The 45,849-nt window shown below is 42.4% G+C and carries 41 protein-coding genes and 1 other RNA gene; 13 read left to right on the plus strand and 29 right to left on the minus strand.

The genetic code is table 11. The features are described 5' to 3' along the window. Window positions 1-215: 215 nt before the first annotated feature. From AB4623_RS19295 to AB4623_RS19340, 10 genes are all read right to left on the minus strand, one after another. On the minus strand, window positions 216-1,937 hold the full coding sequence (locus tag AB4623_RS19295) for a DUF262 domain-containing protein (protein ID WP_372127764.1): 1,722 nt from the start codon (window positions 1,935-1,937) through the stop codon (window positions 216-218). 239 nt (window positions 1,938-2,176) lie between these two features. After that, a complete protein-coding gene (locus AB4623_RS19300; protein WP_372127761.1) occupies window positions 2,177-3,112 on the minus strand; it encodes a hypothetical protein in 936 nt (311 codons plus the stop codon). 50 nt (window positions 3,113-3,162) lie between these two features. Beyond that, window positions 3,163-3,921 (minus strand): hypothetical protein, encoded by a 759-nt coding sequence (locus tag AB4623_RS19305; RefSeq protein ID WP_372127759.1) that lies wholly within the window; start codon window positions 3,919-3,921, stop codon window positions 3,163-3,165. Window positions 3,922-4,253: 332 nt separating this feature from the next. Further along, window positions 4,254-4,406, minus strand: a complete 153-nt coding sequence (locus AB4623_RS19310; RefSeq protein ID WP_162838724.1) for a hypothetical protein — start codon at window positions 4,404-4,406, stop codon at window positions 4,254-4,256. 358 nt (window positions 4,407-4,764) lie between these two features. Next, on the minus strand, window positions 4,765-5,370 hold the full coding sequence (gene cas6f, locus AB4623_RS19315; protein ID WP_372050681.1) for a type I-F CRISPR-associated endoribonuclease Cas6/Csy4: 606 nt from the start codon (window positions 5,368-5,370) through the stop codon (window positions 4,765-4,767). A gap of 9 nt (window positions 5,371-5,379) precedes the next feature. After that, entirely contained in the window at window positions 5,380-6,429 is a 1,050-nt protein-coding gene (gene csy3, locus AB4623_RS19320; RefSeq protein ID WP_372127756.1) for a type I-F CRISPR-associated protein Csy3, read from the minus strand. A 6-nt stretch (window positions 6,430-6,435) separates the two neighbouring features. Beyond that, a complete protein-coding gene (locus tag AB4623_RS19325) occupies window positions 6,436-8,523 on the minus strand; it encodes a type I-F CRISPR-associated protein Csy2 (RefSeq protein WP_372127754.1) in 2,088 nt (695 codons plus the stop codon). Between the two features lie 2 nt (window positions 8,524-8,525). Next, entirely contained in the window at window positions 8,526-9,737 is a 1,212-nt protein-coding gene (locus tag AB4623_RS19330; RefSeq protein WP_372127751.1) for a TniQ family protein, read from the minus strand. A gap of 355 nt (window positions 9,738-10,092) precedes the next feature. Beyond that, window positions 10,093-11,262, minus strand: coding sequence for an MFS transporter (locus AB4623_RS19335; RefSeq protein ID WP_280605069.1), 1,170 nt, complete (start codon window positions 11,260-11,262; stop codon window positions 10,093-10,095). A 192-nt stretch (window positions 11,263-11,454) separates the two neighbouring features. Next, window positions 11,455-11,790: an IS1-like element transposase gene (locus AB4623_RS19340; protein ID WP_372127774.1), complete on the minus strand. Its 336-nt coding sequence runs from the start codon at window positions 11,788-11,790 to the stop codon at window positions 11,455-11,457. A gap of 359 nt (window positions 11,791-12,149) precedes the next feature. Here AB4623_RS19340 and AB4623_RS19345 point away from each other — a divergent pair, with 359 nt between their 5' ends. Next, window positions 12,150-13,097 carry an alpha/beta fold hydrolase gene (locus tag AB4623_RS19345; RefSeq protein ID WP_372127750.1) on the plus strand — a complete coding sequence of 316 codons (948 nt, stop codon included), beginning with the start codon at window positions 12,150-12,152 and terminating at the stop codon, window positions 13,095-13,097. Window positions 13,098-13,306: 209 nt separating this feature from the next. On the opposite strand, the gene AB4623_RS19350 is transcribed toward AB4623_RS19345, so the two are convergent. Further along, complete coding sequence (locus AB4623_RS19350; RefSeq protein ID WP_372127748.1) at window positions 13,307-14,200, minus strand: LysR substrate-binding domain-containing protein; 894 nt, start codon at window positions 14,198-14,200, stop codon at window positions 13,307-13,309. 212 nt (window positions 14,201-14,412) lie between these two features. Here AB4623_RS19350 and AB4623_RS19355 point away from each other — a divergent pair, with 212 nt between their 5' ends. After that, window positions 14,413-15,180: a carbohydrate deacetylase gene (locus tag AB4623_RS19355; protein WP_372127745.1), complete on the plus strand. Its 768-nt coding sequence runs from the start codon at window positions 14,413-14,415 to the stop codon at window positions 15,178-15,180. Between the two features lie 109 nt (window positions 15,181-15,289). After that, the gene (locus AB4623_RS19360; RefSeq protein ID WP_372127772.1) at window positions 15,290-17,137 is read left to right on the plus strand and encodes an MOSC N-terminal beta barrel domain-containing protein; all 1,848 of its coding nucleotides are present in this window, start codon (window positions 15,290-15,292) and stop codon (window positions 17,135-17,137) included. A 123-nt stretch (window positions 17,138-17,260) separates the two neighbouring features. Here AB4623_RS19360 and AB4623_RS19365 read toward each other — a convergent pair whose 3' ends face one another. Then, complete coding sequence (locus tag AB4623_RS19365; RefSeq protein WP_372127742.1) at window positions 17,261-18,184, minus strand: LysR family transcriptional regulator; 924 nt, start codon at window positions 18,182-18,184, stop codon at window positions 17,261-17,263. Window positions 18,185-18,306: 122 nt separating this feature from the next. Between AB4623_RS19365 and AB4623_RS19370 the strand changes: the two genes are divergently transcribed. From AB4623_RS19370 to AB4623_RS19380, 3 genes are all read left to right on the plus strand, one after another. Beyond that, window positions 18,307-19,056, plus strand: a complete 750-nt coding sequence (locus AB4623_RS19370; protein ID WP_050907646.1) for a 3-oxoacyl-ACP reductase family protein — start codon at window positions 18,307-18,309, stop codon at window positions 19,054-19,056. A gap of 408 nt (window positions 19,057-19,464) precedes the next feature. Then, window positions 19,465-20,187, plus strand: coding sequence for a TerC family protein (locus AB4623_RS19375; protein ID WP_372127740.1), 723 nt, complete (start codon window positions 19,465-19,467; stop codon window positions 20,185-20,187). A 232-nt stretch (window positions 20,188-20,419) separates the two neighbouring features. Beyond that, complete coding sequence (locus tag AB4623_RS19380) at window positions 20,420-21,016, plus strand: tyrosine-type recombinase/integrase (protein WP_372127737.1); 597 nt, start codon at window positions 20,420-20,422, stop codon at window positions 21,014-21,016. A gap of 283 nt (window positions 21,017-21,299) precedes the next feature. Here AB4623_RS19380 and AB4623_RS19385 read toward each other — a convergent pair whose 3' ends face one another. The 4 genes from AB4623_RS19385 to AB4623_RS19400 all read right to left on the minus strand — a co-directional run bounded on the left by AB4623_RS19385 (window position 21,300) and on the right by AB4623_RS19400 (window position 25,613). Further along, window positions 21,300-22,838 (minus strand): LA2681 family HEPN domain-containing protein, encoded by a 1,539-nt coding sequence (locus AB4623_RS19385; RefSeq protein ID WP_372127734.1) that lies wholly within the window; start codon window positions 22,836-22,838, stop codon window positions 21,300-21,302. A 134-nt stretch (window positions 22,839-22,972) separates the two neighbouring features. Beyond that, window positions 22,973-23,713, minus strand: a complete 741-nt coding sequence (istB, locus tag AB4623_RS19390) for an IS21-like element ISVch3 family helper ATPase IstB (RefSeq protein WP_011988345.1) — start codon at window positions 23,711-23,713, stop codon at window positions 22,973-22,975. An 11-nt stretch (window positions 23,714-23,724) separates the two neighbouring features. Next, a complete protein-coding gene (gene istA, locus AB4623_RS19395; protein ID WP_017101221.1) occupies window positions 23,725-25,257 on the minus strand; it encodes an IS21 family transposase in 1,533 nt (510 codons plus the stop codon). Between the two features lie 167 nt (window positions 25,258-25,424). Then, window positions 25,425-25,613, minus strand: coding sequence for a hypothetical protein (locus AB4623_RS19400; protein ID WP_372127732.1), 189 nt, complete (start codon window positions 25,611-25,613; stop codon window positions 25,425-25,427). Between the two features lie 311 nt (window positions 25,614-25,924). Between AB4623_RS19400 and AB4623_RS19405 the strand changes: the two genes are divergently transcribed. The 3 genes from AB4623_RS19405 to AB4623_RS19415 all read left to right on the plus strand — a co-directional run bounded on the left by AB4623_RS19405 (window position 25,925) and on the right by AB4623_RS19415 (window position 28,762). Continuing rightward, entirely contained in the window at window positions 25,925-27,640 is a 1,716-nt protein-coding gene (locus tag AB4623_RS19405) for an ATP-dependent endonuclease (protein WP_372127730.1), read from the plus strand. Window positions 27,641-27,752: 112 nt separating this feature from the next. After that, the gene (locus AB4623_RS19410) at window positions 27,753-28,298 is read left to right on the plus strand and encodes a hypothetical protein (protein WP_372127728.1); all 546 of its coding nucleotides are present in this window, start codon (window positions 27,753-27,755) and stop codon (window positions 28,296-28,298) included. Between the two features lie 344 nt (window positions 28,299-28,642). Further along, the gene (locus AB4623_RS19415) at window positions 28,643-28,762 is read left to right on the plus strand and encodes a DUF4357 domain-containing protein (RefSeq protein WP_241823911.1); all 120 of its coding nucleotides are present in this window, start codon (window positions 28,643-28,645) and stop codon (window positions 28,760-28,762) included. Here the strand turns inward: AB4623_RS19415 and AB4623_RS19420 are convergent. Both AB4623_RS19420 and AB4623_RS19425 read right to left on the minus strand, forming a co-directional pair. After that, on the minus strand, window positions 28,759-30,141 hold the full coding sequence (locus AB4623_RS19420) for a DEAD/DEAH box helicase (protein ID WP_372127725.1): 1,383 nt from the start codon (window positions 30,139-30,141) through the stop codon (window positions 28,759-28,761). The genes AB4623_RS19415 and AB4623_RS19420 overlap by 4 nt on opposite strands. Further along, on the minus strand, window positions 30,135-30,680 hold the full coding sequence (locus AB4623_RS19425; protein WP_017064061.1) for a hypothetical protein: 546 nt from the start codon (window positions 30,678-30,680) through the stop codon (window positions 30,135-30,137). The genes AB4623_RS19420 and AB4623_RS19425 overlap by 7 nt, the downstream gene beginning before the upstream one ends. Window positions 30,681-30,781: 101 nt before the next feature. Between AB4623_RS19425 and AB4623_RS19430 the strand changes: the two genes are divergently transcribed. Continuing rightward, window positions 30,782-31,087, plus strand: coding sequence for a helix-turn-helix domain-containing protein (locus tag AB4623_RS19430; RefSeq protein ID WP_102333418.1), 306 nt, complete (start codon window positions 30,782-30,784; stop codon window positions 31,085-31,087). Window positions 31,088-31,109: 22 nt separating this feature from the next. On the opposite strand, the gene AB4623_RS19435 is transcribed toward AB4623_RS19430, so the two are convergent. The 5 genes from AB4623_RS19435 to AB4623_RS19455 all read right to left on the minus strand — a co-directional run bounded on the left by AB4623_RS19435 (window position 31,110) and on the right by AB4623_RS19455 (window position 35,837). Beyond that, window positions 31,110-32,159 carry a TniB family NTP-binding protein gene (locus tag AB4623_RS19435; RefSeq protein WP_136994845.1) on the minus strand — a complete coding sequence of 350 codons (1,050 nt, stop codon included), beginning with the start codon at window positions 32,157-32,159 and terminating at the stop codon, window positions 31,110-31,112. Between the two features lie 17 nt (window positions 32,160-32,176). Then, window positions 32,177-34,054 carry a Mu transposase C-terminal domain-containing protein gene (locus AB4623_RS19440; protein WP_372050710.1) on the minus strand — a complete coding sequence of 626 codons (1,878 nt, stop codon included), beginning with the start codon at window positions 34,052-34,054 and terminating at the stop codon, window positions 32,177-32,179. A 2-nt stretch (window positions 34,055-34,056) separates the two neighbouring features. Continuing rightward, window positions 34,057-34,680, minus strand: coding sequence for a TnsA endonuclease N-terminal domain-containing protein (locus tag AB4623_RS19445; protein ID WP_102333420.1), 624 nt, complete (start codon window positions 34,678-34,680; stop codon window positions 34,057-34,059). 120 nt (window positions 34,681-34,800) lie between these two features. Beyond that, window positions 34,801-34,897: signal recognition particle sRNA small type (ffs, locus tag AB4623_RS19450), an RNA gene on the minus strand. A 196-nt stretch (window positions 34,898-35,093) separates the two neighbouring features. Beyond that, the gene (locus tag AB4623_RS19455) at window positions 35,094-35,837 is read right to left on the minus strand and encodes a hypothetical protein (RefSeq protein ID WP_372147189.1); all 744 of its coding nucleotides are present in this window, start codon (window positions 35,835-35,837) and stop codon (window positions 35,094-35,096) included. A 227-nt stretch (window positions 35,838-36,064) separates the two neighbouring features. Here AB4623_RS19455 and AB4623_RS19460 point away from each other — a divergent pair, with 227 nt between their 5' ends. Further along, on the plus strand, window positions 36,065-36,367 hold the full coding sequence (locus tag AB4623_RS19460; RefSeq protein ID WP_048609271.1) for an MGMT family protein: 303 nt from the start codon (window positions 36,065-36,067) through the stop codon (window positions 36,365-36,367). Window positions 36,368-36,442: 75 nt separating this feature from the next. On the opposite strand, the gene AB4623_RS19465 is transcribed toward AB4623_RS19460, so the two are convergent. Beyond that, window positions 36,443-36,883 (minus strand): YbaY family lipoprotein, encoded by a 441-nt coding sequence (locus tag AB4623_RS19465; protein ID WP_017058951.1) that lies wholly within the window; start codon window positions 36,881-36,883, stop codon window positions 36,443-36,445. 168 nt (window positions 36,884-37,051) lie between these two features. Between AB4623_RS19465 and tesB the strand changes: the two genes are divergently transcribed. Continuing rightward, the gene (gene tesB / locus AB4623_RS19470; protein ID WP_029235187.1) at window positions 37,052-37,912 is read left to right on the plus strand and encodes an acyl-CoA thioesterase II; all 861 of its coding nucleotides are present in this window, start codon (window positions 37,052-37,054) and stop codon (window positions 37,910-37,912) included. 133 nt (window positions 37,913-38,045) lie between these two features. Here the strand turns inward: tesB and AB4623_RS19475 are convergent, their stop codons facing one another. Then, window positions 38,046-38,711 carry a hypothetical protein gene (locus AB4623_RS19475; protein WP_017070264.1) on the minus strand — a complete coding sequence of 222 codons (666 nt, stop codon included), beginning with the start codon at window positions 38,709-38,711 and terminating at the stop codon, window positions 38,046-38,048. 89 nt (window positions 38,712-38,800) lie between these two features. Beyond that, window positions 38,801-39,274 (minus strand): Lrp/AsnC family transcriptional regulator, encoded by a 474-nt coding sequence (locus AB4623_RS19480; protein ID WP_017062025.1) that lies wholly within the window; start codon window positions 39,272-39,274, stop codon window positions 38,801-38,803. A gap of 129 nt (window positions 39,275-39,403) precedes the next feature. Between AB4623_RS19480 and AB4623_RS19485 the strand changes: the two genes are divergently transcribed. Beyond that, on the plus strand, window positions 39,404-40,471 hold the full coding sequence (locus AB4623_RS19485; RefSeq protein WP_136978152.1) for a PLP-dependent cysteine synthase family protein: 1,068 nt from the start codon (window positions 39,404-39,406) through the stop codon (window positions 40,469-40,471). Between the two features lie 92 nt (window positions 40,472-40,563). Here AB4623_RS19485 and AB4623_RS19490 read toward each other — a convergent pair whose 3' ends face one another. The 3 genes from AB4623_RS19490 to AB4623_RS19500 all read right to left on the minus strand — a co-directional run bounded on the left by AB4623_RS19490 (window position 40,564) and on the right by AB4623_RS19500 (window position 45,215). Then, the gene (locus tag AB4623_RS19490; protein WP_004736423.1) at window positions 40,564-40,884 is read right to left on the minus strand and encodes a DUF1244 domain-containing protein; all 321 of its coding nucleotides are present in this window, start codon (window positions 40,882-40,884) and stop codon (window positions 40,564-40,566) included. A gap of 141 nt (window positions 40,885-41,025) precedes the next feature. Further along, a complete protein-coding gene (gene vexH / locus AB4623_RS19495) occupies window positions 41,026-44,139 on the minus strand; it encodes a vibriobactin export RND transporter permease subunit VexH (protein WP_017062023.1) in 3,114 nt (1,037 codons plus the stop codon). Next, window positions 44,139-45,215, minus strand: a complete 1,077-nt coding sequence (locus tag AB4623_RS19500; RefSeq protein WP_372137633.1) for an efflux RND transporter periplasmic adaptor subunit — start codon at window positions 45,213-45,215, stop codon at window positions 44,139-44,141. Before AB4623_RS19500 ends, vexH begins: the two co-directional genes overlap by 1 nt. Window positions 45,216-45,849: the final 634 nt, after the last annotated feature.

A 45,849-nucleotide genomic window follows, 5' to 3' on the forward strand; every position in this document is an offset into this window, starting at 1 on the left:
CAATCAAGTGGCCAAATTCATTCAGCCACTTTTCACTTGGTCACTCAGTCATATTCTTTAGAATGCACTGCTATCGTTGACAATAAATACGCAATTACTTTGAGTAAAGTAAACCTATCCCATAGTGTTTTTTATGCTGGTTTATAGTTCAACAGTCGTTATCACATTTGCTAGCTCAACTGAGAACTAAGAAAGGCCCTAATGGGCCTTTACAATTAAAGTCCGTTAACTCGCCATATGGTTTTAGCTTTCTTAGCCAGAAACTTTTGTCGAGAGTCGATGGTCTCTGGAGTCCAATCATCATAAAAGTTTGCAAGTCCCGCAGTTATAACAACAGCACTCTTTTTAAGTGATTCGCGCTTGACCTCATAAGGACAGTTTCCAATGTTCTTATTTATTGATTTCTCTAATATAACCATGTTAGCTAATCGATAAATTGACTGTTGTTGTCTGACACTATTAAATTGATCCCAACCAGCACCAGCGCGCTGGGGCAAAATGTGCTCAATGTTAAATTGGTTAGTCGTTAAATCTATAGAGTTTCCAGATTCACTGTGTTCTAATTTTGTAAGTATGTACTGGACAACCTTTTGGTTGCGAGTGTTTGTTGTCTTTAACTGCTTGCTAGTAAATGCCGCAGTAAAATGTGTGTCATCTGGATAAATATCTCTCAGTGCATCAATAACTTCTACGTAAGAGGTAAGATCACTATTCTCTATTCTCGTAGCTACTGAGCTATACAAGCCTTCCTGATCTTGTGGTGGCAAACTACAAATTACGTTATATCTAAACGATATTACTGATATTGACTGAAGGATTTTTGTGAAAGTTTGTCTGTCAGTATCAAAGAATCTTCGATATGAGGACATAAGCATTGCCATAGGTTGTTTTACACCAAACATTATTAACTGCGAAAGAGCTTCCCTTTCAGCTACATCCCAAATGGCACTGTTAGGATCGCGAAGGTTCGCATAAATCTCAGCGTTATATTCCAAGTCTGTAACCAATTGAAATGCTTTTGCTTGCGTATCTATAGCCTTTTGAATTGTTTTAAATAGATCCTTTTTACGAACCAACTTGTTTTTACTATTCCAGAAAATTCGCAACAACTCAGGAAAGCTTTCACTACTTAGCAAACCAGTAATATGCTCCCATGAAGACTCAAGATCTTCTAAAACAGAGTTATGTGGATTGTCTTTACTCAACACAGAAAATAGATAGTTTTTCAACAGGTCTGTAGAGCTAAGTTTTACCCCCCTCGCATTTAACGTTTCAAATACTTTAAAGGCATTTAGCTCATCAGTGACTGAAATTACTGTGAAAAACAATTTGTCGACTAAGGAATCAATAAAAGCTGTTACTTCTTGACCACTTTCTTTTGTGAATCCAAATCTTGTCTCAATCTTGTTTGAGTACCAATGATACGCTTTTCTAAGAAGATGCTCAGATGCTTTAAGGTTTCTCGCAGGGATATACTCAGAGTTAACTGCAATGTAAGTTTGGTAAAACCTATCATTGTGCTTGTTCAAGGTTAATTTAGAACGAGAACGTAACGTAATAGGATCGATGTAGCCTATGTAGCTTTCACGCAAAACATTTTCACGCTTCAAGTTGTTTTCTGAATCCAAGTCTTTCTTTATCAAGCTTTGTAAGTGATTCAGTGCAGATAATATGATGATTGAAATCGTAGTGATCCTTTGTTGACCATCGATCACAGCGCTAGATTTTTTGTTCGCAGATTCTTGTAAGACTAGATATCCCATATAATGCTCAGTCTCAGCATCATCTTCCCCGCTATACATAGCTAAAATATCAAACCAGAGTTCTTCCCAGTTCTCCTCACCCCACGAATAGTCTCGCTGGAATGGCGGTATGCTATAAGTAACGTTGTGCCCAACAAGTTGCCTAAAATTTTCGTTCGCGGTGCTGAGGTTCATTTCAATAACTCTATGATTACTAGTCGTTTAGAAATACTAACATTAGGCTATGCAGTGTACAAAGATAAGTGAGTCTCACAATGTGCGGGATTTGGTCGAATGTATCCTCGTTATACAGCATGGGGTAACAACGCTCTGTACGCCCCTTCCTTGCGATGACCGCATTAGCCTTGAAAAGACATCGTGGCCATTCAACAATCCGATTAAACGCTGGCTTCACAGCGTTTATTCTTTATTTGTTAGAATCCGATTTTGATGAAGTGATCTTTATAAGCTACGTTAAGCACTATATTATTAAATACCCACTTGATATGCGAATTTTCACCTCGACCTTTTTTTGGTCTTTGGCGAACATACCATATACCAAAAAAAATATACTCAGATCCAACTTGAAAGTGTTTCAACAGCCGAGGGTCTTTAATTGTAATTTCAGGTGTTGGTTTATTTATTACTCCTTGCTCGTTCACTTCAATAAATGGGGACTCTAACTTAATTTGATGAAATCTAAAGTTTTCTGTCGGTGGACTAATCTCTTTTATGTGCCCTGATATTGCCAAAGGCGGTGTTGTTTTCTCAGGTTTATAGAATTTCAAAAACTCAAACAAATTATTGATATCAAAGAAGAATTGATTCCAAGGTATCTTGTGCCCCTTAAAATCGAGTGTTACTAAAGAAGACAGTTCTTCTTTTTCTTCACATAACTCCCTTAGTTCTAATACCTGTTTCAGTGTACGTAGGTAGTTTGTTAAACGTCCTTTGTTTGAGTATTTTTTGTCTTGTTCACCGGCTTCTCCCCAACTAGATCCCTTACGTTTCACTTGATGATCTGTTAACTCCCAAAGAGCTTTCAACAGTATATGCAATCGAAATTCATATTTAGATGCTGAAACGGCTCTGAATACCTCAGAATCCGATCTTTTAGCGACAAGCTCTAACCTCCCAGACAAATCAAATTTGCATCCTACACTATGTTGCTCATATCTCTTTAGCCTAAAACAAGGAGCGATCTCTACCGTTTTTGACTCATATTTTCTGTTATGTCTTTTGACAAAGCTAAGTTCTGCGCTGCATCCATCGACGCAACAAAATAGTTTACCAAAAGGTTGTTGTTCAAAGCCCAAAGCTGAGACCGAAGTGCCACTCGCTCGAATCGCTTCTGGAATTTTACTGCCCACTATTCCTCCATAGATTTATCAAAGTTCTGTTAAGGTGAATAACGCAATGCCTATGCTACTGCATAGTTTTCTCGGACTATTGCCATTGCAGACTCAGCAGCGACGCCATTGTCCTCAAACGTTCGTTTGTAAAAATAGAAAAATGCTACACCAAACTCAGCTAGTTCAATAAAGATATAATTATTCGTAGAGTGGAAGAAATGGAAGTCATTATTCGTGGTATGGATAACACAAAGAGAGTTAAGCCTGTCTACCTTTGATTTCATACTCAATACTTGCAATGCAGAACGAAGGTTAGAAAAAACCTTTGAAGGACTTGTCTCCATAGGACCTTGAAACATTGCTATTGGCATTTTGCCAATAAAAGGAATGTAGTCTGCACCTTTTACCTTGTTTAAGTTTCTTCGAAGGTCAAGCACTTGAAATTTGTACTCTAAAGTTTCTAACCATAGAATGATTAACTCTAAGGTCTCTTGAGAGAACCCTTGGTTACCAACATCGAATTTTTCAAATTCATGCTTCAAATGCCTCTCTAAGTAACCGAGGAGATTCGAGTTGCACTCCTTGCACGCTGGTAGCGTCGTTTTATTGTAAGTCTGAGAAATGTCGTTAGTTGTTGTTTTGAAAGTTCGTTTTGTACAACGGTTGTAGACCCACTGAGGAATCACATGCTCTCTAGTCAACTTCTCTTGAGAACCACAAATTATGCACATTTCTGCTGAGTGATCTGCAATGATTGCATCAATTACTTTCTTCTTATTTAGTCTAATTTTCTTTCGAAGTTGAATCAGCTTTAACTGAATGCTCATTTGAGAATTAGCTCCTAACTTACTCGGGACACAGAACGCTTTGATACGGTGATTAGCCGTACTTCATGGGTATATGATGTGGTCTTTCTTTTAAGGGTTCAACATAAATTCAATAGCTTAGTTAAAAAATAATAAGTTAGATTTCCACGTGATGCATTACTTCTTGATTTTCTGTATTCAGATAACTTTTAGTAGGGCAAATTCGCATTAACGGCATATGAACGAGCTTTTACTCTAAAAAGAAAAGGGGCAAAAATGCGCTAGCTGAGATCAAGCTAGTATTGTGATCATCAAGCGCTTAATTACCGAAGGGGCTTGTCAAAATTCGATAACTAAGAGCTTTCTTTACTTTCCTGTACTCCACCATCATCGTCGGCTACGGTTAAACATATCTTTTCAAACTGGTTTAACGTTGCTTGATCTACAGCACCACTTTCGTATAAGTCGTTTACTGTCTCATGCACCATATTCAAAACATCACTCATCTCATACTCACTTTACTACTTGGAAAAATTTTGTCTTAACAGTTTAATATCAACATGCCCAACAAAAAACCATCAAGCCTAAACATGATGGTTTTGATTCTTAACTGCTTGTTCAGCAGGTTGGTTGCTTTCTTCCTGGCCTATTCTTAGCTGCCTATGCGGCAGGACACGCATATTCACTTGTGGGACCCGAGCAGTCCATATTCTTAGCTGCCTATGCGGCAGGACACTGTTAACTATAGTCGCTAAGCTGTTAATTCCACTTGTTTTATATCACAAAAGTCTAAAATACCCTTTTTCTTATTGCGTCTATAACTCATTGTTTTTAAATATCTAAAATAAAAATTTCAAAAAAGGGTCAAAAACTGAAGTCAGGTACCGTGCCTTTTCTTTCTTGATTGGTGGCTAAACCATAGCTATTAAAGTTTGCTGCAACGCGCTCTCTAACAAACTCCTTTTGTACAAACAAAATATAACTTTCCCCTGATGAACCGCTGGAGATTGGGATTCGATGAAAACTATCGATGATTCGCTCTTCATTAGTGGCTGGTAATGATTGTCCATCACCAGAGAAATCGGCTCTCGCCATGCTACGTTTGATTCGACGTTTCTTGGAGCCCAGAAAACTTTTCCCAATCGTTTGATTACGGGTAAACCTCACCTCAACCGCAATGTCAGGCACCTCACAAACACTGGAGATCTCAAATAAACCTTCATTTACCATCACAGAGAAATAGGGCTGAAAAGCGAGTCCAATCATCATCTCTTTATCTTCAGCAACAAAGGCAATGGTTTGGCCAACTGTAGATTCGTTCCAGTCCGGAAAACTCACACCTATTTTATTCATGGCTTGTCGGTTATTGACCATAAACAAGTGCATTTGGGATATACACCGTCCTGCCAATAATTCATGGTCGGCTTGTGCAGGCATGTAACGTATTAAGAAATAGTAACGCTTAGTCATAGCTCTCCCTTACTTAGCCTTCGTTTTAGACTTTGAACTTGAGCAATTGAATAGGCCGCCTTTGATCAAGACAGACATGATGAAGTGCACATCATTTGGGATGACTTGAGAAGCTGTCATGCTTTCAATCCAGTTCTCTGTATTTCTGACTAATTGGTAAAAGTCATTTCCATGGGACACGTGTCGCCTTGCTATAACGTATTCTCGATCTGCCCCATATTCGTTCACTCTTAATGGTTTATCTGCGTTTTCATGCCACCAATCGTCAATCGATTGCAATGCGGCTCCAACTTTTTGACCATGAAACGCAACGGTTTCCTTTCCGTTCAATAGTTCGACGGTAGCTAACTGCTTAGTCGGAACACCATCTTCTCGGCTATCTAAAAACTCTTGGCTTGGGTAAACCTCATCTCCCCAACCAACTCCAATTTTAGCTTTGACATCCATGTAGAAATATTCGGTCGGGTCAGAAAGGGCTCGCATCAAATAGGCTGTGAGCTTTTCTAGGTATTCTGCTGAAGCCTCATCCCAATGACCATACCAAGAAAGCCTTGTTGCGTTTTCTATAATCAAGGTTTGCGAATCACTGGTGGTCACTTCTATCGACAATTGTCGACACTCTCTGTTTCTCCAAAGCCAACTGCCAAGCAGTATATTCTTCGCGTATCGATGAGCGAGCTCCTGATAGCCATTGAGATCTTTATAAGTATTAGCCAGTAACGAAAGTTTACTGCGCACTTCATCGTCACTACAGATATCAGGGGTTAGAGAATTGGCTCGAATTCGAAGCGGGAATGCACAGTAGATATCATCTACACCCGGCTTTACGTAACACTCTTCGATGAACTGAGGATTGGAGTAAGATAAGTCTTGTGGAGCAACATTCTTTTTTACAAACTTGCCCCCTTTATAGGCTTCTGCATAACCCCCTTTTGGTGCGCGCAACCTAGTTCTATCAACTTCAAGGGGACACATCTCACCACTTTTAGAAAGATGGTAGAAATATGCTTTGCCAGCAGAGAGTGATCGAACGTAATTCAGCTGAGTGCAAAGTTCCATAAACGATTAATCCCTATAGTTTTTTATAAGAATAGTTTCGCTACTGCATTCTATCGACCAAAAGGCGTGGTTTAAAAAGTGATCTCTTCCACTAAAACGTACTTCTATGGGGTTAACTCGCTGAGCAAGTCCTATCGCATTCTCTACATAAGCGTGACAACCAGTGATTGAGTTGCGCCGTTTAGTTGGTTGTTCTAACAAATGGTAGCCAATAGAAACTGGCAAATTATCAGCGTCTTTAGTAATAAAACGCTCTAGCTCATCAAAATCACTCGACTGGTTCTCACTTGGATATAACCATCGTCCGTATGCTGGCAACCCTTTTATGACATGGAAAAGCTCGCTCCTACTGGTAAACGTCCTTAGCCACTCAACCTGCGTCGATAGCTGTGGTTGGTATAATGCCCCTCCGGCGAAAGCAACGGGAAGTGCCGTTTTAAGCGCGGACTTAAAATCTGAAATTCGGCTGTCGCTATGGACTCTGATAACTAAGTCTATTTCTAGGTCCGCTAATCGTTCACTACGAATAGTTGGTCGCTTCGCGTTAGAAACCGTTCGCGCTTTGGCGACTGAATTGGGCTCGGTAAGCTTCGCTGTCGGTTGAATATTTTCACTTCGAACATAAAAAGAGAAACTCGAAAACTCAAACAGGGAATCACAATTAGCTCGCTTATTAAACTCTCTTTGATAGCGGTGCATAAAGCCCCAAATAACAGTCAAAGAAGGAGCACCACATAGGTATGGGCTACTCATTGCGACCGCATCTTGCACTCTCATTGATGATAAATAGATATACTGCTCACCCGTTACCTTATCTTCATTGCCATTTGGTTTACTAAGTTGTTCAAGTACCCATACGATTTGGGCTTTGACGACCTGCATAAGCTTAGGATGATAGGCAAACTTCGCAGCATACTTGTTATTCTGAAACGAGAGATGCAAGCGACGATTTAACTCACTAGCTAAAGAGCCTAGGTCCGATTCTGGTAGCGACAAAAAGGATTGAACTAAAGTGTCATCATGTTTCAATTTCTGTTGATTGGGTTCAGCATCAACGATATCTCTTAACTCAATTAATGGGAGCATCCACAGGGCTATCTGCTTTCGCAATATCTTACTTCTAACCTTACGAGCGCTCTCTCTTTGCTTCTGTGTTTTTGATGGTTCGGATCCAATTAAGTGATTTAACACCTGACAAATTTTGGCGTTAGTTACCTGATAGTCATCAAAGTAGCGGCCACTCTTTTTGCGACTTTCAGTTAACGTCCCACCCTGCGCTGGTTTGACGTCTAGCGGGTAATTTAGGGCTTTCATATACCCACCTAAACTGCCACACAAGTTCCCGATACTTGCAGAATTCGGCAGTGACAAAGACACAAAGCTAAGCTTACTTTCTCGACTTCTCGATCTCACTTCTAACTCGCTCTGAATGGCATGGCTGACCACTGGGGTCACCGAAATATAATCATCCCCCCATGGAAACCGCAGTTGCTTGCTGTAAGTGCTGACACTGTCAGGAAAACTATTATCAGGAAGTTTCTCTTCAATTGTGTGTTTTAAGCGATCAAGTGACTTAACACCCAAACCAAATTCTTTAAGCAGATCGAGCCAAATAGGGGTTTCTTGCTGAATAAGTGAAAGAAGACTTGCGGACTGTGATTGCCAACGAAAAGAATTCAATAACCACAATGTATGCCGATACACTGCAGAGTTATGCGCCCACCCTAAGCGTTGCTCTAATACTGCGCTTGAAATAAATGCCTCGGTTGTCACAAGAGGCTGTGCAACTATCCGCTGATCTTTAACTCGGCAGTCTGGAAACTTGAGGTTATGAGTATGGAACCATTTGATTTCATCAAGAGATGCCTCTAGGTTCTCAGTCGCTTTTAAATGCCTTTTAGCACGAGCAACATCCAACCAATCAGAGCATCTATCCGCTTGATGGCTTGAACTGAGATTAAGCAAGATCGTTAATGCTTCTTTTTCATACCCTTCAACACAGACATCTTCCGTATAGGGCATGAACATCTTCTTTAAAGCAGACTGCTTTACTGCCTCGTCTTCAATTGCTAATAAGCCACTTAATTTCGTCATAATTACCACTCAGGTAGATATACACTTAAACCATCACTTTCAGAGCTCATTCGAGTCAGCTTTGTTTCGATGACACTTCTTAAAGTAAACGCCGACTCATGACTCGCTATCTTTGTATGCATTCGCGGCCTGATCGCGGCTTTAATCTCACCAAACTCATACAGCCGATACACTTCATCGGTGGTGCAAGAAAGCAATGTAGAAGCTTCTAAGGGGCTGAGCAGTACATCACCGATATTTCCTTTGCCGCTTGAGGGCACTGTTGCCATTAGCTTTGTAAAGTAAGCTAACATCTGTGCAAGCACTATATTGTGACTCAACTGCCGACTGGGTAACTGACGGCAATCTTTAAGCAGAGCACCAAAAGCTTCATTGAAAAACATCTTCTTCCAATCTTTTACTCGCACAAGTTCTGCCTTCTCTTTCAAGGCATCGAGGTCTTGCCACAATGCCGTTGGCCAAGAGCCACAATATTCAATGAGTGACTCAAAACTGAGGTCATCGATATCGCCATAACGATTTACATACCAAAGAAAAAAACCATAACGCTCAGATAACGTCATTTCTGCTTTCAATAATCCCAAGGGTTTTGAATCACTTCCTGACAACCATTGAGCGACCAACACCTCAACCTCTGGCGCATCCTCTACTGGCGAGTTTCGAAGTTCATACCCACATTCACACTGGCCAATACTCTCGGTACTTTTGTATTCAAGCCTCGACTTACACTCAGGGCAGTGATGAATCAGCTTACAGCCATGATGTTCACAAGCTTGGTGAGAGATAAATTGCCACTGTTGGCGAATATAGGGTGCTTCGCCAATACATAAGGGGCAAATAGGCGTGAAGCGTTTGCGAACAAAAGCATAAGGATAGTCAGAACCAAATCTATGAACAGCTTTGTATTGCGGAGAGAATTGAGCTTTTGAATGTGATAACGCTAGGCGCAGTGCACCAAAGTTGTTGAGCTTTAATTGGTTCTCAAGATGGATAAGAACCCGTACCCGCATTTGGCTTGTGGTTTGAGCGTGGTAGATATTGACTCGGTTGAGCTCTAAGGGGAAAGCACCAGCAATCGCTCCATGCAGATCCATAGTGTCGAACCAGATATCTTCGGCGAAATGAGAAAATCGCTCGTAACCTTGTTCTTGCGATAAGCGCAACAAGAAGCTTTCGAGTGATTCGTCAGGGTAAAGTTGAATATCCGTTTTCACATGCCACCACTAAAACTTAGAATATCTAAGTTTCAGTATCGGAGATATTTCATGCATTGCAACCATAGAGGCCAACATATTTTGAAAAAATGCCTATGAACTCATTCAAAATACGACAGAATCGCTTGGTGATCACAACTATGATGCGAAAGAGCTAAGAAAATTCTGCCCCAAACTTTGTTAGAACTAATAGACGTTTCAAAGTAGCGACATGCACTTTGAATAAAGTAATCTAATGCAAAATGAGTGGCTGATTGGACTAACATGTTTAATCCAATCAGGAATGAGCAAGTAATAGAAATAGTGCTGACCTTTGTGATTATGCTTCTCTCATGAAAGCCAGCACTTTCGCGGATTAATTCACTTCTGAAAGTTTAATAGCGGGACTTTTTTTCTGGTTTAGTAAGATACTAATCAACGCTAATACCGTAAATGCTAAGCTTGATAGGAATAGATTTTCTACACCGAACTGAGCGATAAACCATCCAGCTACGATCGAGCCAATGGTGATCCCAAAGTTTGAAAAAGAGATGTAAAGACTATTAGCAAAAACTTTCGCATCACCGGCGTTATCCATCACCCATGTTTGACTCACAACCAAGCCAGCAGAGTGTACTGCACCCCAAAATGCGACCATGGCTACCATAAATGAGAATGAGAAACCCATGAAGTATACGGTAACAAAGATAAGCCCAAGTATGACAGGGTAAAGCATCACGGTCTTTTTCATGTTTTTGCCAAGTAGTTTGCCAAAGATGAAGTTACCAAAGATACCAAATACACCGAACACCATCAGCATGGCACTAATCCACGTACCGTTCATATTCGTTACTGTGCTTAAGTATTGAGTAATAAAGCTGTACGAAGAAAACATCGCTGCAAATACGAATATTACAGTCGATAAAGACAGCCACATGGACTTGCTACGTAAAATAGTCACTTGAGAGCCGAATGACATTTTTTCCTTTACAGGCGCGCTTTCCATCAAGAACATCACACTCACTAACGCAATGGCACAAGCAGTTAAGCCAAAGTAAAAGGCATAAGCGAGAGAGTACTGTTCAGCTAGAAAAGCACTAATCGGAATACCGAAGACCAAACCTACCGCTACCCCACCGAATACTTTTGCTGCGGCGTTGCTTTGTTCTTCAACTGGAACCATAGAAGTGGCTGCTACTAATGCAACTGAAAAGAATACAGCATGCATCAAGGCTGGCAGAATTCGAAATATCATCATGGTTGTGTAATCTTGCGTTATGGCGTACACAAGGTTCGAGAACACGAATAAGGAAAGTATGCCAATTAAGACGTATTTTCTATTCCACCCTGACATAAATAATGTAATAAATGGTCCACTCACCGCCACGACAACAGCGTAAACACTGACTAACAGACCTGCTTCTTGTACGTCAATATTAAAGTCTTTCATGACTTGTGGAAGAAGACCGATAATACCCAACTCTGTCGTGATAACGCCAAAAACGGCTAAAGATAGAGCAAAAATAAATAAGCTTTGTTTTTTCATTGTTTCAACTCAAATGATTATTAACGTATGGAATATATGTACCGTTAACATTGGTTGTTGTTAGAACACTCAATCCATGCTTTGGATAGGTGACGCAAAAATGTTGTTTTTCGTCCAATAAAAATGCCGTTATCAATGCAATTGAATTCGGCGAATTATCGGAATTCGCATTTTCAAAGGGGGGAATAGCTTCTATTTATCCCGATGACATGCGCTTAGAACCGTGTTGTACGAAACTTGCAAGTGACGACTGGTTGCCCGCTTTCCATGATTTTGTGCGGTCATTTCAATAATTCTGCTCCTAATGCCTGGTTTGCAGGCTTCGTAACAATAATTCACTTGAAACGTGCGACAGCAACTCAGACAGCGATACCTTTGGTGGCCTTTAGGGCTATAGCCATGTTTTACCACGCTGTCACTCTTACAACAGAAGTGGCAATGAGGGTTATTCGTCGTCACATCGAACCTCAAAGTCTCAGTGAGAGGTACCGAGAATCTTTTGAATGTAATTATCAAGTTGGATTGCATAATAGGGGATAACACACGCCGAATTAAGTCCCTTAAATTATTAATACATATTCCCACAAGGACTTAATGTGTTTTTTTTACCGTGTTAAACTGAACATTAAGCTCAGAAGAAAGCAAAACAAGTGTCTGTTTTTAAATGATTTAATCTCTGATTTCTTTCAATAAATAGAAGGTGTGATGAATGGACACAATTTAGCCGTTACGTTGATTTGCTAAAAAACACCCAGTTGACGACTCGAATATGCCATGACACATTTTGCGCTCTGCTTCGGTATGCCATTTAGTGTAAGTGCATATCGGTTTAACACGTTATGAGATGATTTAACCTTATGAAAAAATGAAAGAAAACACTTTTAGCCATGTCGGTTATTTTACTTTCCTCAATGGCTTTTGCGGGTAATGGGCAGAGTCAAGCGAACAGTGAGTTTCCAATCCCTACTGGCTTTGAAAGTAGCTTTAAAGAAATCAATGGTGTGAAACTGCACTATGTAGAAGGAGGAAGTGGACCTCTGGTACTTATGGTCCATGGGTATAGTCAAACATGGTATGAATGGCATCAGCTAATGCCAAAGCTAGCTAAAGAACATCGCGTTGTCGCTGTCGACATGCCAGGCCTTGGACAGTCTGAGCCATTAGATTCAACCTATTCTGGGTTAGATGTTTATCCTTATCTTCATGGTCTTGCGAAAAGCTTCAGTCCTGATGAGCCTTTCGATGTCGTTGCACATGATACAGGGTTTTGGATGACGTACCCGATGATCGCACAGCACCAAGACGATATATCGAAAGTGATATATTTTGATTCTATTATTCCAGACGATACTATCTATACTTTCCCGTCTTTTACTCCAGAAGGTGAAGCCTCTACGTGGCACTGGAGTTTTTATACTGCTGAAAACAACTTTGCAGAAAACATTGTTGAAGGTAAGGAAAAGTTGTTTCTTTCTCATATCATCAAGAAACATGCGACCAATAAAGAAGTATTTACAGACGAACTGCTTGATTTGTATGCAAAGTCGTATGCTAAGCCAGAAACCTTACATGCTGCGTTTGAGTACTATCGTTCATTTACTACCTCAGCAGAGCAGAACAAAGAAATCGTTAAAGACCATAAGTTAAAAATGCCTGTACTTGTTATTCCAGGAGACAGCAATGGCGGTGGACTGGGTGATGCCTTCCTTAATCAGGTAAAAAAATACGGTGACAATGTTCAAGGGGAAACGATACAAGGATGTGGACACTGGTTACCAGAAGAGTGTCCTGCGACAGTAGAGCCTTTAGTTATTGACTTTCTGAATAAAAAATAATTTACAAAACTGAGCTGAGTTTTGTTTCTATTGCGGTCTTCATTGCTGCTATAGACTGCCTATCATTGTTGTTAATACATACCCTAGAGTAAACGCTAGGGTATTTTTTCATTTGAGCGATGATGAGTCTAAAGCGTTGGAGAGATTCAGAGAACAATGGCGATTGAGTTGATTCGTGCTCAGTCATATCGCGATACAACGAGAACGCATTATTCGTTGTCTAGTTCAGAATGTACCCAGCGAGAAAACGCTTGGAATTTTGCTCTCGTTTCCATGCCTTTAGGACAAACCAAATCGTAGCCCTTTCCTGATTCAATATGTGGAAATGGCGCGACTAACCTCCCCGCTTGGATCAAAGGCAGCGCAAATTCATATCGAGCAAGAAACACACCGAGCGATAATTCCGCTGCTTCCATCGCCAGTCTGTTATCACTATAGAAATCACATCGCTTTTCGCAGTCGATGCCGACATTCATCTCATCTAACCAATACTGCCACGCACTCGTATCCCCTCTATGGATAAAATTAACGTCAGATAGAGCGCTCAACCCATTGTGAAGGTCATGCTCAACGGCGTAATCAACACTGCATACAGGTGTTCTTTTCCCTGAAAACAGTCGCTCACTGTAGTGGTTGGGGTACCGCCCTTGGCTATAAAAAATCGCCACATCGTAAGGCTCAAATTGAAAATCAGATTGATTTTGTTTGGTTTGCAGCTTGATGCTTAGATTGGGGTATAGCTGACGAAGTGAAGGGAGTTTCGGGATCAGCCAAGCAGAGGCGAAATAAGGTGATGTCGCTATATGCAAGCTACCAGTCAGCTCTCCGGTTTGAATGTCAGAAAGGGTGGAAAATATGGACTCAAATGAAGAGTTCAAAACACTCAGAACTCTTTGTCCCTCCGGCGTGAGCTCTAACTTTCGGGTTTTTCTAATGAATAGATTGAATTGAAGCTGCATTTCCAGTTTTTTAATTCGCTGGCTCACCCCACCTTGGGTCAGAAAGAGCTCTTCTGCTGCCTTGGTAAAACTCAAGTGGCGCGCTGCAACGCTAAAAGTATGAAGCAGAGAAAGCTGCTGTTGTTGATTGGTTATTGAACTCATGCATTACTCTAGTTAATTCATTTAGAGGTATTGTTCGTTTGTCCGAAGCTGTGAGTCATTATAGATTAATTTGTGTAATGTCACATTACAAGGACGTTAATGGTGACTCAATTAAGAAGCGCAACGTTGTCGATGATGGAAGGCTCAACACGGGCATCGGAACGGATACAGCTATTACAAGATTCGATAAAATACAACTTGGATAAGATACGATGAAACTTATATTAAATGCTGATGATTTTGGGCTGACGGAGTCGGTGAACTTAGGGATTGCGGATTGTTTTCGTGCCGGAACCGTAAAATCGACCACCATCATGATGAACCAACCTGGCGTCGCTCATGCGTCACAGCTCTATCAACGTGGCCTTATTCCTGAAGTTGGACTGCATTTTACAGTGACATCTGGTCAACCTATTTCAGATCCTACATTGGTTCCAACACTGGTCGACGAGAATGGTCATTTTTTTGATAGAAAGACTTTATTTAATAAATCAGATGTCTCCTCTAACGAAGTGGCGAGAGAGTTAAAAGCGCAATATCACGCCGCTATGGACGCAGGCTTTAATATCAACCATATCGATAGCCACCATTTTGCAGGCGCCTATCGCCCTCTTAAAATAGGTTTTACACAAGCAGCCAATGAAATAGGCCTCCCCGTCAGGCGTATTGATAGCTTTATACGAGGTCAAAAATTGTTATCGGTCCCGACCCCAGATGCGTTTGATATGGGATTTCATGCCGATGGCGCTAATATTGAGTACCTCAAAGCCATGTTGCTGGCTTATCAAGACAGCATGCCTAACAGCACGATTGAATTGATGTGTCACCCTGCCAGAACGCTTAATGAAGAGCTAGAGGGCATCTCTAGCTATGCCCATGCCCGCGTTGAAGAGTGGAAGATTTTAACCAGCGATGAGTTTTCTCTCTGGCTAAGAAAAAATGACATTGAATGCGTCGGCTTTGATGCGCTTCATGCTTAATTCAGCGAAGCAAATTTACCTCCTCACAAGACAAACCATCAGCTTTGCTCGGTCGTTAAAATCGTCGCTTGCGGTTCAATCAATCAACACAATAATAAAGGGTGACATTGTGGTAAATCCTACCGTACTTTCCCAAATCACTATCTATCCAGTCAAATCCATTGGCGGGCTTTCACTCTCTTCTTCGTGGACTGAAAAGCAAGGCCTTGCTTTTGATCGTCGCTTTATGCTGGCGCTGACTGGCGAAGCGGTTTCCGCCTTAGCTAAATACCCAACGATGGTGACGGCGCGTCAGTATCCCAATATGGTTCAAGTGAGTTCCAGTCTACTGTCTACTGGCATCATTTTTTCTTACCCTGGGATGGAATCGCTAAAGTTACACTATTCTACGTTTAAAATGCAGGCTACAGATGCCAGTGTTTGGAGAGACCGCTTTTCCGCCTATACAACAACCGATGAAGCGAACGATTGGTTTAGCCAAGTGATAGGGAAGCGAGTTGAGTTACTGTTTACTGGCGAGCAATCTAACCGCATGAGAGAAAACCTTGGTCATAATGTGAGCTTTGCCGACGGTTTTCCTATCTTGCTTATTAGCTCTGGCTCACTAGCGGAGCTGAATAGACGCAGCAGCGAAGCCCACACCATGGAACAGTTTCGTACTAACCTCGTGGTGCAATCGGACGAACCTTTTATCGAAGACTCATGGAAGCGTATCAAGATAGGTGACGTCGAATTTGAAATTGTAGAACCGTGTGAGCGGTGCATTTTAACGACACTTGATCTGGAAAATAGGGAGTTTAGGGCCAGTAAAGAGCCATTGACAACCTTTTCGCGTTTTAGAGCCAACGAGCAAGGCAAAATATTTTTCGGGCAAAACCTTATAGCGAAAAACGAAGGTGTTATCTCCATCAATGATGCTATCGAAGTGCTTGAATATAAGTCCAAGGAGTTTTATGAAGATCTCGACGCAAAAAAACAAGAGTTGATTTGCGTTGAAAGAGAACCTGTAGCAAGAAACTTCGAGACATTTTGGTTTGAGCCTAAAAATGGCTTGGTGCCTGAGTATAAAGCGGGACAACACCTACCTATTGAGATCAAGGTCAATGGCAAACTGACCAAACGAATGTATACGCTGTCATCTAGCCCCTCTCGGCCAGAACGTTTGTCGATTTCCGTGAAGCGAGTCAATGGTGGTGAAGTCTCCAACTGGTTATTCAACCACTTACAAGTTGGCCATACCATTATTGCGGATAAACCCAAAGGCACATTCCATATTACTAAAGGCTCGAAGGACCCGCTGTTGCTGCTTTCTGCCGGTAGCGGTGTGACACCCATGATATCCATACTTCGGTACTTGACTGACCAACGTGACACTCGTGATATTGCGTTTTATCATCAATGTTTGACGGAAACAGATATTCCATTCATGGAAGAGCTCGTTATGCTAGAAAAGCAACACGCCAATGTGACTGTGACTATAGCCCTTAGCGATCCATCAACTGGTTGGATAGGCGAAAAGGGGTATTTTAGTCGTACTCATTTAAATCAAATTTCAGAGTTTCACAAGCGTCAGGTTTTTGTATGTGGTCCTAGTGGTTTCATGGAGAGTGTAAAACGCTTGATGATAGAGAGTGGACTGCCTGAAGAACAGTACTATCAAGAGACATTTGGTGTTGCAAGAGTGACGGACAGGAACGAGAAAAGGGTTCAAATCAGTCTTGATGGTGTCGTGTTTGAGGGAAGCAACCAGCGCACCGTTCTGGAGCAAGCCGAAGCAGCAGGACTTTCTATTTCGAATAACTGCAGAGCTGGCTTCTGCGGCGCCTGCAAAGTCACGGTGAAATCAGGAGAGGTTTACCAGCCCGATGCGCCTGGAATTGAAGACAGTGATAAGGCGAAAGGAATGGCCCTAGCTTGCTGTGCGGTACCTAAGACAAATGTAAATATTGTTAGCTAGTATGTAGGTTTTATGATGATTTAGGCCACCATCAAACTTTGATAGTGGCCTCAATATCGTTGGACTATCTAAAACACAATAACACCCAAATGACCTCCAATGTCATGCTTCGATTAGTCAACATTACAAAGAAGCCTCAAAAATATCTGGATGACGACTCGATAATGCAATGATTTCATCTATGATGACTCTTATTTTAGGCAGAATGTAAGGTGTTTTTAGCCAAACAATACTGATGGGCGCTCCTTCGCCATTGAGTTTCTCTAATACAGGGCGTAATTGTCCATCATCAAGGTATTGCTTCACTAACCATACTGGTAGTTGAGCTAAACCGGCACCAGATAAAGCCGATTGTAAAATGCCTTCACAGTCGGCTATCTCATGACGTGCTGAAATATCGACAGATTCGGTTGCCCCCTTCGCATTTCTCAGTAGCCAGCTATGCCTTTGTCCAATAGGCCAGCCGACGATGCAATCATGTTGGGCTAGATCTTCTTTTTTGGTAATCGGTGCTCGAGTTGCTAAATAAGAGGGAGAGGCACATATCACCCTTTTTTGCTCCCCAATTTTACGTGCAACAATATCGCCCGAGTTTTCTAAATGCCCAACGCGGATCGCAAGATCAATCCCGTCACTGACTAAATCCGTAGGACGGTCATTAAAGGTAATAGATAGATCTAATTGCTCGAACTTGGACGTTAATTCTAGCAACTTGGGTAGGATAGCTCTTCTACCGAGAACTGCGGGTAAATCAATACGCACACGCCCTGATGGCAATAACTGTTGATTGCTTAAGCGCTTCTCTGCTTCCTCTAAAATAGTCATCGCTTTAAGGCAATCGGCTAAATAGGAATCCCCATCATTGGTCAACGCGATGCGTCGAGTTGTTCGATGAAGGAGTTTGGTGCCTAGCTGCTTTTCTAGTCGAGCAACGCTTTTACTTAAAGCTGAACCGGTCATCCCAAGCGCTTGGGCCGCAAGGGTAAAACTCCCCAACTGCGCAACGGTGACAAAGTGACGAACTTCCACAAACTGGCTTTTTAACATCAATTAATTCCTTCAGGGACTTTATGTTTTTCATTATATGGACTTAATAAGCAGATGTGAATCGATTATTCTGCGTACATCAACGAGATGATTACATCGACTTTTCAATAAAGGTAAACATGATGAATAACTTCAATAGATTCAAAGGTAAGGTCGCTTTTATCCAAGGTGGCAGTCGCGGTATTGGTGCCGCCATTGTTGAGAGATTGGCATTGGAGGGAGCGTCTGTTGCTTTTACATTTGTGTCATCCCACGGAAAAGCTAAAGCGCTTGCGGAGAGCTTAACTTCACAAAGTGGCAAAGTCATCGCAATAAAGGCGGATAGCACTAAACCTGAAGATATCAGAAATGCAATCAGCGAAACCATAGAACAACTTGGTCAAATTGATATTGTCGTAAACAACGCAGGTGCGCTGATCTGGGACAGTATTGAAAATTTGACGATGGATGATTGGGACAAGACCATCAATACCAACGTACGAAGTGTGTTTGTGGCGATTCATGAAGCCACGAAGCACATGAATAATAATGGCAGAATAATCAATATCAGTAGTACGAACGCTCAGCGCATTCCTTTTGCTGGCGGTTCTATATATGGAATGAGCAAGTCTGCACTAACCGGATTGGTCAAAGGTCTCTCTCGCGATTTAGGCCCTAGAGGCATTACCGTCAACAATATTTTACCTGGTCCGGTGGATACCGACTTAAACCCAGACAATGGCGATACTTCAGAGCCAGTAAAAGCTATTGGTGCACTTGGTCGTTATGGTCAAGTAGAGGAGATTGCGAGCTTAGTAGCATTCGTCGCTAGCTCAGAAGCGGGTTACATCACTGGTGCTGACTTGATGATCGACGGTGGCTTTTCCTCTTAATCGAAATACACGGTCGAGTCACTCACGATTGATCAACCCAACCTCAAGCAATCATCACTTCATGATGAGCAAAGAGAGATACGATGATTGGCCTACATCCAAGGTCAATCATTCAGCACCTATCAGTTTTGAACAGTTTTGCACGCTTGCTAATGACATCCAGTTATTACCACATAAACATCCGATGTTAAATATCGAGCTCCCCAATAAAACAGATAGCGTATTAAAAAATTAGCGTTATTAAAACGAATGCTTAGTCTTATTCCATTTCTAAACAGAGAGGTAAATGACTTCTATGGACGACCCCTTTAGGTGCCGTTTTATCTCATTGTCTTCTTGTATTAAGGAGATAAGCACATGCTAGAGCTCTTTCTACAACCTGAAATCTAGGTTGTATTTGCAACGTTATTGATCCTTGAAATTGTTTTGGGTGTCGATAATGTCGTCTTCATTTCTGTTCTATGTGAACGACTCCCAGCACAGCAACGCAAAGTTGCACGTAATTTAGGTATTGCTCTGGCGGTGTTAACGCGAATAGGTCTTGTGTTTTCTATTTCGGGGGTGATGTCTCTGACTAATCCCTTGCTGAGCTTCACCCACATCACGTTTACTGGACGAGATATTATTATGATATTGGGTGGTGGCTTTTTGTTGGCTAAAAGTGCGAAAGAACTTTGGTCGTGGTTAAGGCATACACCATCGTCATACTCGACTCAAGCTAGGACTGGACTCGCCGTCGTACTTCTCCAGATTGTGGCGGTAGATGCCGTTTTTTCTATGGATTCAGTCATAACCGCCGTTGGTTTAACATCTGAAGTGCCAGTTATGATAGCCGCTATTTTGACATCTGCGATTTTTATGATTTTAACGGCGGAAAAAATCAACGACTTAGTTACTCGTTACCCTGGATTTAAAACATTGGCTTTACTGTTTTTGGTTTTATTGGGCGGACTACTAATGGCGGAAGGTTTAGCCATTCATATCAATAAAGGCTATGTGTACTTTGCGATGGTTTTCGGACTAACGCTTGAGTTATGTCATATACAAATAAAAAACAAACAGAAGCGAACCTTAACCATCCAACAAATCAAAGAATTTCAGAAAAAGCGAATCGGGTTACGTTTTAACTAGATACGTCTCATGTACAAGGAGCCTGTAGGCTCTGATGATTCGTAATGTACAAACCTAGCCTACACGATCAGCACTAGGCAAAGCGGCTTTCTATACACAAGGGGGATTCATTATTTGCTAATTTAGGAAGGGTGATAACTCGTTTTTCCCATAGGCGTTTAAGCTAACCCATCCCCTATAAAATATGATTGCCAAACTTCATGTTGACCACAAACACTGAGAGGAGGTCATCATGAGAAAGTCATCTTCTGGAAAATGCAGTGGCATCAAAAGGCCATTTAAGCTTGAAGAGATCTGGCGGATCAGAACTAGGCTGGAGATTGAAAACGATTTGATGCAGCTCGCGTTACTGAACCTAGCTATAGATAGCAAGTTAAGAGCGAGTGATTTGCTAAAGTTACACGTTTACGATGTTTCTTCGCAAGGAGTTATCTATGACAGGGTTCAGTGCACCCAGCAAAAAACGGGCACCGATGTCCACTATGAGATTACACCAAGAACACAGCAAAGTATTAGCCGATGGATTTTTGCAGCATCCCTAGAGGCAAGCAGTCTTCTATTTCCGAGTAGCCGCCGCTCTGGGCAACCTATCAGCTACTCATTCTATCGAGCAATTATCAGGAGCTGGGCTGTAAAACTTGGATTGAATGCTGACTATTACGGTACTCACTCCATGCGTCGCACCAAAGCCACTTTAATCTATGCCAGAACGAAAAACATCAGGGCTGTACAGATCTTACTTGGACACTCGAAGCTTGATAACACAATTCGATACCTTGGCGTTGAGCTAGAGGACGCTCTGAGGTTGTCAGAGAAAACAGACTGCTGACAGATAGAAGCTGCTACAGGCTTTTCTCCTGAAAAGCCTGTGCCCCAAAACTCGTTAGAATAAATACTCTACATATTTTAGAGGCGTGCTTTTCCCTATCAAATCTAATCCGATGAAAGAGAGTCAGACCTAGCTTATTTTGGGTGTATGTAGTTTGAAAAATCGTATTGTCCCGAAGCCGCCGGAGTTATACAAAAACTTGCGGCAACTTCTGTAATTCGCACTTTGGACGCTAGGCAGTACGGGCTTTCGATTGAGCGTTACGCTCCCCCCCTTATTACAATTAATCTTTCAACGGAATCTCTAAGGGAAGATAAAACCCTTTTTCGCTTGCCTTTTTCACGTTGGCATCTAAGTTAATTGCTAATGAGAGATACATAATCGAGCTTCTTACAAGCTTAATCAAAGTAAACAATCGTCTCTCGAACTCTTCAACAGACACGTGAAGAGTATGAGTTGATAGCTTTTGCTTTTCATATTTTTTATGTTTGATTTTCTCACACTGCGCTTCAAGTTCAATTCGTTGCTCTAACAGTTCAGAAACTTTATCGTTATCTTTCTTTTTACGTGCAAGCGAAATCGATTTACTAATACCTTCCAAACTACCCACTAACTCAGAAAGTTGATTATCCATATCTTCTGATTTCATTTTGGCATAAGAATTGTAGTTCACTGATAAATCATAAATCTCACTATCAACGATAATCAACGATCTATGTTCAATCGCATTTCTAATCTCAGAAAATGCCCTTGTATCTGGGTCAACCCAACGAGAAACAGACTCATGACCTTCTACATCTCGTAAATCTTGCAAAATGAAAAACAATGCATTGATAAAGAAATTGTTACCTTCCTCCAACTTATCATTAGGTTTCCATTTTCCGTTTAATTTTCTAAACAATTTATCTATATAAATTTTGTTGTCTTTCGAGATATCATTTAAATCAAAAAATCGGTGCAAGAAGTAAGCTATTTTGTCGAATAGCGCATAAAGAGTCTTGAATGATGACTTTAAATGACTCACTTTTAAATTATCTAAGTTACCACAATGACCATATACGTGTTTGTAAGTGTCGTTAAAATAATGTTTTTCTTCATCTTCAATCATCAGTGCCTGATACATTAAGTATCGAGCGTAACAATAATCATTCTTTATTTCGTCATAATTAACATGGTAAGCGAGCTTTTCTGATTCGATTAAGATTGGATTTATATTGATTGAAAATGACGACAGAGCCAATACGTCTTGATAAACGACTTCGTCTTGGCAAACGTCATTCAAGTCGTTTAGAAATAACTTATGATCACCACACCACTTCAAAAAACTTTGTTGCTCTTCAGACTTGAACTCTTCCTTGAAGCTTTTGAAATAATCGAAATCGACAAATGAAAAATGAGAGTGAAACCATTGGCTGAAATCATACAAAATTCCTCCTTTGTCGATTGGTGCCCGTTGTTCTGGTTCAAGTTGGTTCTCGTAAGGTTTTAATTCGTCTAATAGCTTTGCAGCCTTATAGTAATGGTATTGCTGATGACCTGGATCATACAAAGATTCAGCTATAAACAGTTCATTACGTGCTTTTGCAACGTATGCTACTGGATTGTTATTTAACCTTATCGCTTCGTCATAGAACTCGATACAACACAACGCACGACCTTGTGAAGAAAGGTGATTAGCTAAATTTGTGCATATCATAGATTTTAGTTGGACAGTATTAGGATCGACTTCTAACTCATTTACCTTTGATAATGCCTTACGATAAGAAACAGCTACTTTTGTGGATTCTGGTGAATACCATTTTGAATGACTTGGGTGATACATTGCTGAATAGCAATTTCCAAGAGCATAGTAATACTGAGACTCACAATGTACAGATTGCGTATTTCGGTGATTGCGATCGCTCGTTTCGGTTTATTCCGATCACTTGATCCTGCCGTTTTTCTCTCTTCCTATTTTTACTCTAAGTGATCGGATTGCGCCAGTTTTCTCATCGACTCACCTCCTAGTTCTATTCGATGACTATTGTGTACCAGCCGATCCATTAGAGCGTCTGCGACAGTGGCGTTACCGATCATGTTGTACCACTCCTTTACAGGTAACTGACTGATGACGATCGTGCTGCTGTTTTGGTAACGATCTTCAAGCACTTCTAATAAGTGACCTGCATGCTCTTGGGTTAGCTTTTCCATCCCCCAGTCGTCGAGGATTAGTAGAGCTTTCTTAGCCAACGATTGAAGTTGCTTTTGATAGCTACCGTCCAGACGACCTGCGGTCAGGTCATCAAGCAGGCGAGTTAATCGGTAGTATCTGACCGTGTGTTGTTGGTCGCAGGCACTGGTTGCCAGTGCGCAGCCAAGATACGTTTTGCCAGCACCTGTTGGGCCTGTGATCAAGATATTCTGGTGCTTATGTAGATAACTGCCCGTTAGAAGTTCGCTCATCTGTTTACGATTGAGATTTCGTCCCTCCTTGTAGATGAGTTGGCTCGGCTGAGCATCCACTCTCAGTTTGGCTTGCCGTTTTAAGCGTTGGATTTTTGTCTGATTGCGATTCAAGATTTCACTTTCCAGAAGTAGGCTTAGCCTTTCCTCGAAGTCCAGCTCTGCGTAGGTGCTCAGTTGTTCTTGTTGCTGCTCTAACGCTTTCACTGCATGGCTCAAGCGGAGGGTTTTGAGTTGGTCGTTCAGTGCGTTCATTTGTATTTCTCCTAGTGATAACAGTTCGGGCCACGGACATTGCTATGAACAAGGTTCGGCGTGCTCGTGTTGTCTTTGCTCAGTTGTCCTTCACGATTGTTCTTCAGCAGATTATTGATGAAGGTGTAGTTCGGTTTTGTCAGCATCAGCGCATCTTTACAGGCTTGCTCTAAGCGCGACTCGCCATGCGCTTTACTCAGATTGAGCAGCCCAAGGCAGGAGCGATACGACTGCTCTGGATGAGGCTTGGAGTAGAGCATCTTATTGATGACTTCTCGTGTGGCTGGGCCGATATTGGCTCCCCAGTTGAGCAGGCGTCCAGGCGACCACTTCTGATGTTGATGATTACTCGGCATGTGCTCTGGTTGGGTGCTGTTTCCGCGCTCTCTTTGGCTGCGTGGATGCTGGGCTACCAAGTTACCTTGATGGTAGATCTGCACCAGACGGTTGGAGGCTTCCAGTTCGACATGGTGACCAACAAGTTGATGTGGCACCGAGTAGTAGTGGCGGCGATATTCTATGTGATAATCAGGCCCAACCTTGGCTCGCTTGGTTTCGGTATAGAGGTATCGCTGCTTAGGTAGCGGCTTTAACGCTGGCTTATCGAGTTTGTCGAACAGCGCTTTGCGGCTCGCACCATACTGTTTCATCTCACGTTCGTTTAAGTCATTCATAAGCTCACGGATGGCAAGGTTCAGCTCTTTGAAGGTATGGAAGGTTTGATGTCGTAGTCGCATCATGATCCAGCGTTCCACTAGGAGCACGGCATTCTCTGCCTTGGCTTTGTCTTTCGGTTTGTAAGGGCGAGCTGGCATCACTGCGGTTTGATAGTGATTCGCCAGTTTTTGATAACTGTCGTTAAGTCTCGGCTCATAACGATTGGCTTTGGTGACCGCGCTACGTAGATTATCGGGAACCAAGAGCTGTGGTACACCACCGAAGTGCTCGAACGCATTGGCATGCGCCTCTAACCAGTAAGACTTACCTTGACTCGGGAAGGCTTCAACATAGGTGTAATTGGACGCACCTAAGGTCGCCACGAACACTTCTGCTTCGCGCACTTCACCTGTATCAGGGTTGACCACTTGAAGCCGAGGCCCACAGTAATCGATAAACAGCTTGTCACCTGCCACATGGAGCTGGCGCATGCTGCGCTTTTGAGTTTTGAACCAACGAGTGAAGTGCTCGCAGAACTGAGTGTAAGCGTAAGCTTGTTCTTGATATTGCTCATGGTATTCCTGCCACAACAACATCTTTGTCATGCCTTTACGTCTGAGTTCGACTGCGTATTGAGTGAAGTCTGGCATGACTTTATCGCGACTGGCTTTCTTGCCGTGATACAGCGCTTGCGTGAGATCAGCATCGCTGCAACTTTCGGGTAGAGGCCAGCCAAGTTGGCTTTGTTTAAAGCGAGTAAGGAGTTCCGATATGGTGGACGGGCCGAGTTTCAGGCAAGAAGCGATACCACGATTGGAGAGACCGCAGTCGTACTTAAGGCGTAATACCTCTTTGATTTTGTTCATTGGAGTTCTCTTTTTGGCCATTGTCGCTTCCTTACGTTCTTGTTTAAGAAGTAAAGAATAGCGAGCTATTGATTTAAAAGAGAAAAAGGAAGGATTTCGGGCATTCCGATCGCGGTTTTCGCTATTCCGATCACCGATTTCGGAGTTAGGCTAAAAGTGATCGGATAATCGCGGAATCAGTGATCGGTTTAAACCGAAATGGGTGATCGGATAATCCCGAAATGACTGATCGGAATGCTCCGAAATATGCATACAGATTCAAACTCGTGCTCTTTATCTGCATATTGCTCTAAATAAACCGTTAATTCTTCAACCTTACCTGATAACAGATACTCATCTGCTTTTTGAGAAAAGGCTTCAAGCTCGTTGTAGTCCATAATAAATCCGTTACTTCACAATGCCCAAAACATTCTACATTAACTTGTGGGCAACGATGGCTGATCTACACCAATCAGACACTCAGCTAAGCAACCTTTCTCATGTCTATAGTTATTGATGATTTGATAACCGTTCCCTCACGTCATTAGGAGACATCTTGCAGTCTAACTTCACTTCATATGGTATAACTTATTGATTATCAGTTGAGTTAATATGAAAATGACTGCACCACCGAAGGATGAAAAGCGACAATTTGTCGTCTAATAAGCGTTAGCAACCACAACTACTTCACAGCAAGGATGTATGGAATTTGAAAATTACAAAAATTGATATAAAGAAATTTAGGTCAATCGATCAATGTTCGATGTGTTTCAGCGATATTAATGCTGTAGTAGGACAAAATAATAGTGGTAAATCTGCAGTGATTCGTGCGTTAAATGCATTTTTTAACCCTGAGAGTGAAGAGCACTCATACATTCAAGGAAAGCATGCGTATACCACTAAGTCCATCCCCAAAATTGCAGTAACTTTTGGAAGCCTCGGAGATAAGTTTGAACCTTACAGAGATGGTGATGTTCTTGAAGTCCAGCAAACCTATTCGTCTTCAAATCGAAGGATATCTTACAAATATCGTAGTGAAGGCAAGTTTATTTCTGCACCTGACGAGCTAATCCAACAGATAAAAGAAAATATAGCGTTTATATATATCCCACCAAATAGAAACCCTGATCAGCTGAAGTGGGAAGAAAACGCACTAATTAAAAACTTAGTTGAAGAATATCTTAAAGCAGAGACACACAAAAGAGACACACTAACTCCAAAATTCAGAAAAGCAGCTGAGTATCTTGAAAATGGTGCTTTAAAGAGAATCGCCAAAGAAGTTGAAGGTTACTATTCGCTTCGGCATACATTTAATTTTTCTCTAAGTTTTAATCAGAATTCGAATTTTATGTCATTCTTGAATGGCATTGAGATGCACATCGATGAATTAGGGCTTGATCATTATTTAGACGACTGTGGTACAGGATTGCAAAGTCTAACTATTATCGCTCTTCATAGAGTTCTAGCAAATCTTAGACACCAAAATATCATACTTGGTTTGGAAGAACCTGAAACTAATTTACACCCACAAGCTCAGCGTGAACTTATTAACTCCATTAGCCGATCATCAGATGATGATGATGTGGCTCAAGTAATTCTTACCACACATTCTACAGTTCTAATTGACAATATTGATCACTTGAATATTGCATTAGTACGGAAAGTGCCCGATTCCACGAGGGGATTTAAATCAAGATTACTTAAATTGCCTTCGACTTTTTTTGAAGACTATGACTTAGAAGAGTTCAAGTACTATCAGTTTCACTTATATCGGAATAGTGATTTTTTCTATGCGAATCATGTGATTTTCGTGGAAAGTAAAAATGATGCCGAGGTTGTTAAGGTTCTTGCTGAACGTGCAGGAATTGACTTAGACCTATATGGGATTAGCTTGATTAATATTGACGGGGTAAGGAATCTATCTTATCCATTCCATATAGTGAAAAAACTAGAAATACCCTACTTGGCAATTCTTGACAAAGACTATTTCATCCCTTACCTGAACGATGAGCTTAATCTTAGTAGAGATGGTCAGGGGCTACCCAAGTATCGATACGAGTATAAATCTGGAATTATCTTAAAAGAGTTGATACCAGCTAAAAGTGACAGAGACACAATCCTAAATTGCATGAAGTCAAACCACAGTAAAGCGCTAGACGTATTCGAAAAAAACAACCTAGTTTGTATGAAATACAATTTAGAAATGGACTTATTATGCTCGGATAAAGCTGTCGAGAGAATGTCTGAACTGTTGAGTCTTACAGATCAGCAAAGCAATAGGCAGTTTATCCTTGAAGAAAGGAACAAGGCTGCAAAAAAATTAGATAAAATGCTCGATACACTTCGAGAGCTTAGTAATCAAAATTTACCAAACTCTTATAAACGTATTAAAAAGCTTGTCACTGCGATTGCATCAAGCTGCTAACAAGCGTTTGAGAGGAATTCTCGACGCTTGGTATTTTCAGTTGGAATCTGCTTTAGTGTATACGGCACAATGATTTAGGCAGTTGATAGCTTTGATAACTACAAGGACAAATATGGAAAAAAAATACGATAAACGACTCATTGCCGCAGATATGCTAGAAGAAGCAATAAATAAATTTAAGACGGCAACAAGTGACTTAGATTACATCCAGTCAATACTATTAGCTGGGGCATCTATAGGTATTACTAACCCGTTGCTTTCTGAAAACCAAAAGCAAACTGCCCATGAAAAGTCCGCTGAGACAGTTATACGAATACGAGAATATGGCTTGGGTCGTGAACTCAGCCCACAAGAACGGAAAGATGTATTTAGCGGAACAATGAGGTTCAATAAACAAGCTTATAATTCTTTAAAACATGCTGGTAAGGGGAAACAGCTGGCTGCATCAGATGACTTAGATATTGAGACTGATTTTGCGGTAGAAGCCGAGGAATTACTTTGGGCTGCTATTGAGGATTTTAACGGGCTACCTATTTCGCCTGAATTCCTAATTGAAAATGGTAAAAATGACTTTAGATTACTTATTGGGAGTAGTGACCCCCTTGGTACAATACCAGAGATGCACTGTAAACCAAGAAGCAACACAAAACAACAGTGATAACAAATAAGCAGGGGGATTAGCTTTGCGCAGCCAGCATTAATTCCTAAGTGTTGAACACGCCCGAGCCCCTATATAAATAAATTGTGCGATGTGTTCTAGAAAGATGGCAGCCTTGATGCTTTTCTCAAGGCGAATGCGGCCTTCGTAAGGCAGAGGTTTCGACACATCATTCGGTGCGTCCTACACGTCAGTTTTGCTATTTGCCATATCTGTATTTATTCATGGTTTGCTAATGTTCGATTTTCCGAAACTGATTTTTGTCCAAAAGTTTGTTGCAAACGTGTCTACTATGTCTGTGATCACCGAGCGGTAATGTTATTGATTATCTAGGGCAAAAATTATTGGAGCCGAGAGCATCTCAAGCCGCCGCAGTACTACTTGGTTACCCTTACAGCGGACCCGATTACTGGAGAAGTGCTACAGGCAAAACACTGAAAGAGATTGAAGCGGAATCTATTTAGATAAATGCAGCGATCACTCGCTGTTTAAATTGGCCTAACCTCAGTTCATCAAATGCTAAAGTGAACCCTGCATTATTTGAATTCATCATATCTGAAGTTTCTCCCCAACTAAGTAAGCTTGGTTGGGGTCGATTAGATTGAACGCTTTCCGATACAGTGCTTGACTGCAGGCGTATTTCATCAACACCACTCGGTACGTTGTTATCTTGTTTAATGTACATGCAGCTATCAGGAATATCCTGCTCAATTCTTTCAGCAAACCCAATCAAACTTTCTTCGGCAAAGGTATACAACCAGGCTTCTTGATTGGGTGAATCATTAACTCTCAATATCCTTCCAAGGACTTGTCTAAAGTAAAGCTCCGTTTTTACCGAACTCATATGACAGCAAACCTGCAGCCTTGGAATATCCGTTCCTTCACTTATCATCCCAACACTGACTATCCACTGAACGCTTGAATGACGAAAAGATTCAATTTCATTTAACGGATTATCGTGATGATAAGTCACTATGCATGCTGATTGATTAAAGTGCTCAACAAGTCGCTTTTGAATGTCTTTAGCGTGCTTAATAGAAGAGGCGACCACCAAGCCTCCAGCACTTGGGGACTCTTGCCTTATCTGCTCTAACTTTTGGCAACCGCTATTTAGTATGTAATTCATAGCGTCTTCGTTGTGAATGACGCTTTGGTAAGAGACATCGGATTGTTTAAGGCAATCAAGAATAGAGGCGAAGTGTTGATTGTCACTGCCAGCCTTAACGCTCAGGTGTTCATTATCGATTAAAACGATTTTAGGGCGGCGGCATACCTTATCTTCAACTGCCTGTTGCAAGCCGTATTGATAATCGCAAACAACCTTACCATCAGGGTCGGAATACTCAGCCATGACGATCGGTAGTCGGTCAGAACGCCAAGGCGTGCCCGACAGCGCCAGAGTGTAACGAGCAAAGCCTTGGATCTTAGAAACAATTTCTAGCCCCCATGAATTTGACCGCCCCTCGTCATCAAACGAACAATGGTGGATCTCATCAAATATGACTAAAACTCGATATTTGCTGACGGTGTACCAAAAGTTTTCATCCAAAAAACGGATTGATTGGTAGGTGTAAGAGCCTCCAAGAGAACCCAAACCTCCATTAAAGGAACATTCGAGCTTCCATGAAAAGGTCTTTTGCATCCCTTCAGCAACAGTCAGAGAGGGCGAGAAGCACAGCACTAAGTCAATCATGCCTATTTCAAATAACCGACTCGCAACCTCGGCGGCCATAACGGTTTTACCCGCTCCAGGAGTCGCTTGGCAGAAGAAGTGTGAATGCTTGTTTGAAGTGAATTTCTCGACAGCTTGATCTGCACACTCGGCTTGCCATGCTCTTAACATTGAGGAGCCTTACTTTGGGCGACTTGCATCCAGTTGGTTAGTGCATTAATTCTGCCTAATAGCTTGGCTGAGCGTTCTCTTGCTGCATTAAATAGCGGCTGCATATCTTGCTTGTTGTTTGGGAAACGCGCTAACAACGATTGGTATTCCTCAATCTCGCCTAGAGTAATCGCCAGCTCACCTTCATGCTGTTTCTTCTCTCGCTCTAGTGCATTTAGAGAGCACTCTGGAATTTGAATATCCGTTGAGTCGACCTTAGCTTTCCTATTTCGACCCGATCTAGGCTCAATTGTGAGCGCTTTGAATTCGTTAGTTTGATGGTAGCGTTTGTCTCTGCGAACCCCAATAACAGAAAGCCAGCCTTTCTCCTCAAAAGATAGAAGTTGCTTATAAACATACTTTCGAGCGTCGTCCTTACTCGAGAAGGTTGAAGCACTGTTTAGCAAAGCATCCCTAGCGTCTGTGACGGAGAAATTATCCATCCCTTTCTCAATCAATAGGTTAAACATGTGAGGGTTAATTCTGGTTACTTTCTTCATGTGACTCTTACAGGCAATAAAAACTTAGGATTGCTAAGTATACAAAAATCAGTAAAACTTAGACAATCTAAGTTATCTAAAGGTTGAAAAGAAATGTGTAAGTGCAAAAAGACAACCCCATCCCTGCGAGGCTCAAAGCTGCGCGTAAAAAAGCCAAGATCACCCAAAAAGATTTAGGGGTGAAAATTGGTATGGAGCAGAGTTCTGCTAGCGGTCGTATGAATCATTACGAGAAAGGCAGGCATGTACCTGATATTGGTACGCTTGAACGTATGGCTGAAGAGTTAGATGTGCCGCTAAACTACTTTTTCTGTAGGAGCGAATTGAGCGCTGAGCTAGCGTGCGCCATTGATAAAATGAGTGATGAAGAGAAGGCGGTGTTGCTGGAAAAACTAGCGTCTCAATGATTTGGTTATCAACATCGCAGTTTTATACTTTCAGGCTACTTGTACTTAGCAACGTACTCAGCGGTAATGCATCTGTAAATCGGGGGGCGAGAATCCTATCCTCTGCTGTAATCGCTCTCATATTGTACGCTGAACCTTTATCTATTTGCTCTAACATCACCTGTTCTAATGAACATTCAAATGGGTTCTCCAAATAGGGGAATTTCAGTATAAATGTCCTAGATAGTACTTCTTTGTTCAACGTACTTTTGTTCTCTTTAAAGCTCATTATCATGGCATCTTTCAAAAAGTGCTTGAGCCTTCGACACTCTCCACGACACATTGAAAACAAGGGATATAGAATTTCATTCTTAGTCAGTATTGGCGTTGGCTCGTAGCCCATTCTAGAGGCTAGTCCAGCCACAAATCTAGCAAAGTGTTTCTTTTGTTTAGCATCAATACTGTATTGAGTGTTGGTATTTTTCGCGTCACTTTCAACCTGAAGCAATTTAAAATAATTGATTTCTCTGCGCCAACTCAATCGAGAGTTCCACTGCGGCTCCTTCGCGATAACATCAGCATAAGGCATTCCAACCAATACAAAGGATACACCGGCTTCCTCACTGATATATTTAAATGTATTAGCGATGGTTTGTCTTTCATCCGCAGTCGAAAACTCCACAAGCTCTTGAATCTCATTAACAATAATGAGCTCGACAGATTTACGTTTTAACTGAGTTACCACTCCTTCAGCAAGTGCAATTTCATTTCTCTTTCGTACTGAACGTCCTCCTGATTTTGAGTCCAGATCAACGAGAAATTGAGTCAGAGTATTTTGTTCATTTACTCGACTAGGAATTCGGGTACTTAGGACTGTTTGCTTGGACCAACTCGTTCCTGTATTGAAGCGTGAAAGGTAGTTATTGATTAAAGCGGTTTTTCCACTTCCCGATTCGCCTGTTAATAGGAATGACTCAGGTTCACCGCCTAGTAATTGATTAAAGCGAAGTTGGTCAAATATCGAATAGATCTCCGTAATTTCGGGGTACTCAATAAAACAATTATCGTAGGCTTTCAATTGTTCACACTGCATGGAAGTAAAATTCACGATTAGTAGCCCTCTATCTCTTCAAGATCATCATCGTCCAATGATAGTTGAGTACTAACAACGTTTAATGCTGAATTACTGCTTTCATTTTTTCTAACGATTGAGCCAGGTCCTTCCGTGCCAACATCTCTGTATTTTGCAATCTTAGAAGTGTTCCCTGTTTTAGGTTGGGTGAGCTTTTTGTTTTTAGAACTACGCATTCTCTCAGCTTCCCCTTCAATAAGAGCTTCCATATAGAGATAGGTATCGGCTAAAGACTCTTCATTGACGAGGCTTCGGGTATTCAACCTGCGCACTCTTTGAATTCGCTCATGTTCGAACAACGAAAGTCCATTGGTATACCCACTGTTATCAACCGCTGGGACTTTTATGTATTTCTTTTCTGATTCAAGAAAAACGTAGATAGCGCTTATGTCCGACGGATCGGTTTTTGTCCTGACGAAGAGTTTCCCTTGTGAATTAACCGAATTGTATTTTCGATACTCTATGAGCTCATCCGATTGATAGCATAAATTGTGCAACCTTATCCCAGCGATCCCTATCGTCCGGTGCCTTAACAACCCCAACTCAATACGTAACTCGGCCGCAGCTTGTCCTTGGTAGAAATTTGGAAGCCATTTCGATTCATTCCACTTATGATAAGGAACATTCCTTTCTCGACTATCAGAGTCCATGTGATAGCGGTCGATAACCCATTTATGTATTAACTCCATAAATACAGAAACTCTAACGGCAGACTCTTTTTTAGGATCGTAATCTTTAAGCTGAGTGGGATTTGTGAATGTTTTTCCAGGCAGAGCGTTAACCAACCCCTTGTTTAGTTGATCAAATAACTTTTCTATACCGGTCTTTCTCCACGGTTTGGCAGCTTGGCTGTATTGAATATCCGACACCAAAGGTCTCAAAGAGTCCTCTAGGCTATCACTCCAAAACTCGGCACCATTATCAACGACCAGATAGTCTATTTTTCCATGACATGGCCAATCATTTGTTATTGAGGGATATTTTTCGCTTACCCAGCGCTTGTCTAGCAAAGTACTTAATAATGCTTTTCTGACGGAATCAAAACTAGGCTCTCTAAAGTTAACGCTGAAGCCGACGATGCACTTACTAAACCTGTCATAGAGCATGGTTAGATATGGGCGACCTAATGGAATATCCAATTCATCATCAATCAGTATGACAGGGACTGGAGTATGGTCAATTTCAACGTACTCCATCGGTTTCGTCGCCTCTATTTGCTGGCCTACAGAACGAAACTCTCTATCTGCATATCGCTTTCCATACCTTTCCACTGCAACATCATAGGGTGGTAAACTATTCACTCTGTCATAAAATGCTCTTTGGCTAATTCGCTTGATTTTGCCTTCGACTATTTCTTGATTGGCTTTAATTACTCGGCTTTTGTAATAGCGGTAAGCCTCTGCAACGCTTAAACGCTCTTTAGTCAGGTATTTTTTTTCAATCGCTTCATCAATGAGCGACTGTGAATCTGCATGAACGGTTCTATTTCCTTTTTGGGCGTGTTTAGGAATGAGCGAAAGAACGGCTCTCCCTGATTCAAAATACATTTTCTTCCAGCCGGCAAGAACTCGCCAACTCGGTGGAGATAGCCCTAGCTCTTGTTCAACCTGATTTAAAATCGGTACAAGATTTTTTTCTGTCCACCCACCTTTTAGACGTTTTTCAGTAAATTGAATGACTTTAAGACGTCGTAATACTTCTTGTTGAGTTTTTACAGGATAGGTATCAATGGAAGGGAGATACGATTTATCTTCTTCAAATAAATCACTCGGTATTTGGGTTACTAATTCCGCTTCGTTGGCAGAAGCTTCCATTTCATCAATGAAACCAAAAACGTCATCAAAATCTGACGTCATACCTAACACCAAACGTAGCTATTCAAACCAAAATCAGAGCTTCTAATATCAGTATTAACTCTCCCTGACGATAGCCAACAGAGTGTTGATATCAGAGTTTCATGCTCAGACAGTCCTAAGTGGTCGGAGATTTCGCGTAATTGTACTTTCTGTCTACGTTGTATAAATCCGAGAACAGACTTTTGCGCTTTAGTGATGGTATGCAAACCAGAGTAACGATGTAACAGCTTTAAGTTACTAAATATTGGGTCAATACGAATTTGTTTCTCTGTCACTAAAACAAGGCGTTTTCCTTGTTCTTCTAGTGCTACTCGCTGTTTTTCAGCAAATCGGAGCCTGAAGTCTGGTTTTAAAATCTGGCTTGAGTGCTTAATCTCAATAAGAGTAGATTGGTCGTTATGATTATCGGCTAAAAAATCTGGCGTATAACGACACTTGCGACCATTAAAGTAGTAATAAAAACCGTGTGGTTGAGATATGTACCCTTTAACATCAGGGTTATATTCGAGATGGAAACAAAAATCGAACTCTAAAACAGAGAGAGTGCGAACAACAGCATCATTTTTCAAGCTCATGAACTTGCAGATGTTGTGAACGTGAGAGGATTTTTTGGTTTGGTCGAACATAGTGCGCATCACTTTTGTTGTAAACCTACAACAAAAAATAGACTATGCTGACTTATAGTGCAAATTTGCTAACTTCTTTGCAATTTATGCTAACTTAGTTTGCAAACATCATAAAGGGTGGGAACCCAGCCACATCCCGGCACACAAGTCACTCGCTGCGGCTGCTCCCTTCCAGGCCTGACCGAGTTCACGAGCTATTGTTGCGGGAGGACCAGGCCCCCATAGATTCGTTTTCTAAGAGGCTTGCCTCAAAGAGTGATTGGATTATTAAGCATCACAGCAACCATTGCAAGCCCTTCCACCCTATTTTTGAACAATTGCGGTCTAAGTGCTTATCCTTTATTCAAACCATTAGAAAATCGCAGGTAAATTCACCATTTACCTGCATTTGGAAGGTTTGGATTGCTGGAGTACTAGATATCGATGTCTTCGTTATCTTCTGTGCGAATGATGTAGTCTGTCATCCACGCGGTACCTAATAGACACAACCACACCACAAAGACTGGGCTCGGTACTTCGATGCTTGGAGTAATCACCAGAGCCGCAAAACCGACCGTTGGCAGTGTCCAACACAGTAGTTTATTCCAGCGGAAGGTTTTCAAGCGCGTCAGCGTTTCCATCGATGCCATGATGCCCGTTACACACAAGGCAACCAAAGCGGCATAACGTAAATCGGCTATCCATAATGGAAGTATTAAGCCTAATGACCACCAGCTGTGTCGGCTGGCAGGCTTAAGATGATTTGCCGCCCACCAAATCACGATGATTGATAAGGTTTGAAGTGTGGTAACCCACGGGACACCTTCAAGCTTGCCTGCTGATTGTGTCACCATGATCCCGACCTGCAAAGTAGTCACAATCAAGCCGGAAATAATCACGACCGACAAACTACTGCGTCTTGAGAAGACCACCATCAATAACGGGAATAGTACCCACGCACTGACAGACAGCGTGATAGGCTGCAAAGGAAGGGTTAGACCATAAGTGGTCATGGAAACAAGCAAAGCTAATCCTGCTATGCCCCCCTGCGGTAAAATCCATAAAGCAGGAATTACCATTGCAAGCACCGGGATATCTCCCTCACTTAAACTGATTGCTCTCGCGCAAACAACCGCTAATAATGTGGTGATCAAGAACTGAAACGTTGTAAATACCATAGCCCTCTCCTTCTACCGATCCGTGGTACCATACCAATCGTAGTAATTAACTGGTCACCCTAGCTTGTTAAAAAACTCGATAACCTCGTTAGATTTTTTGATTGTAGAATAACTACTTATCAAAACTTCTTATCAAAAAGAGCGGCCTTGCTCTCAAGCTTTTTCCCTGCGCTATTTTTGAACACTTACTTACTGTGATTGGTATTTATGAACTAGGAACATTTAGTATGGACCAATTTTTGAGCCAAATCTTTGCTGTGATTCACCAAATTCCATATGGAAAAGTAACAACTTATGGAGACATAGCACGTTTTTCAGGATTTCCGGGCTATGCGCGCCATGTTGGTAAAGCGCTGGGTAACCTGCCAGAAGGTAGCAAACTGCCTTGGTATCGAGTGATAAACAGCAAGGGTGAAATCTCTTTAAAGGGTGATTCGTTCGACCGACAAAAGCAGCATTTGGTTAAAGAAGGGATTGAGGTGAGTGATGCAGGAAAGATCAAACTCAGAATATACAAATGGCAGCCCTAGAGCTGCCACTAATCGCTGATTCAACTGGCTAAGTTAAGCCAATCAAGATGCCTTAACAGTGGCATCGACTTCTGATTAACGAACACCAACCAAACGTAGGTCTGCTTGCTGTGTATTTTCTACATCAGTAATTACTGACTTAATCGTGTCCGTTATGAAACGCAGTTTACCGTCAACATGAATCGATGCGCGCATGTTGTAACGGTGGTTAGCTTTAATTTTGTCGTTGTCGTAGCTCAGCTCGAATGCGAACGGTACTTGCTTACCGTCTGTGGTGAACTCTTGAGTTGCGATAACCGTCGATGGTGCATCAGCCAGTGAGATATCTTCTAGCGTAACGGTAACCACTGCATTCTCTGGCAATGCAATTCTTTCACGGTAGCTTACTGTTCCTGAAATCACTTGAGTGTTCTCTGCAACCACTTCTTGAGAAGCGCTCGTTTCTGATGTTGCTTGGCAACCAACAAGTAGGCCAAACGATACTAAAGACGTAATAAGAATTAGAGCCTTTTTCATATTCAATTTCTCTCAACATGTTTGCCGGACTCGGCAAATCTACTCACCAATTATAAGAGAGCTTTCATATTCTGTCTTGAAACCCTATGATTTATTGACAGATATCTGACTAAGCTAAATGATTAACACCATAATCTGACACCCATTTTACGAAGAGGAATGCTGGCGATGAGTCAACCTTTACAAGAATTACTAAGTTTACTTCAGCTAGAAAAACTGGAAGAAGGTTTATTCCGTGGGCAAAGTGAGAACCTAGGCCTACCACAGGTATACGGCGGTCAGGTATTGGGACAAGCGCTTTCTGCTGCTCGTTATACCGTTCAAGACGACCGTAGTGTTCACTCGTTCCACAGTTATTTTCTGTTTCCCGGCGATCCTGAAAAGCCAATCATTTACGATGTTGAGAACCTACGAGATGGACGCAGCTTTAGCACACGCCGTGTAAAAGCGATTCAAAATGGCCGCCCTATTTTCTATCTCACTGCTTCTTATCATGGCGATGCGCCAGGGTTTGAGCACCAGATTTCAATGCCTGATATTCCGGGACCAGAGAACTTTGCCTCAGAAACTGAATTAGCGAGCCACATTGCGGAATTCTTACCAGAGAAACTGCGCAAAACCTTCTGTGGCGAAAAGCCGATTGAGATGCGTCCGGTGACGGTGGTAAACCCACTGAAACCTAAGAAGACGGAAGCGAAACAATACCTTTGGGTAAGAGCGAATGGCGCGATGCCAGACAACCACTTGATCCACCAATACCTGCTTGCCTACGCATCGGATTGGGGATTCTTAGTGACGGCGCTTCACCCACATGAAGTCTCTATCATGACGCCAAATTTTCAAGTGGCGACGATTGACCACTCAATCTGGTTCCACCGCCCATTCAAAATGGACGAATGGCTGCTTTATGCGATTGAAAGCCCAACGGCAGCGAACACTCGCGGCCTAGTGCGCGGCGAGATCTTCAACCAGAAAGGTGAGCTGGTAGCGACAGCAGTACAAGAAGGTGTGATGCGTTTTACTAAATAGCACTCAAATAAATAGCGGATAAACGCTTCTTACAAGCCCCAAATACGCACAAACAAAAAGAGGCTAGGTTTAATACCTAGCCTCTTTCTTTAATGACGCTTAAGAAAACTCGTCACGCAAAAATCAATAAAACCTACTCAACTTCTAACGTTGGCTCAAACTCGCCTTGAACTCGCGTTTTAATGCCATCACCTGCGTCTCGTAGAAGGTTAAATGGCGATAACACTACGCCTTTCACCGCGCCCTCAGCGGCTCCCTGAGCGAGTTCCTTACTCTTATCAGCTAACAAATTAGCTTGTGCCAAAATACCTGGGACTTCCGCTCGTAGCATTTCAGATTCCGTGACGATGACAGGAATAGTCTGTTCGCGGTAAGACTTACTTTCAGCGAGCATTGGTGGCATTACGTCTACGCGGTATCTCTTTAATTCAGTTAATGTTGGTGGAATAACATCGGTTCTTACCTGCTCGACTTCCGTTCGAACATTTTTCACTTCATCTAATATCGCAGGGATTTTGTTGTCGACCGAGGCTACGGTTTGATTCACATCATCGATCGTCTTTCTAACTTCTTCGACAGTGTTTAACACCTGAGGAGCAAGATCGCTGACATGTTCTGCAAGCGCTAATAGCTCTTCTACTTTGAGCCCTTTGGTGAGGCCCGATATGTCTTCGATAACTTGCGGGTAAGTATCAACGATTTCACCGACTTTATTAGTCAATGAGTAGATGGTGTAACCCAAGTAAAAAATGGCGACCGCCAGTACCAGCTGGATAGCGGTAGATACTTTTGCAAACATGAATAATCCTTTTCTTTATCGCAGAGACGAGATCTAAACTGAGAAGATAGTTAAACTAAAGCGATAGTTAATCTATTACTAGGCGCAGCTTAAAGCGGCAATGCTGTCGTGTACTTCAATGGTTCCATCGCAAACGTCGAGGTCACATTAGAGATACCATCAATGCTATTCACCAAGCGCTTATAGAAATCATCAAAGCACTTCATGTCTTTAACCTGAACCTTCATCATATAATCATATTCGCCAGCCATGCGATAGAACTCCATCACTTCTGGAAATTCCGACACAGTATTCACAAAACGACCATACCACTCATGAGAATGATCACTGGTTTTCACCAATACGAACGCAGTAAAGGAAAGATCCAGTTTTTCCGGGTTCAGCAGTGCAACTCTTTTCTCAATAATGCCGTTCTCTTCGAGGCGCTTAAGCCTTTTCCAACAAGGCGTTGTAGTGAGATTGACCGCTTCAGAAATATCGTTCAATGACAGGGTGCTGTCTTCTTGCAGTAACCCTAATATTTTTTTATCTACGGCATCTATCACACTTTCACCAAATCGCATTTAAAGAGAATAATTTTCTACAATTTAAGCAAAACAAAGCAAATATGGCAAAGTTTTTCTCTCCGATTATAGATAAATTAGAACCATACCAATTACAAAGAATTCCTACACTCGATCAGGAGAACGTTTATGTGCACTGACCATCAATGGATTAACAACGCGATTCGTAAAATTGAAGCGGACTACCAACGCTCAGCGGATACGCACCTTATCAAGCTCGATCTACCAAGTATCGAAGGCATTGATGTTTACCTTAAAGATGAAAGCACACACCCTACAGGCTCTTTAAAGCACCGTTTAGCGCGTTCTCTCTTCTTATACGCTATCTGTAACGGTTGGGTTGGCCCAGAAACCACGATCATTGAATCTTCATCGGGCAGTACTGCGGTGTCTGAAGCTTACTTCGCTCGCCTACTTGGCCTTCCATTTATCGCGGTAATGCCAAAATGCACAGCGAAGAAAAAGATCGAGCAAATTGAATTCTACGGCGGCCAAGCGCATCTTGTGGACCGCTCAGATGAAATTTACGATGAGTCTCGCCGTTTAGCAGAAGAATTGAATGGTCACTACATGGATCAATTTACTTACGCTGAGCGCGCAACCGACTGGCGTGGTAACAACAACATCGCGAACTCGATTTTCAATCAAATGCAGATGGAAGATCACCCAGTTCCGGCTTGGGTAGTAATGAGCCCAGGTACTGGCGGTACTTCAGCGACGATTGGCCGTTTCATTCGCTACCAACAACATGAAACTAAGCTTTGTGTTGTGGACCCTGAGAACTCTGTATTCCACGAATACTTCCAAACAGGCAATGCGAACGTGAAATGTAGTACATTCAGCAAGATTGAAGGCATTGGTCGCCCACGAGCAGAACCAAGCTTCATTCCTGGTGTGGTTGACGAAATGCGTAAAATCCCAGACGCAGCAAGTATCGCAACGACACATTGGTTATCTGACATTCTTGGTCGCAAGGTCGGCGCATCAACCGGGACTAACATGTACGGTGTACTTCAGCTAGCCAGTGAGATGAAAGCGCGTGGCGAAAAAGGTTCTATCGTGACTTTGCTATGTGATAGCGGTGAACGTTACCTAGACACTTACTTCAATGACGAGTGGGTAAATCTGAATATCGGTGACCTACAGCCGTACGCGGCGAAGTTAGAAGCTTTCTCGCAAACGGGTGAGTTGGCTTAAATACAGAGCAAGCACCGACTCCAAACTAAAAAGAGCCTTGATGGGCTCTTTTTGTTTATTCATTCTATTAATCAACCACCAACGAGAACAAATTACTCTGGCTTCTGCTTCGCTTCAAATGCCGCTAGTTGTTCAGGCGTCGCTTTTGGCTGATGGTTTTGTTTCCACTCATCGTAAGTCATGCCATATACGCGCTCACGAGCGTCATCGATATCCAAGTCTAAGCCTTGTTGCTCTGCTTCCGCTTTGTACCATTTACTGAAACAGTTTCGGCAGAAGCCAGCCAAGATCATCAGATCGATGTTCTGCACATCTTTATTGTTATCTAGGTGTGCTAGCAGGCGACGAAAGGTTGCTGCATCCAGCTTATCTTGTTCTTCTTGAGAAAGATCTTTGTATTTAAATTCAGCCACTTTACTTTCCTTTATTCGATTTATTGTATTAATTCGTTGAGCTCTGTTTGTTATACAAAAAAAGCCTGCAATTCGCTAGGAGCAAACGCAGGCTTTTCAATATTGTTACACTATTCCGTGTTCATTAATCGTGCGTGTTCATTAACCGTGACTGGTTCTTCCCACGTTGTCATGGCTAAGCTCTTTATTAAGTTCCGCTTCCACGTGACCCGGAGAGCGTGTTGATCCTGAAATCAGTCGGTACATCGCAGGAATTACGAACAGAGTAACCAATGTCGCGAAGCCCATACCGAAGAAGATAACCGTACCCACAGCCACTCGGCTTTCATAGCCTGCGCCCGTTGAAGTAATCAATGGAATTGCACCAGCCAGCGTCGTGAATGCCGTCATCATGATTGGACGTAAGCGTCGAGCAGAAGCATCAATGATCGCCTTTTCAAACTCAATACCACGGTCACGAAGTTGGTTAGCAAACTCTACGATCAAGATACCGTTTTTGGTTACCATACCGATCAACATGATCATACCAATCTGGCTGTAGACGTTGAGCCCTTGACTCATCAGCACCAAGCCTAAGAAGCCACCGAAGATACCCATAGGTACGGTGAACATCACCACCAGCGGGTTAATGAAGCTTTCAAACTGCGCGGCCAGTACCAAGTATGCGACCAGCATCGCTAGCGCAAACACCACTAGGATACTTGATTGGTTCTCTTTAAAGTCTTTTGACTCGCCAGAGTAGCTCACTGAAATATCACCCGGTAGCTGTTCAATCGCTTGTTCATCAAGGAAATCGAGCGCGTCACCCAGCGTGTAACCTTCCATTAGGTTCGCTTTAATGGTCACCGATTTCTGCTTGTTGTAGTGCGACAAACGAATCGATGAAGCCACTTCTTCAATGTGCGTCAGCGTATCAAGTGTAACCAGCTCACCAGACTGAGTTCGCATGTAGATTTGGCTTAGATCGTTCGCGTTGTTGAAGCTGTTTTCATCACCACGCAGATACACGTCGTACTCTTCACCACGGTCAACGAAGGTCGTTTCACTGCGGCCGCCAAGCATGATTTCTAACGTATCTGAAATGTCTGAAACGCTAACACCTAGCTCTGCTGCACGCTGCTTATCTACGGTTACCAATAGCTCTGGTGTTTTCTCAGAGTAATCGATGTCCGCGCCTTCCATCATTGGAGAATCTTCAGCCGCTTGCTTTAAGAGCTCTGCCCACTTCTGAAGTTCAGAGTAATCAGAACCGCCAAGTACGAATTGAACAGGCTCACTTGAACCACCTTTGAAGCCCGGCATGAACGGGAATACACGCACATCTGGAATGCCGTTCAACGATTTACGAACTTCGTTCAACGCTTCTTGTGCGGTAACGTCACGCTCATCCCAGTCTTCTAGGATCATGATTACGAAGCCCGTTTGGTCACCCGCATTACCACCAAACGCTGGTGATTGAATACTGAATGACTTCAAGAAGCCCTGACCAAGCAATGGCATTAAGCGTTCTTCAACGATGTCCATGTTGGCAGACATACGGTTGTAACTGGTTGCATCGGCACCACGAACAAACGCAAATATAACACCACGGTCTTCTTGTGGCGTCAGTTGCGACGGCACTTGTTGCATCAAGCCATAACTACCGCCCATACACGCGATAATGATGATTGGAGCGGCCCAACGCCAGTTAAGAGCACGGCGCAATACCGCGCGGTATCCAGACTCAAGCTTGCCAAATACGCGCTCGACAAACAAATTGAAACGGTTTGGTTTAACGTTCGCTTTAAGGATCTTACTGCCTAGCACTGGCGTTAGCGTTAATGCGACTAGCGACGAGAAGATCACCGACATCGCAAGCAATACAGAAAACTCGGTAAACAATAGGCCAACCATGCCGTCCATGAACGAGATTGGTAGGAATACCATTACCAATACAAGCGTTGTTGCGATTACCGCGAAGCCTACTTCACGAGTACCTTTATAGGCCGCAAGCAGCGGTGACTCACCACGTTCAATATGGTGGAAAATGTTCTCAACCACCACGATCGCATCATCTACCACCAAACCAATCGACAGGATAAGTGCCATCAAGGTAATCAGGTTGATAGAGAAACCGAAGTAGTACGCGGCAATAAACGACGAGATCAGAGATACAGGTACGGTTACCGCTGGAATAAGTGTTGCACGTGCTTGACCAATAAAGATATAAAGCACAAGGATAACCAAGCCGCCCGTGATAAAGAGCGTGCTGTAAACCTCAGAGATTGAGCGGTCGATAAAGACAGTTGAGTCATAGTCGACAGCTAAACGAGTACCGTCTGGCAAGAACTTTTGAATTGCTTCGACTTCTTTATGGACTAAGTCAGCCACCTCAAGTGGGTTCGCATCTGACTGAGGCACGATACCCATGCTTACGTTAACAACGCCGTCACTCTTAAAGGTCGAGTTCTCGTTTTCTGCGCCAATGTAAACATCCGCTACGTCTTTCAAGTAGATAGGTGTGTTATCAGAGGCACGTTTAACGACTAGATATTCGAAATCTTCCGCTTCAGTGTAAGAACGAGCAGTACGAACCGACATCACAATCGCATCGTTACGTACTTCACCACCTGGGCTTTCAATGTTCTCACTGTTCAGAGCAGAAGTGATGTCCGAGGTAGTAACGCCACGACCCGCCATCTGCGCAGGTTTCAGCTTCACGTACATTACTTTGTACAAGCCACCTGAGATATCCACCGAGCTCACGCCAGAAATCAAACTAAAGCGGTCAATCAACACACGTTCGGTGTAGTCGGTTAACTGCGTTCGGTCCATCTCCGTCGAACTTAAGTTGATGTAGACCGAAGCTTCACCACTACCATTGTTCTTATAAACAATTGGGTCGTCGGCTTCATCTGGCAATGAACGCTGCGCACGAGCTACAGCATCACGAACATCACTCACACCGGTATTGAGGTCGTAACCAAGCTCAAAAGTAATCGTGATACGCGACATACCGTTACGCGTTGTGGATTCGATCTCATCGATACCACTGATGCCGGATAACTGGTCTTCAAGGTTGGAGGTTATTTGGCTTTCAATGATGGTGGCAGACGCACCCTCATAACGAGTACTGATCGATACTACCGGGCTTTCAATATCTGGCATCTCACGAACCGCGAGCTTATTGAAAGAGACAATACCAAACACAACCAATAGTAGGCTCAATACGACGGCCGCTACTGGTCTCTTTACAGAAACATCAGATAACAACATTAGTTAGCGCCTTCTTGTGCTTTTTTATCACTTGCTGCATCAGCTGGGCGATTAACGGCAAGCTCTTGAACCAAGACGCCGTCACGCATGTTCACGATACCTTGCACCACGATCTTCTGGCCAATTTCGATGCCTTTGTCGATCACGACTTCGTTATCGATACGTGCCCCAAGGAAAACTTCTGTACGAGTTGCTTTATTATCTTCGTCGATAACATAAACGAAACGCTTCGTACCTGAATACTCAAGCGCTTGAACTGGGATAATCGGCGCTTCTACAGGAGGGAAATCCATATCAGCTGCCACTAGCATGCCTGGCTTTAGGTAATCATTATTGTTGTCAAAGTGGATTCGAACTCGAAGGTTCAAGGTTTCAGCATTAATACGAGAATCAATGCCTACCACTGTGCCAGTGAACTGAGTCTCGCCCCACGCACTGGTGCGAGCCGTCACTGTCATGCCTTTAGACAGCTTAGAAAGGTAACGCTCAGGAATTTGAAGATCTAACTGCATCACAGACAAATCATCTAAAGTCACAAGCTCAGTACCTGCTGTCACCATTTTTCCGCGACTAAAGTCGATAAAACCGACCGTGCCAGAGAAAGGTGCGCTGATGTGTAAGTCTTTAAGATTGGCATTGGCGGCAGCTAGGCGAGCATTGGCGATCTCTACATTAGTTTTCTGAGCGTCAATTTCAGTTTGCGTGATCGCGTTACGTTTCACTAGGCGTTGGAATTCCGCTAGCTTACGTTGCTCGTCTTTTAGGTACGCTTGCGCTTCTGCAACTGCAGCTTTTGCTTTGTCGTCATCTAATTGAACCAACATCTGCCCTTTGGTGACATCTTGATTGGCTTTGATGTTGATAGAGTCAACTCTGCCCGCTACTTCAGAGGTAATGATCACAGATTGTTCTGCTTCTAACTTACCTACCAAAGAAAGAGATTGGCTAACTTGGTGAATATCAACTTGCTCAGTAACAACAGTGACAGTGCTAGGGCCCATGCGTTTAGCTAGTGCGGCTGGAGACGCCATAAGAATAGACAAGCTAAGCAGGGTTAAAACAGATTTATGCTTCATAATAATGGTCTGCAAGTAAGGTTTATACCAATCACAGTGAGTAAGTGGTCAGAAATAGCGTAGGGAAAAGGCTTGAGAACAAGGTAGCTCTTTTCAACAGATAGTTTCGATAAGTAGTTATTCTACAATCAAAATTTCTGACGCTGTTCTCGAGCATTTTAACAGGCTAGGATGACATGTTATTTACTACGATTGGTATTAATATCTATAAATGAAATTAACCGTATTCTATCAACTGATGAATGCTGTAACGTCAAGAAGTGTAAATCTAGATTAAATTCCATTTACGTTTCTTGGCGAATTGCACAAACCAAACACAATGTAGAAAGCGAGTTACCTCAAGGTGTTACCTATCACTACGTAAACCTTAGTATAGATGTTCACTTCCCGAGCAATATGCGTACTTTTCGCCATCTTTGCCCAAAAAGGCAGCATTCAACACAAAACCATAAGAAAAACTCTTTACAGGTTTAACGTGTTTGCTATGATGCGCTCCGCACTTGAGAGATGCGTTGGGAAAAACATCTCTTTAGCCTATCCATTATGAGTTAGGAAAAACACCCTGGAGGGGTTCCCGAGTGGCCAAAGGGAGCAGACTGTAAATCTGCCGGCTCCGCCTTCGATGGTTCGAATC

The organism is Vibrio sp. 10N.222.52.C12, from assembly GCF_041474215.1.
GTDB lineage: Bacteria > Pseudomonadota > Gammaproteobacteria > Enterobacterales > Vibrionaceae > Vibrio > Vibrio crassostreae_C.

Bases quoted from the DNA above. Each gene is read 5' to 3' on its own strand.
- AB4623_RS19400 (WP_372127732.1), bottom strand. From the start codon at position 25,613: ATGGACTACAACGAGCTTGAAGCCTTTTCTCAAAAAGCAGATGAGTAT.
- vexH (WP_017062023.1), bottom strand. From the start codon at position 44,139: ATGTTGTTATCTGATGTTTCTGTAAAGAGACCAGTAGCGGCCGTCGTA.
- AB4623_RS19410 (WP_372127728.1), top strand. From the start codon at position 27,753: ATGGAAAAAAAATACGATAAACGACTCATTGCCGCAGATATGCTAGAA.
- AB4623_RS19365 (WP_372127742.1), bottom strand. From the start codon at position 18,184: ATGTTAAAAAGCCAGTTTGTGGAAGTTCGTCACTTTGTCACCGTTGCG.
- AB4623_RS19460 (WP_048609271.1), top strand. From the start codon at position 36,065: ATGGACCAATTTTTGAGCCAAATCTTTGCTGTGATTCACCAAATTCCA.
- cas6f (WP_372050681.1), bottom strand. From the start codon at position 5,370: ATGACTAAGCGTTACTATTTCTTAATACGTTACATGCCTGCACAAGCC.
- AB4623_RS19340 (WP_372127774.1), bottom strand. From the start codon at position 11,790: ATGCAATCCAACTTGATAATTACATTCAAAAGATTCTCGGTACCTCTC.
- istB (WP_011988345.1), bottom strand. From the start codon at position 23,713: ATGAACGCACTGAACGACCAACTCAAAACCCTCCGCTTGAGCCATGCA.
- AB4623_RS19295 (WP_372127764.1), bottom strand. From the start codon at position 1,937: ATGAACCTCAGCACCGCGAACGAAAATTTTAGGCAACTTGTTGGGCAC.
- AB4623_RS19445 (WP_102333420.1), bottom strand. From the start codon at position 34,680: ATGTTCGACCAAACCAAAAAATCCTCTCACGTTCACAACATCTGCAAG.
- AB4623_RS19335 (WP_280605069.1), bottom strand. From the start codon at position 11,262: ATGAAAAAACAAAGCTTATTTATTTTTGCTCTATCTTTAGCCGTTTTT.
- AB4623_RS19420 (WP_372127725.1), bottom strand. From the start codon at position 30,141: ATGTTAAGAGCATGGCAAGCCGAGTGTGCAGATCAAGCTGTCGAGAAA.
- csy3 (WP_372127756.1), bottom strand. From the start codon at position 6,429: ATGGAACTTTGCACTCAGCTGAATTACGTTCGATCACTCTCTGCTGGC.
- AB4623_RS19475 (WP_017070264.1), bottom strand. From the start codon at position 38,711: ATGTTTGCAAAAGTATCTACCGCTATCCAGCTGGTACTGGCGGTCGCC.
- AB4623_RS19385 (WP_372127734.1), bottom strand. From the start codon at position 22,838: ATGTATCACCCAAGTCATTCAAAATGGTATTCACCAGAATCCACAAAA.
- AB4623_RS19440 (WP_372050710.1), bottom strand. From the start codon at position 34,054: ATGACGTCAGATTTTGATGACGTTTTTGGTTTCATTGATGAAATGGAA.
- AB4623_RS19425 (WP_017064061.1), bottom strand. From the start codon at position 30,680: ATGAAGAAAGTAACCAGAATTAACCCTCACATGTTTAACCTATTGATT.
- AB4623_RS19480 (WP_017062025.1), bottom strand. From the start codon at position 39,274: ATGCGATTTGGTGAAAGTGTGATAGATGCCGTAGATAAAAAAATATTA.
- AB4623_RS19455 (WP_372147189.1), bottom strand. From the start codon at position 35,837: ATGGTATTTACAACGTTTCAGTTCTTGATCACCACATTATTAGCGGTT.
- AB4623_RS19380 (WP_372127737.1), top strand. From the start codon at position 20,420: ATGAGAAAGTCATCTTCTGGAAAATGCAGTGGCATCAAAAGGCCATTT.
- AB4623_RS19310 (WP_162838724.1), bottom strand. From the start codon at position 4,406: ATGAGTGATGTTTTGAATATGGTGCATGAGACAGTAAACGACTTATAC.
- istA (WP_017101221.1), bottom strand. From the start codon at position 25,257: ATGGCCAAAAAGAGAACTCCAATGAACAAAATCAAAGAGGTATTACGC.
- AB4623_RS19350 (WP_372127748.1), bottom strand. From the start codon at position 14,200: ATGAGTTCAATAACCAATCAACAACAGCAGCTTTCTCTGCTTCATACT.
- AB4623_RS19355 (WP_372127745.1), top strand. From the start codon at position 14,413: ATGAAACTTATATTAAATGCTGATGATTTTGGGCTGACGGAGTCGGTG.
- AB4623_RS19435 (WP_136994845.1), bottom strand. From the start codon at position 32,159: ATGCAGTGTGAACAATTGAAAGCCTACGATAATTGTTTTATTGAGTAC.
- AB4623_RS19370 (WP_050907646.1), top strand. From the start codon at position 18,307: ATGAATAACTTCAATAGATTCAAAGGTAAGGTCGCTTTTATCCAAGGT.
- AB4623_RS19305 (WP_372127759.1), bottom strand. From the start codon at position 3,921: ATGAGCATTCAGTTAAAGCTGATTCAACTTCGAAAGAAAATTAGACTA.
- AB4623_RS19485 (WP_136978152.1), top strand. From the start codon at position 39,404: ATGTGCACTGACCATCAATGGATTAACAACGCGATTCGTAAAATTGAA.
- AB4623_RS19325 (WP_372127754.1), bottom strand. From the start codon at position 8,523: ATGACGAAATTAAGTGGCTTATTAGCAATTGAAGACGAGGCAGTAAAG.
- AB4623_RS19345 (WP_372127750.1), top strand. From the start codon at position 12,150: ATGTCGGTTATTTTACTTTCCTCAATGGCTTTTGCGGGTAATGGGCAG.
- AB4623_RS19465 (WP_017058951.1), bottom strand. From the start codon at position 36,883: ATGAAAAAGGCTCTAATTCTTATTACGTCTTTAGTATCGTTTGGCCTA.
- tesB (WP_029235187.1), top strand. From the start codon at position 37,052: ATGAGTCAACCTTTACAAGAATTACTAAGTTTACTTCAGCTAGAAAAA.
- AB4623_RS19500 (WP_372137633.1), bottom strand. From the start codon at position 45,215: ATGAAGCATAAATCTGTTTTAACCCTGCTTAGCTTGTCTATTCTTATG.